This is a genomic window from uncultured Bacteroides sp. (assembly GCF_937912035.1).
Classification (GTDB): Bacteria; Bacteroidota; Bacteroidia; order Bacteroidales; family Bacteroidaceae; genus Phocaeicola.
Genome location: NZ_CALDPF010000055.1, coordinates 1 through 57,671 on the forward strand (window position 1 = coordinate 1; position 57,671 = coordinate 57,671).

The window sequence follows — 57,671 nt, forward strand, 5'->3', positions numbered from 1 at the left end:
CCGCCAATCTGGAATTCTGGGAAACATACACAGCAAAAGACGTTACTCCCTATCTGCAAGCTGCCGACACCAAGTTGCGTGCCATCGTTGCAAGCGAAACTCCGGCAGAAGAGGCAGACAGCGCAGCTACCGAAGCTCCTGCCGTAGCCCAAGCTACCAGCACAGCCGACAGTCTTGCCGCTGCTTTAAAGGGTGAAAACAAGACACAAACCGCTGACCTTGCACAAATAAAGAAAGAACACCCGCTGTTCGCAATCTTGCAAGTCAACCCCAGCGGACAAGGTCCTGTTGTAGCCTATGCCAACTACAAGGATACAGCTGAAATCAACAGATACCTTTCCATGCCGGAAGTTCAAGCCGAAATGCCGAAAGACTTGCGTCTGAAATGGGGAGTATCTCCTTATGAATATGATCCGAAAGCTCAGACTTTCGAACTTTATGCCATCCGTTCTACAGAACGTAACGGCAAGGCGCCTCTGGAAGGTGATGTAGTGGTTAGCGCCAAAGACGAATACGACCATTACGGTAAACCTGCCGTAAGTATGTCCATGAACACTGACGGTGCACGCCGTTGGGCTCAGCTCACCAAGCAGAATATCGGCAAGAGCATCGCTATCGTGCTGGACGGTTACGTTTACTCCGCACCGAACGTAAACAATGAAATCACTGGTGGTAACTCACAGATTACCGGTCACTTTACTCCGGAACAAGCAAAAGACTTGGCAAACGTATTGAGATCAGGTAAGATGCCGGCTCCCGCACATATCGTACAAGAAGACATCGTTGGTCCTTCACTGGGACAAGCTTCCATCAATGCCGGTATCATGTCATTCATCGTAGCATTGATTCTGCTGATGGTTTACATGTGCTCCATGTACGGATTCATTCCGGGTATGGTGGCCAACGGCGCTCTGGTGCTGAACTTGTTCTTCACGTTGGGTATCCTTTCTTCTTTCCAGGCAGCATTGACGATGTCCGGTATTGCCGGTATGGTGTTGGCGCTGGGTATGGCTGTGGATGCCAACGTATTGATTTACGAGCGTACCAAAGAAGAACTCCGTGCAGGCAAGGGTGTGAAGAAAGCATTGGCTGACGGTTACTCCAACGCCTTCTCTGCTATCTTCGACTCCAACTTGACGTCTATCATCACCGGTATCATCCTGTTCAACTTCGGTACAGGTCCTATCCGTGGTTTCGCCACTACATTGATTATCGGTATCCTCTGCTCATTCTTTACAGCAGTGTTCCTGACTCGTATTGTTTACGAACACTATATGAATAAAGACAAGTGGTTGAACCTTACATTCACAACAGGTATCTCTAAGAACCTGATGCAGAATGTGCACTATAACTTCATGGGTGCTACAAAGAAATCATTCACTGTTTGGGGTATCGTTATTGTAGTATGTATCATCTCATTCTTCGTTCGTGGTCTTGCACAGAGTATCGACTTCACTGGTGGACGTAACTTTGTAGTTCAGTTCGAACAGGTAGTTCAGCCTGAAACAGTACGCAGCTTGCTCCAGTCTAAGGTTGGTGATGCAAACGTACAGGCTATCGCTCTTGGTACAGACGGTAAGACTATCCGTGTAACTACCAACTACCGTATCGAAGAAGATTCTCCAACTATCGATGCTGAAATCGAAGCATTCCTTTACGAATCTTTGAAAGAAGGTAACTTGCTTGGTGAAGGTACAACACTTGAAATCTTCATCGATCGTGATAACCGTGCCGGAGGTTCTATTATCAGTTCTCAGAAGGTAGGTCCTAGTGTGGCAGACGATATTAAGACTTCTGCTATCTGGTCAGTAGTATTGGCCCTTATAGCAATCGGTCTGTATATCCTTATCCGATTCAACAATATTGCATTCAGTATCGGTGCTACAGTAGCCCTGGTTATTGATACATTGCTGATTATCGGTGCTTATTCATTGTGTTATGGCTGGATGCCGTTCTCACTTGAAATAGACCAGACATTTATCGGAGCTATTCTGACAGCTATCGGTTACTCTATCAACGATAAGGTGGTTATCTTCGACCGTGTGCGTGAGTTCTTCGGTTTGTATCCACAGCGTAACCGTATGCAGTTGTTCAATGATTCCCTGAATACAACACTTGCCCGTACAATCAATACTTCACTCAGTACACTTATCGTATTGTTAAGTATCTTGATTCTTGGTGGTGACAGCATCCGCAGCTTCGCGTTCGCAATGATTCTTGGTGTTGTAATCGGTACTCTTTCTTCATTGTTTGTGGCTTCTCCTGTTGCTTACCTTACTATGGGTAACAAGATGCCTGAAGGTGAAAAGAAAGCTTGATATAAGTAATTAATTTATCTAAATAAGTTTGTTTTTACAAACTAATGATACAAATGAGTATTTGAAAGAGTTTACTATTTCTAATGCTCATTTGTATCTTTTTTTATTGAAACATAGAAGGCAAATCAGCTTGTTAACCTAATTGATGATTTAGCTTTATATTCTGATACAATCATATAGCTGATATTCAGCTTGTTATTTCGGGGAGAATTATATTATATGAAAAAAATATCTTATATGATTTTGTCAATTTTCTTATGTTTGACAATGTCTTTAAATGGTCAGGAGATTATTCCTTCAGATTCACCTAATGAAACTCAAAAACGAATGGTGGAACGTGGGTATGGAATGTTTATGCACTTTGGAGTAAACACCTTTGTAGATATGGAATGGTCGGACGGCAGTGTTCCGGTTTCAAAATATAATCCTGTGTCATTGGATTGTGACCAATGGGTAAAAGTCGCTAGAGATGCCGGTTTCCGTTATATATTGCTTACTACTAAACACCATGACGGATTCTGTCTTTGGGACAGCAAGTATACGGATTATGATGTCGCTTCTTCGCCAGTAAAAACAGATGTTGTAGCAGAGGTAGCCAAAGCTTGTAAGAAATACGGTATTCAATTTGCTATATATTATTCGTTATGGGATAGAAATGCACCTTGCTACAAAGATAAAGACACGGAGAAATATGTAGACTATATGTGTGGACAATTGACTGAACTTCTTACGAATTATGGTCCTGTTTGTGAGTTGTGGCTTGACGGAGGTTGGGACAGACCAGTAAAAGACTGGAATCTTCCAAAAGTGTATAATTTAGTAAAGAAACTCCAGCCATATTGTGCAATGGGAGTTAATCACACTATAGAATTAAAAGAAGGTGGACGTAAGTTTGCTTTACCTGATTCAATGATTGTTGATAACAAATATTATTTTCAGTATTTCCCTAGTGACTTCCGTTTATGGGATCCTAAAATTGCGCATAAGGCTGATAAAAAACAGTATTTGTATAAGGGAGAATCATATTATGTCCCTTTCGAACATACTATTTGTATAAGTAAGTATTGGTCATGGTTTAATAAAAAAGATCCTCAGCCTAGTCGTGATTTAGATGAGTTGGAAGAACTTTTCTATTGGTGTACGGACAATAATAATACTTTGGTTATGAATATTCCTCCAGATTATACTGGAAGAATACGTGAACATGAAGCTAATACCGCAATAGCTCTTGCCAAAAGACTTGGACTTAAAAAAGGTTTTCCACTTCCTAAAAACGGAAAGTTCATATCCATGAATGCACCTGTCGAGGTCTCGTCATTTGAGAACGATAAGAATGGAGTTCATGATGGCAGTAAATTATTGGATGGTGGTATGCAGACTTATTGGATGGCGAAAGATAGTCTGGGACATTTTATTGTAACTCTGAACCCTGATGATTCTTTTAATAAAATATCTATTTTTGAATATTGTGATGTTAAATCTTCGTCTGATGGATTTACTAATATAAGGGTTAATCGTATTCAGAAATATAAGATCTCAATTCTGAAAAATGGTATGTGGCAGGAGATTTATTTGAGTGATGAACCTATGGGAGATTGTAAGGTTTTCAGATTCCCTAAATCCTATAAAGCTGAAAAGATTAGATTTGATGTTTTAGAATCTGTGGGAAACCCCGGAATTTATGAGTTCAATGTGATAGATTTTAATAGACATAAATAGAATAACGTTACTTGTTAAACATTAGAATATAATAAATCTCTAATACTATGAAATTATTGCGATTAAAGTATTTTTTATTAGCATTAGGCTGTTATATTAATATAAATGCCCAGCAAAAACTTTCTGAGTTAAATCTTTCACGTTCTTCCCAGACTTATGGAATGCCTGTTGTAGGATTGTCTGTGACAGGTGAGGAGGCTTCTGTAGCAGGGAAGAAGTGTTTAGATCCAGTTGGAGTTCATTCGGAGAGTGTTATAAAAGTTAATATTAAAGGTTTTGGAAAAAAGGTTACAGGCAGTATAGGTGTAGCAGATTCAAAAATTGACTATAGTTCGGCGGATATTTCATCTTCATCGCAACCTGACGGGACTCGTGTTTTTTATAGGAAGGTAGGTGATAAAAGATATTTTGCAGGAGTTGAAGATGAGGGTGGAATTATTAAAAAGGGTGTTGTTGTTTTCAGAATTCTAGGCGACGGTAAAGAATTGTTTTCTCGTAAGATGAGTTCAGGTGAGCAGTTGGTTTCATTCGATATTAACCTCTCCGGGGTTAAAAGACTTGAGTTTAAAGTTGAAAATGGAGGAGATGGTTATAGTGGTGATTTTGCCGTATGGTCAGATGTGGATATTGAGTACGACAAGTTCCAGGCTCCAGCTATCAGTACAGAGTCTATTATTGAAGGCGAAGGGGTTTCTAAGGAAGCTTGGAACAGAATGTCATCCAAGTTGAGTAAACTTCCTGTTTCTGATTATCCTTCGATGAAACGTAGTGAAACGGACTGGCTGGTATCTCCGGATGGTTATAAGGCTGAAGTAATGGCCGGAATTGATGGTAAATCAATCGTAATAACAAATGGACTTACATCCAGAGTTTTCAGGATAATGCCAAATCTTGCCACAGTAGATATTGTTAATCAGATGTCGGGCGAGAATATGCTTAGAGCAATTAGCAGTGAAGGAGAACTAACCATTAATGGGGAGAGATGGTCTCTAGGTGGATTGGAAGGTCAGCCAGAGCGTGGATATCTTAAACTTGAATGGATAGATGATATGACTGTAGCAAATCGTTCGTTCATTGTCGATGATTTTGAAATATCAGATTCAATACATTCTTTGGATTGGGCTAGAAGCCGCTGGGCTTTGAACAAGAAGCTCCCTACCGGTAAATCTCTTACATTTATAATGCGTGGAACTGGTGAGGTCTCAAATCTTAAAGTAAAACTTCACTTCGACATATATGACCATGTACCTGTAATAAGAAAACATTTGGAAATTTTCAATGACGGTGATGAACTGGTAAATCTTGACTCTTTCAAACTTGAACATTTGTTTTTTGCAGAACCGGAGTCGACAGAAGGAGATATGTCAAGACGATACCTGCCAAATATCCATATAGAGAGTGACTATACCATGGGTGGAGCATTTTGGGAGTATACGGGTGACAGAACGGAACATTGGACTACCGACAAGGAATATACTTCACAATGTAACTATGGTTTAAATACCTTATGTACATTGGATGTATATAATGAAATGGGTCCTGATGTGGAAGTAACAAAAGATTCTCCTTTTTCATCCTATAAGGTATATGAGATGCCTATAGATACGTACGACCGTGAACGTAAAGGTCTTTTTCTGCGTAGATTTTATCGTACTATAGCTCCATGGACAACTGAAAATCCTATCTTTATGCATCTTACCACTATAGACGAAAATATAGTCAAAAGAGCTGTAGACCAGTGTGCCGAAGTTGGCTATGAAATGATTATTCTTTCATTCGGCTCTGGAATGAATGCCGAGACAACAGATGAAAAGCATATTGCTTATATTAAGTCCTTGGTTGACTATGCAAAGAGCAAGGGAATCGAGATGGGTGGCTATTCTCTTCTTGCCAGTAGATGGATAAGTGATGAAGTAGATGTGATAAACCCTGTTACAGGAAAACGTGGAGGTGCTACATTTTCAAATGTAAATAATTGATTGTATTTTTGTTGTTTATTAAGTGTTTATAATCAAAATACAAATTAAACTTCTTTCCACCATGAAAAATATCACTTATACAGTATTACTGCTGACGTTTATACTTGGATGTAGTAAATCCAATATTTCAACAAACAATTTCATATCAATAGACAGGGAAAGGTTTGTTGATTCAAAAGGATGTGAAGTCATTCTTAACGGCATAAACCACGTTACAAAGAATCCTGAAACAAATTTCATGAGCCAAAATGACAGTATAATCTTTACTAAATTTCGTGATTATGGTTTCAACTGTATCAGATATGGATTGTCATGGGCTATGCTGGAACCTCAACCTGGAGTTTATAATCAAAAATATCTGGAGGAGCTTGATAAAAGAATTAAATGGGCTAAAAGCAATAATATAAGGCTGATACTTGATATGCATCAGGATTTATTTTCGGTAAAATATGGAAACGGAGCACCCGAATGGGTGAGTCTTGACAATGGATTACAGCATCTTACCGGAGAAATATGGAGTGATTCGTATATTATAAGTCCTGCTGTACAATCCTGTTTTGATAATTTCTGGAACAACAAATCCGTAGAAGACGGATTAGGAGTGCAGGATCATTATATACAGGTATGGAAAACAATTGCTGAAAGATATTCAGAATGTGATGCCATAATAGGATATGACATAATGAATGAACCATTTCCTGGTAGTGATGGACAAATGGTTTTCAATAGTATGATTGAAGGTTATGTTTCTTATATGAATGAATCTGACAAGAATATAACTAGTGATATAAATGAACTATGGGCAGATGAACGGGAAAGGATAAAACTTCTAAAAGTGTTGAACAATAAAGACCTGTTTTTTAAGATAACGGAATATGCAAAGCCATTGGTTGATAAATTTGAACAGGGAAAACTTAGTGCTTTTTACCAAAAAGCCAGGGATGCAATACGAAGTGTAGACAAAAATCATATTCTTTTCCTGGAACATTGCTATTTTGGAAATATGGGAATAAAAAGCACTTTCAAGGTTCCTGTAGATGAATATGGAAAGACGGACAATTTATGTGCATACGCGCCTCATGCGTACGATTTGGTGGTAGATACAGAGTTCTCAGATGTTTTGGAAAGTAACAGACTGGAATTTATATTTGACCAGATAATAAAATCATCAAAAGAAAGACAGATACCGATATGGCTGGGAGAATGGGGGGCTTTCTATGATATAAACAAAAAATATGAACGTCCGGCAAATTTCCATAAGAAAATAATCGAAACCAATCTCATGGGGCAAGCTTTTTGGAGCTGGTGGGATTATATTGACAAACAAGATTTCTTCTATAGTACCTTATCAAGAACATATCCGGTTTATATTAATGGAAGAATCATAAAGTATGGAAATAATGAAGTTGGGTTTGAATGTGAATGGGACGAGAAATCAAATGATGAAAACTCTTGTATATATTTATCGAACATATCAGGAATCGGTCAGATAGAGATTGAGCCAAAATCGAAATATACCATTGTACCACTTAATAATAATAGTATTGGAGGACATATTTATATTAAATCAGTCGGGGGAAAAAGATTTATAAGTATAAAATACAAATAACATGTACACAAATATAACAAGATGTCTTAATGATAATCATTTGTGATAGTGTGTAACCATAAAAAAAAGAGGTTGTCTCATTTGAGACAACCTCAACTAACAATTATTTTCCAAACTTTTCTTTTAGCTTCACAAGCATATCGCGTGTCATTGCATCCAGGTCATATTCAGGTTTCCAACCCCATTCTTCGCGTGCACAAGTATCGTCAAGTGAGTTAGGCCATGAATCTGCTATAGCCTGTCTGAGTGGGTCGACTTTGTAAACCATCTTGAAATCCGGTTCGTATTCTTTTATTTTGTTATATATGATTTCTGGATCAAAACTCATTGAAGCGATATTGAACGAGTTACGGTGAATGAATTTGCTTGGATCGGCTTCCATAATTTCAACAGCAGCACGAAGAGCGTCAGGCATATACATCATATCCATAAATGTACCTTGTGCTATAGGGCATTCGAAAGTTTCCCCTTTAGCTGCAGAATAGTAAATATCAACTGCATAGTCTGTTGTTCCACCACCCGGAGGAGTTACGTATGAAATCAATCCCGGGAATCTTACAGAACGTGTATCTACACCGAATCGTATGTGATAGTAATCACTCAGGAGTTCTCCTGAAACCTTTGTTACCCCATACATAGTTCTAGGATTGCGTATTGTATCCTGTGGAGTCTTGTCTTTAGGTGTATTATTACCGAAAACGCCAATAGAACTTGGAGTAAATACTGCGCAATTCATGGTTCTGGCAACTTCAAGGACGTTGAAAAGTCCACCCATACCTATTTTCCATGCAAGCTGTGGTTTCGCTTCTGCAACGGCTGAAAGTAGTGCTGCCAGATTGTATATAGTATCTATTTTATATCTTGAGACAGTTTCTGCTATCTGTTGCTCATTTGTAATATCAACTATTGCACATGGACCGGATTCTCTGATTGTTTCGTTAGGTTCTGCACCTGGTATGTATCCTGCTACAATATTACCATTGTACATACCTCTTAATTTCATGGTTAGTTCAGATCCGATTTGACCGGTTGAACCGATGATAAGGATATTTTTCATAAATTCATTTGGTTTGGTTAATCATATTTTCTGCAAAGATATTTATAGTTTAAATAATTATGAAAAAATATGCGTAATAAATACTGAAATTCAAAAAAAAATCGGAACTTTGGCGTGAGTTATATTAGTTATACCTTAATGAATGTCTATTATTAAAAACTTTTTTTATTAACCTCATACAGATATATTATGTACGGAAAATTTCAAAACTTCCTGGCAGAAGAATTATCTAATATAGAAGCTGCCGGATTATACAAGAAGGAAAGAATCATTACTACACCTCAACGTGCTGATATTAAGGTAAATGCCGGTGAAGATGTGTTGAATTTTTGTGCCAATAATTATTTAGGACTGTCTGATAATAAGCGCCTGATAGACGCTGCGAAGGCTGCCATGGATACTCACGGATATGGAATGTCGTCAGTACGTTTTATTTGCGGTACTCAGGATTTGCACAAACAGCTTGAGGCTGCAATCTCTGATTATTTCAAGACTGAGGATACTATTCTTTACGCTGCATGTTTCGATGCCAATGGTGGACTATTCGAACCACTTCTTACAGAAGAAGACGCAATTATATCTGACGCGTTGAATCACGCATCTATCATTGATGGAGTACGTTTGTGTAAAGCTAAACGTTATCGTTATGCAAACGCTGATATGGCTGATTTGGAACGTTGTCTTCAGGAAGCACAGGCACAGAGATTCCGTATCATCGCAACAGATGGTGTGTTCTCTATGGACGGAAATGTCGCTCCAATGGATAAAATCTGTGATTTGGCAGAGAAATATGATGCTTTAGTTATGGTGGACGAGTCACATTCTGCAGGAGTGGTAGGTCCTACAGGTCATGGAGTAGCCGAACAGTTTGGAGTGTATGGCCGTGTAGATATATTCACAGGTACTTTGGGTAAGGCGTTTGGTGGTGCTATGGGTGGTTTCACTACCGGTAGAAAAGAAATTATTGATATGCTTCGCCAGCGTTCACGTCCTTATCTGTTCTCTAACTCTGTTGCACCTGCTATTATTGGAGCAAGTCTTGAAATGTTCAAGATGTTGAAGGAAAGTAATGCACTGCATGACAAATTGATGGAAAATGTAAACTATTTCCGCGACAATATGCTTGCTGCCGGGTTCGATATAAAACCTACACAGAGTGCTATTTGTGCTGTTATGTTATATGATGCCAAATTGTCACAAGACTTTGCCGCACGTATGCAGGAAGAAGGAATATATGTTACCGGATTCTATTATCCTGTTGTACCAAAAGGACAGGCACGTATACGTGTTCAGTTGTCAGCAGGCCACGAACGTGCACATCTTGACAAAGCTATCGCTGCGTTTATTAAAGTGGGTAAAGAATTGGGAGTTATCAAATAAGATTGCATAAAAAAAGAAGCACATGTTAATGCATTTCGCAATGTATTAGATGTGCTTCTTTCTTATGCATTATGTAATGCATTCATTTATTGGACTTTCTTTCGTACCCTCGAGGGGAATCGAACCCCTATCTAAAGTTTAGGAAACTTCTATTCTATCCGTTGAACTACAAGGGCGGTTAGTTCTGAGAATCTTGCAAATGTTTTTCAAATGCTTTGCAAAAATACATCTTTTTACTGATTGTGCAATAATTTATGTGAAAAAAATAAATAGTTGTACTTTTTGTAAAAAATAATCGTATTTTGTTGTTTTTGTGAAAGAAGTTTCACATTTTTGTAGACATTAATATTTTTGAGAATTTAAATTAGCAACATTATGGCAGAAGAAATAACAGTCAAGGAGATTGATGAAGTGGTAGTACGCTTCTCAGGTGACTCTGGCGATGGTATGCAGTTGGCCGGAAATATGTTTTCCAATATATCAGCTACAGAGGGAAATGATATAAGTACTTTCCCTGATTATCCTGCAGATATTCGTGCTCCGCAAGGAACACTTACAGGTGTGTCCGGATTTCAGGTACATATAGGCTCCGATAAAGTTTATACACCTGGTGATAAATGCGATGTGCTTGTTGCAATGAATCCGGCAGCTCTGAAAACCCAGTATAAATTCTGTAAGCCGCAATCCGTAATAATCATTGATACAGATTCGTTTACCAAACGTGATTTGGAGAAGGCACAGTTCCAGCTGGAGAATCCTTTTTCTGAACTTGGTATTAAGAATGAGGTAGTAGAGGCATCTATTACCACTATGTGTAAGGAATGTCTTAAGGATAGTGGATTGGACAATAAATCCATTCTGCGTACAAAAAATATGTTTGCCCTTGGACTGGTTTGTTGGCTTTTCCAGCGTGATGTGAAAATTGGTGAAAAGATATTGCGTGAGAAGTTTGCCAAGAAACCTGAGATAGCTGAGGCTAACGTTCAGGTATTGTATGCCGGTTATCAGTTTGGTGCAAATACTCATGCATCTGTTTCAATGAGTTATAGGGTTCCTTCAAAGAATCAGAAAGCTCATGGCCGTTATATGGATATAAATGGTAATAAGGCTACATCATACGGTCTTATTGCTGCGGCTGAGAAGGCTGGATTGCAGCTTTATCTCGGTTCATATCCTATCACTCCTGCTACAGATATACTCCACGAACTGGCCAAACATAAATCACTTGGAGTCAAGACCGTTCAGTGCGAGGATGAAATTGCCGGATGCGCTTCGGCTGTAGGTGCCGCATTTGCAGGAGCTCTGGCCGTTACTTCTACTTCCGGTCCGGGTGTCTGCCTTAAGAGTGAGGCTATGAACCTGGCTGTGATAGCAGAATTACCTCTGGTTGTCGTAAACGTACAGCGTGGAGGTCCTTCTACAGGTCTGCCAACTAAATCAGAACAGACAGACCTTCTACAGGCATTGTACGGACGTAATGGTGAAAGCCCTATGCCGGTTATTGCGGCATCATCGCCAACAGACTGTTTCGATGCTGCTTATACAGCATGTAAGATTGCTTTGGAACATATGACTCCTGTAGTTCTTCTTACTGATGCATATATCGCAAACGGTTCTGCCGCATGGAAGCTGCCGGACCTGAACGAATATCCGTCAATCAATCCTCCATACGTGACTCCTGATATGGCTTCATACTGGACTCCGTTCCTCCGCAATTATGAGACTGGTGTCCGCTATTGGGCTAAACCTGGTACAGAAGGCTTTATGCATCGTATCGGTGGTCTTGAGAAGAGCAGTGAGACAGGAGCAATCTCAACAGAACCAGAAAACCACCATCTGATGACTCAGTTGCGTGCTGAGAAGGTGGCAAAAATAGCTGATAGTATTCCATTGCTCGAAGTGGAAGGAGCAGAAGATGCTGATTTGTTGATTGTCGGTTTCGGAGGTACATACGGCCATCTTCATTCTGCAATGGATACACTAAATGCTAATGGCAAGAAAGCTGCTTTGGCACATTTCCGTTTTATCAATCCGCTTCCTAAGAATACTGAAGAGGTTCTTCGCAAGTATAAGAAGATTGTCGTTGCAGAACAGAACATGGGACAGTTTGCAGGCTATCTGCGCATGAAGATAGAAGGATTGCATTTACATCAGTTTAATCAGGTTAAAGGTCAGCCGTTTGTAGTACAGGAATTGGTTGATGCTTTCACAAAAATAATGGAGGAATAATCTATGAGCGAATCAAAATATACAGCAGCCGATTATAAAGCAGGACAGCCTCGCTGGTGTCCGGGATGTGGAGACCATGCTTTTTTGAATTCATTCCACAAGGCATTGGCAGAAATAGGTACAGCACCTAAGGATATAGCCGTTATATCAGGTATCGGATGTTCTTCACGTCTGCCTTACTATATGAACACATACGGAATGCATACAATTCACGGACGTGCTGCGGCAATTGCTACAGGAGTGAAAGTAGCCAACCCACAACTCACTGTATGGCAGATTTCCGGTGATGGTGACGGTCTTGCAATCGGTGGTAATCATTTCATACACGCTATCCGCCGTAATGTGGATATAAATATCATCCTTCTGAACAACCGTATCTATGGACTTACAAAGGGACAGTATTCTCCTACTTCAGAGAGAGGTTTTGTCAGCAAGTCATCTCCTTACGGAACAGTGGAAGACCCGTTCCGTCCTGCAGAACTTTGTTTCGGAGCACGCGGACGTTTCTTTGCACGTTGTGCGGCTGTTGACGGAAATCCTTCTGTTGAAGTGCTTAAAGCTGCAGAAAAGCATAAAGGAACTTCTGTAGTCGAGGTCCTTCAGAACTGTGTAATCTTTAATGATGGAACTCATAATTCAATCGCCAAGAAAGAGGATCGCGAGCGCAATGCCATCTATCTTGAGCATGGAAAACCTATGTTGTTCGGTCCTGACAAGGAATTCGGATTGATGCAGGAAGGTTTCGGACTCAAAGTGGTTAAGCTGGGAGAGAACGGAATAACAGAAAAGGACATCCTTGTGCATGACGCGCATTGTATGGACAATACCTTACAGTTGAAATTGGCTCTTATGGAAGGTCCTGACTTCCCTATAGCTCTTGGAGTTATTCGCGATGTTGAGGCTCCTACATACGATCAGGCAGTAGAAGAACAAATACGTGAAGTGTCTGAGAAGAAAAAATACCATAGCTTTGCTGAGCTTCTTGACACTAACGATACCTGGGAAATTTAATCTCGGATAAAACGCGGGCAAATTTCATGTAAAACGTGAGCAAGTTTAGATTTAAATTTGCCCACGTTTTTTTTAAATGTCTACCCACGTTTTTTGCTAGTCCAGATGATGATTTTTGATAAATATAAAAATATTTCTCAACTACTTTTTGTATATTTGGCCGGAGCATAATATACGATTTTTATATGAGATTACACTATATACTTTTTATACTGTTATATATATCATTATCTGCCTATTCTAAGGAATCCATACCGCGGTCTCTGAATCTGCGTGAAATTTCATCCACTCCCGAGGAACTTCTTACGGAACTCGACAGTATGGAGAAAACGGGAATGTACAAGGAGTATGAGATAAACTATCTTCGCAGCTATGCCTATTACTCATTGTGTAAATACAACAGAGCTTCCATATATGCTGATTCTGTACTTCATTCCGAAGAAGTCCGAAAAGACTCGGCAGTTATGTTTCGTACCGTTGTCATAGCCGCTGAATCGTATGCGTTTTCGTCCCGTCTGATGGATGCCGCCAATATGGTGACGTCCGTTCTGGCATATTCAAAAAGAGAAGGAAATACTACTCTTGAAGCCAATATGATGTATGTTCAGGGAATTATATGGAACAGAATGGGATTGTTCGAGAAGTCGTACAAGATAATAGATGAAGCTATATCAAAATTCAAACGTGAGACTGATATCGGCAGCAAGTTGCGTATAACTGTCATTCTCGACAAGCAGGCAGAATTATACATCGATGATTCTCTTTATGAGAAGGCATGGAAGGCATGTGAGGACCGTGAGAGTCTTATAAAAAGTATTGAGAATCATGACGAGGTCGCTTCCAATCTGATAGACAGGATGTACGGTGAATATTACAGTAAGATGGCTTATCTGTCGTTGAAGCTTAACAGACTTACACTTGCCAATAACTTCTATAATAAGTATAAGTCTACAAAAATGTCATCCACATTGCTGGGAGCGCTTGAGATAAATCCTTATCTGCTGCTTAAAGGTCAGTGTAACGATGTGATAGCCAACAATCAGGCATTTTATCTGGCTACGGACAATGCTGATACAGTGTCGGTGATTTACAGGCGTTCTCTCTTGCAGAGTGCCACCGCCTATAAAATGCTCAGGAAGTATGAGCAGGCATACCGCAGCATGGAGAAATATAATGCCATAATCGAATCATACCGCAGGAATATTGACGCTAACCGTCTGCTGGAGTTAAATCAGGCAACAGACTTTATCAAATATGAGGCAAGGATTGAGGCTGCCAGAAGCGAACTGGAGTATCGCCGTAAGATGAATATTGCTTTGTTCGTATTTATTGGTATATTGGCATTCTCCCTGATATTTATACTTATTGAGCGCATCATATTGAAGAAAAAGAACCGTGATATATCAAGATTGATAGTTGAACTGAACAAATCCTTTGAAACCTCTTCCGAAAATTTTATTCCCAATTCCGAGCATGATAATGAACCGTGTCAGGTGGATACCTCATCCGATGAGACCGGAGGAAATGAATCGATGGAACATATTTCTTCCAATTATGATTTGAGCAAGATGTCGAATGAAACTTTGTTCAGACGGTTTGATTCGATAGTAAAGAACGAGCGTCTTTATCTTGACTATACTCTCCAGCGCGACTATTATGCGTCTGTTATGGGAGTGGACCGTAACCGTTTTGCTACAGTTATCAAGGAAGCTACGGGAGGAGGCAATCTTAGTGTCTATCTTAATGACATGCGTCTTAACTATTCCGTGTTGTTGTTTCGCGAGCATCCAGAAATGTCAATAAGCGAGGTGGGCGAAGCCAGTGCCATTCCCAATCAGTCCACTTTCTACCGTTTGTTTAAGGAGAAGTACGGTTTAAGCCCTAAAATGTTCATCGAACAGTTAAAATTAGAAGAGTAATTCCTAAATTGTCATTAGATTCTTGTGTGTCATATTATTTAGGAATTGTGTCAAATTATATAAAACACTGATATATAGTATGTTATAATGCAAATTGCCAATCCGTAAAAAGCCTGTTTATGACATAATAGCAATAATTATATTTGAATATCCTTGCCGATCTTAATAACTTTGTAATGAAAATAACATCGGACTTAATCTAAAAAGAATATTCAAAAATATAACTGTTATGAAAGCATCAGGTAGATATATTTTTGCCGGCAGGAGGTGTATCATTTTATATCTGTTCCTTCTATTCTCTTCCGTGCTTTCTGCCCAGGTGGTTACTGTAAAGACAAACGCCGTATATTGGGGTACACTCACTCCTAATCTGGCTTTGGAATTTCCTCTGGGACGGAAGTTCACTACCGACTGGCATTTTCTCCTTAATCCATGGACATTTTCCGACAATAAGAAAATGAAGATGATGGCTGTCCAGCCTGAGTTGCGTTACTGGTTTTGCGAGCGTTTCAACGGACATTTTCTTGGGTTTCATCTTGTGGGTGGAATATACAATATCGGCAATATCAATACAGGTTTCAAATTTCTCGGCACCGATTTCGGTTCATTGAAAGACTATCGCTATGAAGGCTGGATGGCAGGAGCCGGAATAGGCTATGGTTATCAGTGGCTGTTGTCACGTCATTGGAGTCTGGAGGCAGAATTGGGGCTGGGATACATATATACCCGTGCGGATAAGTTCAAGTGCGCCAATTGCGGCAGCAAAATTGAGGATAACAAGCCGCACCATTACTTTGGTCCCACAAAAGCGGCATTGAATATTATTTACGTGTTTTAAAAGTTCGGGAGGCATACTGTTATGAAAGGAAAAACATTACTTTTCGGTATTTTTGCTGTGGCGGCTGCCTGTATTGCCGCCGATGTGTGCGCTCAGCAGAACTTGCAGAGCGGAGCGGTGGTGACGGAGGCTGTTGTCACACGTCATCGTGACAGTGTCACCGTGAGCATGACATTCAATCTTGACAACATAAAGATAAGGCGTGGAGGAACAGTTATACTTCAGCCAAGGTATCTGCAGACCGGAGGCAGTCAGAGCGCATGGCTTCCACCGGTGGAGGTTAAGGACCGTACGCGCGACATCTATCTGCGCCGAAATCCCGACGAGGCTTTTACCGATGAGGTTTACTGCAGTGTTGTCAAGATGCGCAAACAGCCTATGAGCATCGACTACAGTGTAACTATCCCTTACGACTCGTGGATGGACAGTTCACACCTGCAGGTGGCTGAAGACCTCTGCGGTTGCGGCGAGGTGGATAAAGGCTCTCTTGTGCAGTTTCCCGAAGCCGACCTATCGTTCACTCCCCAACTGGCATACGTAGTGCCGCAGGCAGAGCCTGTAAAGATACGCGAACTGAGCGGCCGCTCGTACCTCGATTTCCGTGTCAATCGTACTGAGATAGACCCTTCCTACAGAAAGAATCCTGTGGAGCTTAACCGTATAATAGCTTCTATCGATACAGTGAAAAATGACAGAGATTTCACCATCACATCTATCGAGATAAAAGGCTATGCTTCTCCTGAGGGAAGCTATTCATCGAACAGACGTCTGGCTGAAGGACGTACCGAGTCGTTGAAAAAATATCTCATAGACAGATACGGATTCGCGTCAACTACAATAAAGGCATCGTCCGAGCCTGAAAACTGGGAAGGTCTGGTGGAATATCTCAAGGCAAGTTCTTTGGCTGACAAGGATGCCATACTTGCCCACATAGAGAACGGACCTGAGGACATCGACCGCAAGGAGAGAGAGATAAGGCAGAAGTTCCCACAGTCATATAAAGTTATACTGAACGATTGTTATCCCGGGCTTCGCCGTACGGACTACCGCATTGACTATGTGATACGCAGTTTCAAGCTTGACGAGGCGAAAGAACTTGTAAAGACCGCCCCGCAGCGTCTCAGCCTTGAAGAGATGTTTGCCGTGGCTCAGACATACCAGCCCGGTTCGGAGGACTTTAACTATGTGTTCGACGTAGCAGTAAGGATGTATCCCGGCGACGAGACCACCAATATAAATGCCGCCAACGCATTGCTGGAGCAGGGTAGGGCAAAAGAAGCGTTGCGATATCTTGACAAGGTTAAATCGTCCGTCCCCGAAGCCGAAAACGCCCGTGGAGTGGCTTATCTGCTACTTAAGGATTACGACAGTGCCGAAGAGCATATAGAAAAGGCACTGGAGGGCAATCTGGATGCGGCAAAACATAATATGGAGTTTTTGAAATAATATTATATGTTAAATGAATTAATCTATAAATGTATGGGAAATCTAAAGTATTTTAGTTTGCTAATGGTGGCAGGCATGTTTGCTGCTTGTAGCGATAACCTGGAGAATCCGGGTAACGAAAATGACGGTCCAAAGACCGGCGAGGGATATGTAAAGGTGGCTATCAATTTGCCTACGGTAAATAGCTCGAGGGCTGGTGAAGAGCCGGGCTTTGATGATGGAGATGCAAGTGAGTATAAAGTAAACACCGGTATCATTGCTTTTTTTGAAGGTGCTAAAGATGGAACTGAAGATAAAGCAAAATTTGTAAAGGCATACGATTTAGGAAATTTAACTCAAACTGATGATACCGATGCTGGTGGAACTCCCGACCATATTTCAACCACAGTAACGACAATCCTTAATGTTCCTAAGCCAGCTGGTGATAACAAGATTTATGCTTTGGCTATTCTGAATAATGGTTCAACTGATAAAATTGTTTCAGTCAATTCACAAGGAAGCCAGCTTACATTCCATGAAGATGCCGGAGATTATGTAATAATCAATGCCGGAGACGAATTTAATACACTGATGGGTGCAGCCTGGTCTGTGGATGCTGCTACAGTGTCGGGTACTGCTGAAGGTTTCTTAATGCTTAATTCTCCATTGTATAAAACTGAACAATCAGTTAAAAAAATTCAGACTCTTGTGCCTGTAATTGTACATGATACTGAGCCGGATGAAGGTACTACAGCTGATAAAATATTTGTAGAGCGCATAGTGGCAAAAGTTGATTTGGAGCTTCCAACTTCTACTAGTGATGGTAAATATACAATTCCAGACGGTGCGTACGCCGGAAGTGAAGTAATCTTTACAGAAGCGGGTAGTGATCTTGGCTGGGTTCTTAATGTTACAAATAAGACTACCAAACCTGTAAGGGACGTTAGTAATTATAACACATGGTCAACAACAAATTCAAGCTATTTCTTTGGAACTTCAGCTGTGGATGGTGTTCAAGGTAGTTGGTCGCGTATATATTGGGCTAAAGACAATAACTACGATAAGAGTTATTTGAACGATTCAAATGAACCGGATTTGGAAAAAGTCAATGCTGACTTCAATGTATATTCAATGGATGATGAAACTGCAGCAGATGGTTCTAAAATTAAGTGGGGTCCTTATAGTACTACTGGTACGAGTGCAAAAGTAAATGCCCAATACTGTCTTGAAAATACAGATGTAGCAGTATTGACAACTGGTAATGTTCTAAATCTTAATGAGTATAACATAACCTCTGTCCTTATAAAGACAAAGTTCAACATTAAAAAAACAGGTGAAACTGATAAAGACTACTCATTCTTTACAATTGGTGACCTAGCAAATACATATACAAAAGACCAGTTCTTGGATTATGTAGCTGAGAAATGTAATATTACTACAAGTCCGCATGGCTTAACTATAAATTCTGAAGCCAAAGCCGGATATTACGAGGGTGCAGATCAACTTAAGACTTTGATTAATGGATTCAGTGATGATAATCACAATGAAGCTCTAAACAATCTTGGCAAAGTAGCATACTATTTAGACGGTGACTGCTACTATTATGCAGCTCCTATCCAGCACTTTGAGCTTACTAAACCTACTGGAAATATTACAAATGATAACTATCTTGGTAAATACGGTGTGGTTCGTAATAACTGGTATAACATCAAGATAAATAAAGTAAGCGCGCCTGGTCTTCCAGAAATAACTGACCCTGAAGAACCAGTAGAAAAGGAAGAAGGATATATCAAGTGTGAAATCAACGTCCTCTCATGGGCAAAACGTTCACAAGGCGTAGACTTATAATAAAATTATAAACTAAAAACACCTGCTGCAAGCCCAAACCCCTTGCAGCAGGTTTAACAACACTGAATAAAACAACTTTTATATGAAACAACGGCTTAAACATACATTGAAGATTCTCATGTCCGTCATTGTGCTGGGCATGTCTGTATCATCGTGTACCGACCTTATCTTCGACGACCGAAGCGGGTGCGACAGAGGTGTGTTTGTGAAATTCAAGTACGACTATAACCTCCAGCATTCCGATATGTTTGCCGATCATGTAGGAGAAGTTACCGTATACGTATTCGACGAACAGGGACGATACGTCACCGGCAAGGCAGAAGCCAACGAAGATGGTCTGGTTCCACTAAAAGATGATGACTACTCCATGTTCTTCGACCTGCCTGTAGGAAAGTATCAGTTTGTGGCATACGCACAGCAAAGAAAATATTCCGACCTTATTATTGAAGACGGAGCAAAGTTTATAAGGAGTAGAGGACTTAACGGCAGGAATATCATGATGGAAGATCTTAATGTGGAGCTTTCGCATAAAGTGTCTGATATAGATGGGAAAATCTATATCGACCATCAGAATCTTCCGCTTGATACATTGTGGCATTCCAAATCGGAAGAACCCGTGGAAGTGGTTCAGGGAAAGTATGTCTATCATACTCTCTCGCTGGTAAGGAACACTAAAGTTATTAGTGTGGTGCTCAGGGATATTGAAGAACCCGACGCCATGAACATTGATGACTATGATATGTATATTGACGGAGCGAACGTCATTCTCAACCACGACAACACGCCGGACAACAGCGTGAGGGCAAGATGTACGCCATACGTCTCGTGGAACACACAAGATCCCGTCGCCAACAGCCGTACGGGAGTGGGAAGCATGGGACATGCCGACTTCATGACTTCCAGAATAATTCTCCATGACAGTACCGCAGAAGATGAGGTGCTGGTGGTGAAAAACAAAAAGACAGGCAAAAAAGTTATAGAGGTCAATCTGCCGGACTTGCTTACCAGACTAAGCAACTATGATGAATCACACAGGTACACCAAACAGGAGTTCCTGGACCGCGGCTATGATTACGACCTTACCTTCTTTCTTGCAGGCGATAGCTGGGCTTACGTCAATGTCTCAATCGGAGTATTGGGATGGAGCAAGAGGGTTCAGAATGTTGAATTATGATCTGACATAATACTAAATACTAAGCTATTATTTTATATTTTAATTTATGCTACTTGTGTACCGACATATTATAAGGTACTGCTCGCTACTTATCATTGCCTTTTCCATGATAGGTTGTGCTGCAGATAATTTCTCCGCAGAAGTGGAGGAAGAGGAAGTCGTGCCGGGAGATTTGGTAGTGTCGATTAATGTAAATTTAGATGGTAATGGTTCTTCAAGGTCGAGTGCTGAGGATGATGAGGTGCGAATACCTGACACTGCTGATGAGAACAAGCTATCGCATGGACATCTGTTCCTTCAGAATTTAGATGATAACGGCAATCCTGTGGAGGGACAGACGATGTATTATGTAAAAGTTAGTTTGAAGAATGGAGAAAATACATTTAAACTTAAAAATATAGATTTCGGGAAGAAACGTATATATATAGCGGCCAATCTGAGTGATGGACAGGCAAGTCATTTCGCAACTACAGCAAATACCGAATATGATATTCCTAATCAGAAAGGATATAATCTGACTGAGGAATTTGCACGTAAAACAGACATTGCAATGTTCTGCACTGAGGGGCAGATATTGGATTTCATAGAAAACAAATTGTATGTGTTTGAGAAACCATTTATACTGAAACGTCTTGTGGCAAAAGTACATGTCACGGCAACAACAACTAATATAAATGATATTGAATATTGTACATTGGCAGGTCCTATGGATGGTATAGGATGGATTCGTCTGGAAAATGTGAAATACCTTATCAACGGATTGAATACCAAGAGCTACCTCATGCAGAAATATATTAATACCACTCCGGAAGACCCTAATTTCAGCATAGAAAATAATATTCATGTTAGTGATGACAATATAGACCCTATAAACTATCAGGATTTTTATTTTAACAGTATAAACAGTGTTTCGGAATATGAAAGTAATTTTGCTCAGGCTGAGAAATATGACGCAAGCAGAATTCCCATGTCGAATGATAATTCTGTTGAAAATGCATATACAGCAGGTTTGTATTGTCCGGAAAATACATTTACATTACCTTCAGACCAATCAAAGTCTGATGCATTCGGTAAATATAAGTCGGACGCATGGCCAATGGTAACACATGTGATAGTTTCGGCGAAATTCACTCCTGGGAAAATTGTGGTTGAAAGAAGTCTGGCAACTTGGGTTCAGAGTTCCAGTAATATATCGATAAGTCAGGAAGTAAGATTAAAAATAAAGGATAAAATTGATCAAGCTCCTGACCTTAATGATAGTTTTAAGTCATTATGTACTATTGAGTGTTCGTCAGAGGATGTGGCGAAAGCCGTTCTCTTGTCTTCATTGAAAATGGCAGGCTATCTTAAAGAGGATGACAATTCTCAGGGCTTGCCGGATGAAACATATTTCTGGAATGATTCAGAAAACCTTCCGATGGTGTTTACTTATGGTGCGGCTAAAATTTTTTCCGGTACCATTAATAATACTGAACAGTTTGAACAGTTTGCTACTGTTCCCGGTGGTGTAGGCTATTACTACATATATTTGGATAATACTAACTCTACATCAGGAAGTGGTACTGCGTCATACGATAGAAAGAATCCTAAGAATAGCATAGTGGAACGCAATGCCTATTATCTGGTGAACATAAAATCTTTCTCCGGTCCGGGAGACGCTACCCTTAAGGGAGATAACATATTGGTGAATACTGTAAAGGCCGAATGGAAAAATGGTGGAAATGCTGTGGTGGATTTGGAATAAGTTTGTATGGGTATGTTATTTTATTTGCAAATTGTTTCTTTTATAAAATGAATGTTTTATGATTATTGACAAGTTGACATATAAATTGAAGATTCTGTTTACGTCTGTTCTTTGTATGGGAATGACGACAGGATGTAATGATGCTTACGAACAGCCGAATACGGACAATGATGAGGCTTCGTTTATAAGCGTTCATACGACTGTCGATTCCAAGGCTGGAGAAGATGATGCGGAAAGGGCACAGCTATTGTTTTGGGATGAAGAAACATTTCATGATACATGGATAAAAAATGAAGAAAATGTAATTGCTTCTCCGTGGTTTGTCTCTATTCTTGATAATGAAATAGACTATTACAGTAAGGAAACAGGGATTGCGTTCAATACGAAAGAGAAATATCCTGTCGGTACCGATGCTACTATCCATGCTACAGGGTATTATCCTGCTGCAGCATTGTTGCCTGTAAATGGAAACTATTCCAAACTTCAGGTGCAACCAGATTATCAGAATGGTAAATTTGATTTCATGACGTGCGATGGTTGTGTTAAACATTCGGCTTCACGTGATAAACCTTTTACAAATTCGGACAAAGAATTGGAATTCCGTCATCTTATGGCATGTATCAGATTTCTTGGAGAAAGGGATGAATCGATGAATAACATTGTGGGGGTGAAAAATGTCGAGATAACTGTTTATAATGACAATCTGGATGATGGTTATAAAATATTTTATTTGCCAACTTCCTTTGAACTATATACTTATGATTCAGAGGATAATGATGCGCAGAAAGATAAATCTACTTATATTATCGGTGGATATTCACCTGCACCGGATGAAATATCTATTCATTACTCCGGTAAAATAAATATGGGCGAAAAAATAGAGCTAGGTGCTTGCTATGTAGTATCACATGATTTGAATTATAAAGATCAGTTGAAAGCTAATTATGTGGATCCTTTTGGAAAGATAGATTATAACACTGATGATACTTCCCGACCTAAATTAAAAATTAAGGTTAAAGCAGATTTCTACTCCATCAGTGGAGGTGAGACAGCTTTCACCACTGAAACATGGGATAATATGGTGATTGAAGGAGAAAAGTGGAATTTATGTGAAACAGGGGATAAGTTCATTCCAGGATATAGATATGATATACTTTTACATTTTAACCGTTCGGGAGTAACTGTAAAGGCTGAAGCAGTTCCATGGGAAGATGGAGGTATTCATGTACATCCGGTGCAACCCACAAATCCGTGAACAGTGTAATTGTACTAATTTATAATGATTGAAGTTATGGTAAAGAGAGTATATATAGCAGCTGTAAATTTGATTCTGATATCCGCGCTTTTCTTTTCATGTGTAAAGGAAGGCATGGAAGGATATGCCGATAATCCGGATGAAATAAAGATTGTGGGAAGCAAGGGGGAGAATATCTCCAGAAGTGTTCCGCCAAATGCAAATTTTAAGAAAGGTATAAGCTATCGTTTGTGGGCCTATGATAATTCACTAGAAAATGGGAAATATCTTTTTATTAACAAAGATGATATTCAAAATGGTATTATTGCTAAAGAATCTGAGGGGCATTATATTGAGATAAATGATTCCAACAGAAGTCGTCTTGTGGATAATTTCACGATATACGGACTTACTGATAATAGAACAACTGACAGAGATGCTTTTACTCCCAAATCAGGTACAACAACTGGATATACTTTTTCAATAGATGATAGTAATGAAATTCAGATTCCAACAGATACAAATTCTGTAAACGAGCAACTGACGGACTATTATAGAGGTGAGTTCGAATATGTTCGTGACAATATGCCTATTGATAGTAAAGGCTTGATTGTGATGAATTTCAAACATATCATGTCGCAGTTAAAGATAAGCATATTGCAACAGCCGGATGAAAATACGGGTGATATATATGATGATTTGAAGGTCACAAAAATAGAGCTGGAAGGTGATTACAGTTCTATGGATTATGATGTGAAAACTGATGCTTTTTCTAATTCGGTAGAATACAGTAACGGAAGTCTGAGAACTTTATGGGTATGGGATGATGCTATAACTGACGCAAATAATAAAATAACTACAGATGTAAAATATTTCGTTACTTCTACTGTCTTTCCTACATTGAGTGCTGGTAGAGAATATAATTTATATCTTACATTGGATGGTGTTGATGCTCAGAAATTCAACCTTGAGAATGGAAAAGTAAAAATAAAACTTACAGATTCAGGATTGGGAGAAACAAACCTTAATTTCAAACAAAATTATTCCTATCATATTCAGGTGTTCTTTATGTCCGGTAATGTTCATGTGATAGCAATCAGACCGGAGGTATATCCGTGGCTTGATGGTGAGACTGATAATGGTGAGGAGCAGGGAGATAAGTATGAGGAGGTAGCTTTAGGAAATACCTTGCTGTTTGACAACCTTTTGTGGGCAGACAGAAACTTGGGAGCTACGGAGTTTAGTCCGGTTGATGAAGCATCTTTTAAGAATTGTACAGGATTCTATTATCAGTTCCAAAGGAATATTCCGTATTTCCCTAAAACTTTAGAAGAAGGTGAATTGGTTTATCCTGTGACATCTAATGCGACGGCTAATACTCAAGTCCCTAAAAATAGGGATGATATTATAGATTGGCCTAATAGGGGAAGTTTCATAGAAAAAATAGAAGATATATATGAGGTTGATAATAAGAAATACGCCGGTTTTGCAGTATACAACTCAGGACAAGGGTTACCAGGTACTTTGAATTGGGCTGGTAATATCTCAGAACAACCAGTTCCTCCTGGATGGCGTATTCCTACGCCTGATGAATTTCTAAGTATTATGCCAAGTTGTCCTGCTGCAGGAAATATTACCTTTCTTAAGAATGTAAAAAAGAATGGTGCGGATTTTGGTCAGAATGAGTATGTAATATTATCAGAAAAAGTTATATCTTTAAAGGTTCCTTATGATAATAATTATGATTATTGTCCTGAAGAATACACAGATGTTAATGATGTGAACTCTGATCCTATAGGTGGGTATAGTTCTGTTTATGTTATTAGTAAATCTGATGAATTACAAGACTGTGTTGGTGCCCCAAAGTCTGGGGGACCATCTTGGGGTACTATTTATGCTATAAAGAAAATAGGGACGGATGAGGCATATAGAATGCGATGGCATATAATACGGCCTATTGCAGATGTTGATAATTATGTATTGGTTATTTCAAAATATTCTGCTTCTAAAACTGATGAGCTTCTTTTTAGGGATGATGATATAAATAATAAATATTACTATCGGAATTATGATTGGGATAATCCTTCTGCTGTAATGTATATACCAATAGTTGGAATGATAGGTTCCAATTGGAGGCCAGGACAGGTTGGAAACTTTGGTACTGAAACTATTTTATTGACAACAGATAAAGTTGACAGTAACAATTTTAAAACACTTAGAATAAAGATTGCAGGAGATAATGGTATAAATCAATATATTTTTGTCTCACAAGATTTTGGTGGTAGTGGCGGTCAGCTACGACTTGTTAGAGATATTACAAACTAAGTTATTAAACCTGACGAGTATGATTAGAACTTTGAATTTATTATATATATTTTTGTTCCTTACGGCTATAATGCTGGTTTCATGCACAGACGGTTTGCATGAAGAGGATGATCAGGAAGAAATCCCGGAAGGATGCGTGCATGTGAATTTCACTCTCTCCGGTTCGTACGGTGGACCGCTTTCAGACCTATCACGCAGTAATCCATTGGATAATTATTCACCAGTTAAGATACCGGATGGTACAACATTGTGGATTGCTGTTTATAAGCAGAGTAATGTACTTGAAAAAGTAAAATCGTTTGTGGTTAAAGGTAACACTTTGTATCCATGTAAAGTTGATGCTGATGGCAATGTTACTGACGAAAATGATGTTCCTTTATATCTTGAATCGGGAACATATACTTTCAGGGCTATTGGTCCGGCACGTCAACTTACTGATGATAAACATCTGTATATTGAGAACGGGCAATACGTGATAGCCAATGATGAAAGGGATAGGTTTAATACTGGTCTTGCTGAAACTACAAAAGGTACTGCGGGCGTAACAAAAGAACTTGATAATGAGGTAAATCCTGTGGTTGAAGTACAACTTAACCCATTGATTAATCAGACAGCCAAACTAAAATTTACAATCAAGGCAGGGGATAATGTATATAAACTTGGTGTTCAGACTACGGGTGTGGAAATAGACGGATTGCAGGATAATTATTCTATTTCAAATGATGTAAAAAGTCCGTGGAACTGGACGTTGGGTACGGATACATTAATAGCATATAGAGGCAATAAGAATACCAAGTTGACGCTTACAGAGCCTGTGGAAATTACAAATGAAAAGGTAGTGTATGAGACATCTATTCTTCCTACTGACGCTTATTCCACACCGCTTATCATATTGTTCTCAATGAGAGTGAATGGTGTCCCAAGCCAATTTCAGATGATGCTGAGCAGAAAGTTTTTTCTGACCGGTTATTCTTATCATTATATGGGAACCATAAATCTTAAAGATGGAATTGCGGCTATGGAATGGATGAATGTGGGTTGGGAAACGAATGTACCTATTATGTAGATGATGTTTATTAGGATATTTAACAAGCAATATGATTATGAATTACATGAAATATATACTGGTTGTAGTTGCAGTTTCCTTGGTAAGCGGCTTAACATGTACATCTTGTAGTGACAATATGCCTGATGATGAAACTGGAAATGTTTCGGACGGTTCTCTTACAATAAGGGTGTCGGTAACTGATTTTGAATGGGGACAGGTACCATACACTTATTCACGTGCATCTGATCCGATGACTCCGGAAATGGAAAACTCATTAAAGACACTGGCTATACTTCAGTTCGATTCCGAAGGTAGTTTACGTAGAGAATTAGGGACTCGCGAGAAGCCGTTCAAGTATATAAATCTTGTGGATGAGACAACTCCTAACGGGGTACTTACGTATAATATAACTCTTGCTCAAGATGAATTTTATCATGGCGAGAATTGTGCTATATGTATCATGGCGAATGTTCCGGAAGAAGAGGTTATGAAGGTGGTATTTACTGATCAGGAGAATAAAGTCAACACAAATTTAAAGACTTTCAGAACTGAGAAGATAACAATTCCGTATGTAACCGATCCATCGGCAAACGACAGTTACGGTCTGCAGATTGGGCATGTAAAGCATATTTATATGTTTGGAGAATATACGGGAGATGTTACATCGTCAACACAACAATTAAATATCGGACTGGGGCGTATGATTAGCCGTTTACAGATTGAAATTAAATCGGATGTGAATGTGAAAGAGGGATATGGACTGTACCTTGGAATAAAGAATCTGGAACAGGAAGTGTATTTCTATCACGGAGAAACTTCGCCAAATAACCTGTTTACTGAAGCAAATCCATTTGATATTTTAGCGAATGGTGTAAGTGATGAGAAAGTTAATCTGAAAGAGGGTGTCAAAATTTTCTTTTATGTAGCACCGAGAATGGCTAATAACCCAGAGAATGCAACTTCTTTAAACTTCTGGTATACTGATACAAAGCCTGATCCTAATAATCCAGACTATACTTTACCTCTTGGTAATCATAAGCCGGGAAGTGAAGTAGGGGATTATTCTCTTAACAGGAATACTTATTATATGTTTTATGTGAATTTGACTGAAAGGTCATCAGAATAAAATAATAAGTGTTGAATGTACATTTTATGATTAAAAGTATTATATTTGTCATAAGGTTTTTAATTAATACATAATACTTATGAACAAACATCTTTTATTCTGTGCATTCGCATTGTCATTTTCCCCATTATTCGCCCAGCAGGCTACGGTGAAAGGTCCGGACTCAAATCTTAAAGTTGATATTTCTGTAAAAGGAGGAAAGCCGCTTTATACTGTCACTTATAAGAATAATATCATTCTGGAAGATTCTCCATTGGGATTTGTCACAAGCATAGGTGATTTCAGCCAAAACGTTTCATACGTGGGACAGAAATTATCGTCAATAAAGAAAACTTATGTACAGGACAGAATCAAGCAGTCGTCTGTAAATTATAATGCAAACGAACTGAGAGTGACATTCAAAAATGCCGATAAGAATTCTTACGACGTAGTGTTCAGAGTGAGCAATAATGACATAGCTTTCCGTTATGAATTGCCGCAGTATGGCGAAACTGCATCTATAGTGATGAAGTCTGAGGCTACAGGATTTGATTTCCCTGAGAATACCACTACATTTATTTGTCCTCAGAGCGATCCTATGGTGGGTTGGAAGAGAACAAAGCCTAGCTATGAGGAGGAATATAAGGCTGATGCTCCTATTTCTACTACATCGCAGTATGGTGAGGGATATACGTTTCCATGTCTTTTCCATGTGGGAGACAACTGGGCTTTGGTGTCGGAGACTGGTGTAAGAAGCAAATACTGTGCGTCGCATCTGAGTGACGCTACCGAAGAAGGGCTTTATACTATTGCATTCCCTAATGAGGGTGAACTGAACGGACTGGGTGCGTCTACTCCGGGAATGGCACTTCCGGGAGAAACTCCGTGGCGTACTATAACTGTGGGAGATAATCTGAAACCGATAGTGGAGACTACTGTGCCTTTCGATGTAGTGGAACCATTGTACGAACCATCGCAGGAATATAAATTCGGACGTTCCACTTGGAGCTGGATACTGTGGCAGGACCCAAGCATTAATTACGAAGACCAGATAAAGTTTATCGATCTTGCGGCACAGATGGGGTATGAATATACTCTTATCGATGGTGGTTGGGAAACCAATATAGGACGTGAACGTATGGAGGAACTTTTCAAATATGCACAAAGTAAAGGTGTAGATGTATTTGTATGGTATAACTCAAACGGATACTGGAATGATGCTCCGCAGTGTGCAAAGCAGTGCATGAGTAATTCGATTGATCGTAAACGTGAGATGAAATGGCTCCAGAAATGTGGTGTGAAAGGTTTGAAGGTAGATTTCTTCGGTAGTGACAAGCAGCAGATGATGGAGCTTTATGAGGATATACTGAGTGATGCAAATGACCATGGACTGATGATAATATTCCACGGATGTACTATTCCTCGTGGTTGGGAACGTATGTATCCGAACTATGTGGGAAGTGAGGCTGTTCTTGCATCAGAGAACCTGATATTTAACCAGCATTTCGATGATAATGAGGCGTTTAATGCTACTCTTCATCCATTTATACGTAACACTGTAGGTAGTATGGAATTTGGTGGTACGATCCTGAACAAGAGACTGAACAAAACTAATGATGGAGGAACGATACGACGTACTACTGATGTGTTCCAGATTGCCACTGCTGTGCTTTTCCAGAATCCTATTCAAAACTTTGCGATAACTCCTAATAACCAGTATGATGCTCCTGCATCTATGATAGAGTTTATGAAGGAAGTTCCTACTACGTGGGACGAGACACGATTCATAGACGGTTATCCTGGCAAGTATTGTGTTTTGGCCCGCCGTCATAACGGACATTGGTATATTGCCGGGGTGAGTGCTCTGAAAGAACCTTTAAAACTTGAACTTGATCTTTCTATGTTGTCTAATGGTGATGAATGCATATATTATTATGACAACAAAAAGCGTGAACCGCAGAAGGAAACTTTAAAAATAAAGAATTCATCATCTGTCCCTGTAGTGATACAGCCTGAGGGCGGAGTGGTTATTGTGAAGTAAAACAGACAATTATATTACTGTATTAAAAGAAAATTAACGGTAGTTTATGTCCGTCATAGAATTTATTTATAACTTTGCAACCTAACATATTTTTATGCATTATGGAAAATAAACTCTTAATCTACAATACACTGAGCCGTACGAAAGAGCTTTTCAAACCGGCTCACGCACCTCATGTGGGTATGTATGTGTGCGGACCTACCGTGTATGGCGATGCTCATTTGGGACATGCACGTCCGGCAATCACTTTCGATATTCTTTTCCGTTATCTTACTCATCTGGGATATAAGGTACGTTATGTGCGAAATATCACAGACGTAGGTCATCTTGAACATGATGCCGACGACGGTGAGGACAAGATTGCAAAGAAAGCACGTCTTGAACAGCTTGAGCCGATGGAAGTAGTGCAGTATTATCTGAACCGTTACCATAAGGCTATGGAAGCACTCAATGTTCTTCCTCCAAGCATAGAACCTCATGCTTCGGGACATATTATCGAACAGATACAGCTGGTAGAAGAAATCCTGAAGAACGGATATGCTTACGAGAGTCAGGGATCTGTATACTTTGATGTAGCCAAATATAACAAAGACCATCATTACGGAAAATTGTCAGGAAGAAATCTTGATGATGTAATCAATACTACACGTGAGCTTGACGGCCAGCAGGAAAAGCATAATCCTGCCGATTTTGCCCTTTGGAAGTGTGCACAGCCTGAACATATCATGCGTTGGCCTTCACCATGGAGTGACGGTTTCCCGGGATGGCACTGTGAATGTACTGCCATGGGTAAGAAGTATCTTGGTGAGACATTTGATATCCACGGTGGAGGTATGGACCTTGTATTCCCTCACCATGAATGTGAGATAGCACAGAGTGTGGCTTCGCAGGGACATGATATGGTACGTTATTGGATGCACAATAATATGATTACAATAAACGGCCAGAAGATGGGTAAGTCTTTGGGTAATTTCATTACTCTTGATGAATTTTTCACAGGTAGCAATAAGTTACTGGCACAGGCATACTCGCCAATGACAATCCGCTTCTTTATCCTTCAGGCACATTACCGTAGTACTGTTGACTTCAGCAATGAAGCTCTTCAGGCTGCTGAAAAAGGTCTCGAACGTTTAATGGAAGGTGTAAAGAACCTTGAACGTATTACTCCTTCTAAGACCACAAGTGGTATTGAACCGGCCGGACTTCGTGAGAAATGTTATGATGCAATGAACGATGACCTTAATACTCCTATCGTTATATCACATCTTTTCGATGCTACACGTATGATAAATACTGTAATCGATAAGAAGGCTACTATCAGTGAGGCTGATCTTGAAGAGTTGAAACAGGTATTCAATATGTTTGTATTCGATATTCTTGGTCTTAAAGCAGATGCTGAGAATAATGCTGCACGCGAGGAAGCATACGGAAAGGTAGTTGATATGCTTTTGGAGCAGCGTATGGTGGCTAAGGCTAATAAGGATTGGGCTACAAGCGATAAGATACGTGACAATCTTGCTGCTTTGGGATTCGAGGTTAAAGATACCAAGGATGGATTTACTTGGAAACTGAATAAGTAATTAAAAACAGTATACTTATTAGAACGTCTGCTGAATATAGTTTAAATACTATTTAAATGGTGTTTAAACATTATTGGGCAGACGTTTGTTATATATTCGATGATTTAAGACTGAATAGTGTTTGTTATATCAGAAAATATAAAATATTAAGAAAAAACTTGTTTTTTAATATTAAACTATTATTTTTGCCATTGTAAATCAAAAAAATAGAACAATCATGAAAAAGATTTTTTCAACTCTAGTTATTATGGTGTGCTTGTTATTGGCTGTTCCTGCACAGGCACAGGTAAAATTTGGTATTAAAGGTGGTCTTGACATGTCTAAGGTAACAACTGAAATAGGAGACAACGCTACAGGTTTCTTTGTTGGTCCTATGATGGAAGCTACACTTCCTATTGTTGGTCTTGGTGTGGATGTTGCAGCTCTTTATTCTCAGTCTGGTGTAAAGCTTGAAGGAAATGATGCTGACAAACTGAAATCTATTGAAGTTCCTGTAAATTTAAAATGGACACTAGGTTTAGGTAGTACGTTGGGAGTTTTTGCGGCTGTCGGTCCTCAGTTCGGATTTAATTTGGACAATGGTGTGGATGCTGTACTTAAAAGTAAGAAATGTGCTGTTAGCGTAAATGTTGGAGTTGGATTAAAACTTTTGAGACATCTTCAGTTAGGAGTTAACTATAACATAGGTGCAAGCAAGATGACTTCCAAATATTTTGAGAATTTGGAAGAAGTAATAGAAACTGAACCAAATTTCCGTAAAAATTCATGGCAGGTTTCTTTGGCATATATGTTCTGATATAAATAATAAGATATAAACTTAGTCCCACAGGCTTCAATGTGAAAGAAGTTTGTGGGTTTTTTTTGTTCTAATTTGTAACTGAAAGATGTTATTATAGTTAAGACCTTGAACTTTTTCGTACATTTTTGTTATTGACTTAAATCAATAAAAGCCATTCTTTGAATATTATAATGAACAAATACATGTTTAATATTGTCTTTTAATCTGTGGAACATTAGATAATTAATAATTTGATAGGTATAGTTTATGAAACAAGAATTGAAAAAAGTTGAGGTAAAAGAATTGTATGTCGCACCTGTTTCCGAATGTATTGAAATAATGTCCGAAGGAATTCTTTGCGCAAGTTCGGTAGATTCAAATACGGGAGCTTTCGGATCTGAGGGAGATATATTTTGGGGTGAATGGTAATAATTGATCTGTTATGAATAAAGTAAGCAGATTTTTTCTTTTAACGGCATTACTCTTCGGCCTTTCTTCTTGCGAAAAAACTAGTGTTTCAGATAATGATACGATAGATAATTCTTCGGGAAGCGACAATGGAGAAGGAAATACTGAAGATATTGCCAATTTTAAGATATCAATGAGTGTTACAGAAGCTTCTAAATATAGTAGGGCTTCTATTGATGAAAACTTACCGGCAAACGGAGGGCAACTTCAGGTGAGATGGGATAGTGGGGATAAGGTCCGCATGATGATTGGAAGTACGGCCAATGATGTAACAGCGTGCGATTTCACCCTTGTAGGAGGTCCTTCGGTAGGTTCCGGAAATTTTGAGTATGTAGGCAATAAGGTCGAGACAAGTTATTATTACGGAATATATCCACCTATGGAAATAGGAATAAATGGAGGGGTACGATTGAATGTGCCGATAGATGGTAGAATAAGTCAGTCTGCGGCAGATGATTCACGTCATTTGGGGCAGTTCAGACCAATGTATGCGCCTCCGGTGCAGAATGAGGAAGGTGGTAATGTATTGAGAGGGGTTGTATTCAAGCATCTTACATCACTTATCATCTTTAAGGTGACAAATACTACCGGTGAGGCATTCAATCTTAATTCAATACAAATGTCAACGGCAGATGGAAATCCTATATTTTATTCGTCTGCATATTTCAATCCTCAGAATCAGACTGAGGCGGTAATGGAAGACAATCCATCTGTATCGGTAGCTTTGACCTTTGATGAGAATGGAATGCAGATCGCGTCTCAAGAGATGAAGAAAGCATATCTTCCAGTACTTCCTACAGGTGATTTTTCCACATTGCAATTAAGAGTAAAAGCAGTAACAGACAAGGGTGAGTTTGTTACGGACATTCCTATGGCTGCAAGCCAAACTATAAAAAGATTTCAAGCTGGTAGTTACTGTATTTTTAATCTGAAAAAAACAGATACAGGTATTACTGTAGAAATGGAAATATTGGGGTGGGAAGACGGTGAAACCGTAGATGTACCGGTATAATTAAAAATTTATGAACAACCTGTTGATGTTCTGAAATAGTCAATTTGCAGTTCGGCATTTAGTGGCTGAACTGCAAATGTTAAATGTTATTTTACTATATTCTTTTTAATTTCAATAAGAAGTCCTTGACAGGCATCTTCCAGTATATCCAGAACATTCTCGAATCCTTGTGCTCCACCATAATATGGATCTGGAACGTAATCAACTACTTTCGTAAGGCAATAGTCTGTCATGCGTCCAATTTTCTTTTCCGATTCAATATCAGGAGCCATATCACGAAGATTAGCAATATTGCGATCGTCCATTCCCAAAATGATATCGAAATTGTAGAAATCGTCGGTACATACAGGTCGGGACAGATGAGTAAGTCTGTAACCTCTACGTGCGGCATGCATACGCATACGTTCGTCGGGTAACTCACCTCGATGATAAGAACTTGTTCCGGCAGAATCTACTTCTACCTCATTGTCGAGGCCTTCTTTTCTTAAAAGGGTACGCATAACCTCATCTGCAGTAGCAGAACGGCATATATTGCCAAGACATACGAATAGTATCTTCATTTTCCTATATACTTTTTAAATCGTTCTACATCGGTATTAATGATCAGCTTTTCAGGAAACTCAGTCTCTGTCAGTAGCTGCATAGCATAACCATATTCGGCTATATCGAAAGATATGTGTGCATCACTTCCAAGAATGACCGGTACTTCATATTTTTTACACAACCGTAGAATTTCAATATTGTTATTTCTTGCTTCCGGTTTGTTACGACATGGTTTTAGTGAGCTGTTGTTTATCTCCAGAAGGGTGTGATATTTTTTTGATGCCAGTACGATTGGTTCGAAATCAAGGCTTGCGGTTCCGTCTCCTGGATGACTGATGATATTAATGTATGGATTTGCAATCACATTTACCATACCATGAGTGTTTTGTTCTTTGGTTCCGTGCGTATAACATAATGAGTGTATTCCTGCTATACGTATATCAAGCATACGGAGATAGAACTCGTCCATGTCGATATTACCGTTGAAATCGGTTATATTTATTTCTGCTCCTAGGAACAGTTCTATACCATACATTCGTCTTGGTACGACATGAAGATTACGGAAGTAAATGGGGTCACATGTACCAGGAATACCGGATGAGTGTTCTGTTATTCCCAGTAACTTCAGCCCTTTCGCTGATGCAGCCTGAGCCATCTCCTGCAATGTACTGAAGGCATGTCCACTTGCTATGGTATGTGTATGTACGTCTAATTCTATATTCATATTTTTAGTTGTTTTCGGTTATTTATTGTTATATAAGTACAGGTTTCCAATTAATAAGGATCTACATCGTAATAAACTGTCAATGACTTGAAACGTTCATCTTCCATTATTGCACGTTGAACCTGCTGGAGATAAGTGCGAATTTTCGACATTGATGCCTGCTGTTCAACTTTAATAACTATCTTCTTGATAAACAGTGTCTGAATTCTTCCCACAGGAGGACGGTCAGGACCTAAAATTCTGTCGCCAAGACCATTTCGCAGATAGGATGCCATACAGCTGGCTGCCTGTTCCAATACATCTTCCTTACGGTGCTTGAGATATACGTATATCAGTCTGTGGAACGGAGGGTAGTGGAACATGCTTCGTTCGGCACATTGTTCATCATAGAGCGCATTGTAATCATTGTTCACCACCTGATGTATAAGTGGAATGTCAGGTGATTTTGTTTGTAGCACTACCAGACCGCGCTTGTTTTTTCTTCCTGACCTGCCAGATACTTGGGCCATAAGCTGGAATGCTCTTTCGTACGAACGGAAGTCGGGATAGTTGAGCATGGAATCGGCATTCAGAATCCCAACTACACTAACACGGTCGAAATCTAATCCTTTGGAAACCATTTGAGTTCCAATAAGTATATCTGTCTTTCCTTCTTGAAAGTCGTTTATTATCCTCTCGTAAGCAGTACGTGTACGTGTGGTATCCATATCCATACGTGCAATTGTTGCATCGGGGAATATCTGTTTTATATCGTCCTCTACCTTTTCCGTTCCGAAGCCTCTGTTCACGAGTTCAACTCCTCCGCAAGCCGGACATGACTTGGGTACACTGTATGTATATCCGCAGTAATGACACGTCAGCTGATTCAGACCTTTATGATAGGTAAGACTCACATCGCAGTTCTTACATTTCGGTACCCATCCGCATGTACGACATTCTATCATCGGTGCAAATCCGCGACGGTTCTGAAAAAGTATAATCTGTTCCTTGTTCTCGAGTGCTTCTCTCATTTTCTGCAAAAGAAAAGGAGAAAAATGTCCGGACATGCGTCTTTTGCGTGCCAGTTCCTTTATATCAACCACTTCTATCTCCGGCAGCTGTATCTGCTGGTATCTTTCCTTCATTTCTACCAGAGCATACTTTCCGTGAGTGGCATTATAATACGATTCCAGGCTTGGAGTTGCTGTACCAAGAAGCGTTTTAGCGCCATAGAGAGATGCAAGCATTATTGCCGCACTCCGGGCATGATAGCGCGGTGCAGGGTCCTGCTGCTTATACGATGTTTCGTGTTCCTCATCTACTATCACCAATCCCAGTCTGCGGTAAGGAAGAAAGACAGACGAGCGTACGCCGAGTATCACATCATAGTCATTGTCTGTAAGCTGTTTCTGCCATATCTCCACACGTTCCGCATCAGGAAATTTAGAATGATATACCCCGAGACGTGAACCGAAAATTCTTTTCAACCTCTCAGTAATCTGTGTGGTAAGAGCTATTTCAGGAAGAAGATAAAGAACTTGCTTTCCAGCTTTGATTACTTCTTCTATTAAATGTATATAAACCTCAGTCTTTCCGCTGGCAGTAACTCCATGAAGAAGACAGATGTTTTTTTGATGGAATGATGACATTATTGAACGGAAAGCCTTTTGCTGAATCTCGTTAAGCGGATTCAATGGAACTGTTTCTGTCTTTCCGGCATTAAGACGTCCTATCTCGTAGTTATAGGTTTCGAAAATATGTTTGTCAATAAGACCGTTCAGAATTGATGAAGTAGCACCAGAAGCTTCCAATAGAGTTTTCTTTGAAACTTCTGTCAGAAGTTTTCCTTCCTGCATCCAGCCGGATAACTCTATATATTTCATTAAAAGAGCAAGCTGTTTTGGAGCTCGCGCTAAAATATCAAACTGTTTCTGAAGAACGGACTCATCGCGCATGCTGTCCTGCAAGCGCACACGGACTTCTGTCTTTGGTTTATAGTTACGTTTCAGTTCTTCCTTTACACGGATAGCATCTTTCTCCATCAGCGATTTTATTGCCGGCAGTATATTTCTGATATTTCCGGCGCGCTCTATTTGTGTTATACACTGTTCTGTGTCAACACTTAGAATATCAAGTATGCGCTGTTCTTTAGGTGAAAGAGGTTCATCTGTAACAAAATCAGGATTATATTCCACCACAGTCTCACTTTCAAGCTTCAAACCGGAAGGAAGAGCGGCCTTATAGACATCGCCAAGCGTACACAGATAATATTCTGCCACCCATTTCCAAAAGGCCAACTGGCGCTCCAACATTATAGGTGTCTTGTCAAGTACCTCGGAGATATCTTTTGTCTCGTAATCCTCAGGTGCAGAATAATGTATTTTCACTACGATGGCAGTATAATATTTCTTGACTCCGAAAGGAACTACTACACGACATCCAGTCTCTACCTGTTCCTCAAGCGACTCAGGCAAAGAGTATGTAAACGTATTTGCAATGGGAAGCGGCACTATGACATCGACGAACTTTTTCATACTGCAAAGGTACAAAAAAGGATATGCCGTTGTCTATAATATTCCCAAACTTTTATAGCTTTGTAAAAACTAAATTTATAAATAATGAAAAAATATAAGATAGGTATTATTGGTTGTGGACATATAGCCGAGAAAATGGCTGCCACTATCAACGCAATGCAAGAAGTGGAAAGTTATGCAGTGGCCTCAAGAAGTATTGAAAAAGCTTCGGATTTTGCATCGAAGTGGAATTTCAACAAGGCTTATGGAAGTTATGAAGAACTTGTTGCCGACAGTGAGGTCGATCTTGTTTATATAGCTACACCTCATTCACATCATTATGAACATGCGCGCTTGTGCATAATGAATGACAAGCCTGTACTCTGCGAGAAATCATTTACTGCTAATGCGCGTCAGGCAGAAGAACTTATCCAGTTGGCAGAAGAAAAGAATGTTTTCATAACAGAGGCTATATGGACACGTTATATGCCCCTGTCTGTTAAAATGAGAGAGCTGCTAGATGAAGGAGTAATAGGAAAACCTTATACTCTGTCAGCAAATCTTGGATATGTGATTGCTGGTAAAGAAAGAATAGCCAGGCCGGAACTTGCTGGAGGGGCACTTCTTGACATAGGAGTCTATACTTTGAATTTTGCTGCTATGGCGTTTGGAAGTGATATCAAGGAAGTACATTCTGCCTGTCAATTGACAGATACTGGAGTTGACGGGCAGGAGAACATCACTCTGTTCTATAAAGATGGTAAAATGGCCTCATTACAATCATCTGTTTATGCCAAGACAGATCGAATGGGAGTCATCTCGGGAGATAAAGGATTCATGGTTATAGAAAATATCAATAATCCTGAATGTATAAAAATTTTCGGTTCGGACTATAAGTTAAAAACCGAATACAAGGCACCGGAACAGATTACAGGTTTCGAATATCAAGTAAGAGCTTCCATTGAGGCTATTGAAAAAGGGTGGAAAGAATCGCCTTATATGCCACATAAGGAAACTATAAGAATAATGTATCTTATGGATTCTCTGCGAAAAGAATGGGGAGTGAGATATCCATGGGATTAATGGAATTTTACTTTATTACCTTAATTGTATTGTTATGAGTAAGTATTTACTTTTGTCTTTATTACTGTCGGTTTTATTATTTTCGTGTAATTCTGTACATAGAGTCTATTACGTAGACTCGTCTTGCGGTTCTGATGACTTTTCTGGTTTGTCACCAGATAAAGCCTGGAAAACAGTTAAGAACATTAAGAATATAAAACTAGAACCAGGTGATCAGTTGTTGTTCAAACGTGGTGAGGTTTTCATTGGTGAGTTTGAAATATCGGCTAGTGGGACATATAATGACAGAATCACAGTAGGCGCATATGGAGAAGCTGAAGAGAAGCCACTTATTGTCGGCAATGATGTTTCTATGTATGCAATGAAAGTCTATAATTCAAATTATTTGACAATAAAGGATCTTGAAATTGTAAATAAGGGACATGAACCTTTACCAAAGAGAACTGGTCTTAAAATAGAATGTAAAGATTATGGGGTCTCAAAGGGTATTATTGTAGATAATATAACAGTTCGCGACGTAAACGGTTCATTGGTTAAGGAACAAGGTGGAGGATCAGGTATATTGATAGTAAACTCTGGAGACAGCTTGAAATCACGATTCGATAGTCTGGTTATTGAAAATTGCCATATTTTGCGTTGCGAAAGAAATGCCATGATATGGAGTGGATATTATGACAGAAATAATTGGTTCCCAAACAAACATGTTATAATCAGAAATAATCTTATAGAAGGTGTTCCTGGAGATGGAATAGTTCCAATAGGCTGCGATAGTACTCTTATAGAATATAATGTGATGAGAAACTGCCCGGATGTACTTCCTATGACAGAAGCTGCGGCAGGTTTCTGGCCGTGGAGTTGTGACAATACAGTTATTCAATATAATGTAGTTTCTGACCATAAGGCTCCATGGGATGCTCAGGGATTTGATTCTGATTATAACTGTAATAACACTACTATCCAGTATAATTATAGTCATGATAATTATGGTGGAATGGTACTGGTTTGTAACTCAGGAAATGCAGGAAAGTATAATATAGGGAACAATAATTCCATTATAAAGTATAATATAAGTATTGGCGATGGAATACGTCCAAAAACTACCAGAGCAGGAATGTTTTCACCAAGCATACACATAGCAGGACCGGTAAGAAACACATTGATAGAAAGAAATATTATTCACTCTAATCACAGAGGGAAAAAAGATATAGACAGGTCATTAATTGTTTCTGATTCATGGGACGGATATTCAGATAATACAATTTTCAGAAAGAATATCTTCTACACAGTAGATATTGGTGATTTTGATTTAACTGAATCTACAAATAACAAATTCGATTCGAACTGGTATATCGGTTTGTATGAATCCTATCCAAAAGATGAATGTGCCCTTAAAACAAGTGACGTTTATAAGAAACTTATTATTGAAAATGATTCAGATGGATATACCGGATTACAAAAATTAATGTCAGAAAAAGTTATCTGTGGTAAGCAATTTTTCTTCGTTGATAAAAATAAAATTGAGAGTTTTTTTAATACAATGGACGAAGAATTAGTGCAAAAGTCTGAATAAAATTAATCTTTTATCATATAAAAATGGCATATGAGTTGGTAATAGCAATCCATCCTCACATGCCATCTTTTTTATAACAGAAATTGTCGGATTTCAAGAAATAGTATCAACAATGAATCTTATATTTCTGTTAAAGTTCTGATTTTACTAGTCTGTATATGATATTCTCAATTTGTATTTGAATGGCATAGGAGCAATCTTATAACTTTCCAGAGTTACAGGACCACAACTTCCGTTTCCAAGTCCTCTCATCTGTGCATCAAGATGAAGCACTATGTAAGGACGCTTCTGCAATTCCCAAGTATGATTGGCATTCATCAGATCAGCATCAGTATATCTCAATGCTGAGAATGCTACGGCACCTTCAGTCTCTATACGTATTCCGCATCCGTCTTTTCCGGTCAGTTTAAGTTCACGTAATGATTCACGATTACCCATACTCTGAGGCTTGACATACTGCTCTACCATATCGTCTACTGTAGTAGAATAACGTCCTATCATACATCCGTCTTTGCGGTCAATGTAGTTTTCCCAAGGTCCGTATGCATAATAATCTACATTCTCAAGTCCAGCGTTTACGGCACATACCAGTCCCGCGCGATAAAGTTCCTTAGTCTTAGGAGTGAGCTTGACATCCATATCAACAATACCGTTTGGCAGGAATGTATATACTATTTCAGACTCGCAAAGAGTTCCACCACGTAATGTGGTTACAACAACTCTTCCATCTGCTTCTTCAGTAATCTTGCAGGTACCTGTCGGCTCAAGACCATTTGAGGTGTCTGTAGGTCGGCGATCATTCTCGATGAAACGATGATTGTCGTACAGGAATCCTTGTTTTCCATATATCACGTCAAGACCATTTATGCGTAATTCTGTCATACGTCCTGTAGCAGTTTCAAAAGCAGCAAAGACAAAAGCATTACCAACTGTTATTTCTTTCTCATTCTTTTCAATATTCAGTTTTCCAACTTTGCTGTTTGATTTAAGAGTAGGAAGCACACTTCTTGATGAAAGTTCGAATTGTTTCTGTGCAACTACATGTCCTGTAGCCGACCATTCTGTTTGTTTAGTATTTCGCACATAAAGATTTAGCATAACTTCACATCCATTTTTTTCTGCATTCCTCAAGTTTGTTCCCGAAAGCTTCAATGCGAAATCCTGCGACATGTCAGGAGCAATGGCAGGCAGAAGCATACTATCTTTTCCTACTATGTTTCCGTTCTCTACAGTTTCCCATAAAAGTTCGTAACCGTTCAGTGTAATGAAATCATATGTATTGTTTATATTGACAGATACAGTGTTCTTCTTTACATTCTTTTCGCTCATACCAAACTTCACATACTGATATACAGCCTTAACCTCTTTCAGCTTCGGTGACTCATGTCTGGTGGCAGGAACTATACCGTTAGAACAGAAGTTACCTTGATGAGGGCCAGGGAAGTCATAACCTGTGTGGAGTCTTCCTTCATAAGTTCCGTTCAATATGTCTTTAGGCTCATATATTGCTTGATCTACCCAATCCCAAATAGCACCACCGATAGTGGAATTGCTGCTTTCAATACTTTCCCAGTATTCCTTCAGATTACCTATAGCATTACCCATGGCATGAGCATATTCGCAGATGAACATAGGTTTATCGAAAGAATTGACATACTTGTCCATCCAATCCATACCAGGATACATTTTCGAATAAAGGTCGCTGAATCTGTTACCGCCATATTCTTTTCCGTCACGAGTACTTTCATGATGTACAGGACGTGGGTCAAGACGTTTTGCAGCGTCATAGCATGCCTGGAAGTTATTACCGCCTCCACACTCATTGCCTAGACTCCAGAAAATTACACTTGGATGATTACGATCACGTAATACCATACGGTCAATACGGTCGACGAAAGCAGGAATCCACGAAGGCATATCGCTTATAGACTGGTTTGCATGGTCTTCAAGATCAGCTTCATCCATAGTATAAAGTCCGTAATAATCAAACATGGCATACATCTTTGCAGCATTAGGATAATGCGATGTACGAATAGTATTGATATTGTTTCTCTTCATCAGCAGCACGTCCTCAAGCATAGATTCTGTAGTAACCGCACGTCCGTACAAAGGATGAGTGTCATGTCTGTTCACCCCCTTGAAGAAAACGCGTTTTCCATTGATATAAACAAGGGAGCCACGTATTTCTATATCACGGAATCCGTATTTGGTAGAAAATGCCATTTCGTCTTTACCGCCATTACGCTGTATTACAGATACGGTATAAAGATCAGGTGTTTCGGCTGTCCAAGGTAGCAGGTTCTTCAGATTGAAACTAACATTCAGCTTATCAGTACGTTTCTTATTTGTAAAACTTACAGAAAGAGTCTCTTCGGCTATAGTCTTTCCGAAAGGATCCGATAGTTTTACTACTATATCCTTTTGGCCTGCTATTCCGTCACGATTATCAAGAGTAAGTTCCACATTCATTTTTCCGTCTTTATATCCTGATTCAGGAGTAAGTTCGGAGGTTATATAATGATCTCTTACACTTACTAGTGGAGTGGAATAAATGAATACATCTCTGAATATACCACTCATACGGAACATATCCTGACATTCCAGATATGAACCGTCACTCCAACGGAATACCTGCACGGCAAGTTTGTTATCTTTCTCTCTCACAAGTTTTGTGATATCAAATTCAGCTACATTATTGGCTCCCTGAGTGTATCCAACATACTCACCGTTCAAATAAACGAATGCTGCACTGTAAATACCTCCGAACTGGATAAATGTACGTTTATCCTTCCAATTATCAGGTAAATCGAAATATTTTACGTACGAACCAACTGGGTTTATACCATAGTTTTTGCCTCCATCATTGAATCCTTTGCGAGCATCAATATAAGGAGGAGTATTAGAATGAGGATATTCTACATTACAATATATAGGCCTGTCATATCCGTGCATCTCCCAATTTGACGGTACAGGAATGGTAGTCCAGCTTCTTACGTCATAATCCTCTTTATAAAAATCTACAGGACGTTCAGAGGGCTGTGATACGAAATTGAAGTACCAGTTACCATTAAGGAGTTCTACAGATTTACTTTTTGTGTAAACCCATGGCGTTGCGTAAAACTCTCTGTCTGCCATCATTTCTTTCTCACTTACGTATGGAGTATAAGTGGCATGACCTATTTCCTTATTCTCTGCAAACATGGTTTCGTCTTCCCAATACACTTTCTCACGTACAGCGGTTTGGGATGATGCTGGTGCAGCTACATTCGTCTCTGTAATTATGAAAAGTGCAGCTTCATCATTTTTTGCCTTATTGATATCCATTAGAACTACACTTCCATCTTCCTTACAGACAGCCATCCATTGGGCTTTGTTCGATGGAATCAGGTGTACATATTTGCCTTCCGGCTTAATGAGCCAAAGTTGCATTTCGTCAGATCCATTAGTTTCGACAGCCTGTACGAAACCATTATCACCTGCTTGTATCGCCAAATTATCGAAAGGGTTAACCAACCTGTAACTACCAGATAAGTCGGCTATTGACCAAAGTTGAGACTTATCAGCTTCATTGGCTGCAGAAAGTCTGATTTGGGGAGCGACTCCAGAATAAGTCCATACTTTACCTTTATACTTAACGGAACTCACTGAATACAGTTTCTTACTGTCGAAACGTTTTTGTGCATTAAGTTCCGCGAACGTAAAGGTAAATACTAACGTTGCAAGAATAAATAATAAACGATTTCTCATGGTTATAATAGGGTTTAAAAGAAGTGGCAAAGTCAATTGGATGACAATGTCACTTCTTGGTTATACACATTATAATTTCTCTTTAAGTTTTTCTTCAATAGGGTCTTTGTACTGTGCCTGAAGTTTTCTAAGTTCCTTCATCATGTCTTCAGTTATCTGTTCATAACCTTCTTTACCGTAAAGATTGTTCATTTCTTTTGGATCTTCCTGCAAGTCATAAAGTTCCCAAGAATCAATATCATTATAGAAATGAATAAGCTTATATCTTTCTGTGCGAACACCATAATGACGTTTTACCATATGTTCTGCAGGATATTCATAGAAATGATAGTAAAGCGACTTACGCCAATCAGCTGGTTTCTCACCTTTCAGTAAAGGAAGTACTGATACTCCTTGTATATCTTCAGGTATCTCAGCACCAGCTAAATCTAGGAATGTTGCCGCATGATCAATATTCTGTACCATTTGAGGAATTTCACCTTTAGCTTTAGTCTTGAAATCATCAGGAATACGCATTACAAGTGGTGTACGCATAGATTCTTCGTACATGAAACGTTTATCGAACCAACCATGCTCTCCCATATAGAAACCTTGGTCTGAAGTATAAACTATAAGAGTGTTCTTCATCAATCCTTTTTGTTCCAAATAATCAAGCAATTGGCCTACATTGTCGTCAAATGATTTCAGGACTTTGGCATAATCACGCATATATCTCTGGTATTTCCATTCTGCCAGTTCTTTACCTTTAGGATTTTTCTTGTAAAATTCATCTATGATAGGTTGGTAGAAGTCTTCATAAACTTTACGATCTTCAGGATCAAGTCTGTTAATCATTGCCTCGTATGTTGACTTAAGACGGCTGTTCTTATCGGCTCTGTACATCTTTGTGTCATACATAATATCCATATCCTTAAGAATGCCCATTTCCTGAGTTTTTGCAGCTTCTCTACCTTCATAATCGTCATAGAAATTATCAGGCATCTCAAAAGTTTTGTCTTCATATAGAGACAGATATTTCAATTCAGGCAACCAGTTACGGTGACAGGCTTTGTGATGTACAAACAGACAGAAAGGTTTATTCTTGTCTCTTTGATTCTCTAACCAGTTAATACTCTTTTCAGTAATAATATTGGTCAGATATCCTTTCTCAGTAATAGTATCGTTGTTCATTTCGATGAAGCGAGGATTGTAGTAGTCACCTTGTCCTGGGAGTATTTCCCAATAGTCAAAACCTGTAGGCAGACTCTCAAGGTGCCATTTACCGATGATAGCTGTCTGATAACCTGCTTTTTGAAGCAGTTTTGGCATAGTCTGCTGTGTACCGTCGAAAATACAAGTTGTATTATCATAAAATCCGTTTGCATGACTATGTTTTCCTGTAAACATGCATGCACGGCTTGGCCCACTGAGCGAATTGGCTACAAAACTATTGGTAAACTTCACACCCTCTGCCGCTATGCGATCAAGGTTAGGAGTCTCGACATAACGATTGTCATAACAACTCATCATCTGTGATGTGTGGTCGTCAGTCATTATATATACTATATTATACTGCTGTTCCTTTTCTTTTTTCTCTTCGGAACATGAAGTTGCCGATATAATGGCTGCTGTACCTGCAATATAAACCGACAGTCTATTATATATTATATTCATGATATTAAATTTAAAATTATAAATTTCGTATTGTATTAAATTTTACTTTTGGATATTAACACCGATTTCGTTAATATCAACTTTGGCTGGATTTCCATTTACTGAAACTGCATCCAAACGTATAAACCTAATATTGCTGGCTTCATCGATAGATATAGTTTGAGGAATTGGATTGTTCATTATGTTACTGAATTCACTGTCTTTCTTAATTGTTTTCCAGTTCTTCCCATCCGTACTTACAGCAAACGAATACTTGAATGCCATATCAGGCTTTGCTTCGGCTTTGGCAGGAGCATATGTAAATGCAGAAAGTGAAACCTTTTGTCCAAGATCAATTACCAGTGGAGAATTTGAAATTATCTTCCAGCCATCACGTGATAGGTTGTTCCATTTCTGATTAACAGCATCATCAGTAAGTGGTCTTGCGTAGTATGCGGCTACATTACATATATTAGCCTTGTTCCTTGAAGCAGTAAGAGTAATACGTATTTTTTCAGCCTTTGTAGTCGGGAATCTGAATATTCTTTTATATCCAACAGTCGTTCCCTGTGCTACAGTTTTCCACTGTCCGTCAGTTAATGCTTCTACATCAACAGCTTCTACTCTTTGACCTTTTGATATATCTTCCTGAAGCATTATTACGTTGATTTCAGAATTTGCTTTAAGTGTATATTCCTTTTGCTCTCCTTGAGCTGCTGCCCAAAGTTTATTACCGTCGGTAACTTTATTATCTGCAAAGGTCTCATCAAGATAGGTCTTGAATTCTTTTAGTCTGTTTACATCGGCTTCATTGATTAGTCCCTTTGTATCAGGAGGTATATTTAGAAGTAATACTGAATTATACCCAACAGACTGGAAATAGATGTCGGTAAGGTGTTTGAGAGATTTTACTTTATTGTCTTGATCCTCATGATAGAACCATCCCGGACGGATAGATACATCAACTTCTGACGGATACCAGAACATTTCCTTTGCTTTAGCAAGAATTTCTCTTCCACCTAGATCTTTTGACATATTATTGATGCCTAAAGTTTTATTGTTTTCTGCCGCACGCGCATACACTCCAGGAGTAATCACTGTTGCACTCCATTCAGTTTCACGACCAATACCCTTTTCATTACCAACCCAACGTACATCATCACCCATAATAGCTGTAACAGCTTTTGGCTGAAGAGTACGTATTGTAGAATAAAAAGCATCCCAGTCATATATCTGTTTCTTACCGTTAGGACCTTCTCCGTTGGCTCCATCAAACCATACTTCATGTACTTCACCATAGTTGGTTAATAGTTCAGTAAGCTGCTCAATGAAAAATTTGTTATACGCAGGAGAATCCCCATAACATTCAGCATTTCTATCCCATGGAGAAAGATAAACTCCGAATCTCATGCCGTATTTATCACAGGCATTACGTAGTTCTTTTACTACATCTCCTTTACCTCCTTTCCATGGAGAGGACTCTACAGAGTGTTTAGTAGTTTTTGTAGGCCAAAGACAAAAACCATCATGATGTTTTGCTGTGATGATAACCATTTTGAAGCCGGCATCTTTAAGAGTACGGACCCATTGTTCTGCGTCAAGTTCTGTAGGATTAAATAAGGCAGGATCTTCATTTCCGTCACCCCATTCACGTCCGGTGAAAGTATTTATACCAAAATGCAGAAAAGCCGTCAACTCCATTTTTTGCCACTCTAACTGTTGTGGTGTAGGAACTAGACGAGATGCCATATCAACTTTCTGCTCAATTGTTATACCCTCTGGAAATTCCAGATGTTTTGTGTAATATTCTTCATTTGTTGTACAAGAACAAAGAGAAAAGATAGGACATAATGCTATTGTCCTGAAAAAAAAATTACAGTTCATATTTATATATAGTTTTGGGATTTCCAAAAGAGAAGTATTAGCAAATATCGGATAAAAAAGATGTATAATCAATAAAAAAAATTTAAGGTTATTATTTGCTGTTGTTTAATTCTACTCTGCAAATATATAAAACTAATCCAATAATAATACCATTAATATAAAACAAACTGAATAAAAAAAACATTAGAAAACAAAATTCTACAAAAATACACATGTTTCTAAGTTATATTACTGTAAATTTTCATTGATATAATGCTTTTTATATTGTGTAGGAGTAACTCCGGTATATTGTTTAAAGGATGTACTAAAATATCGTGCCGATGCAAAACCTACTTTATCAGAGATTTCATTAAAATTCAGATCACTTTCTCTTATTAATTTCATTGCTTGCTCAATCCTTATCTTATTTATATAATCATTTGCTCCCATATCTGTTATAGCTTTTAATTTATTATACAAAGATGCACGACTCATTCCTATTTGGTTACATATATAAGGAATATCAAGTTCTGTGTTATCAAGATTTTCTATTATTGTTTGATTAAGTTTATCCATAAAAAGTGTATCTTTTCTAGTCAAATCACTATCTACAGATACTGGTAAATTACCAATCTGTTGGTAATGTCGTTTTGTTTGAATTCTATTATATAGTTTGTTTACTACTTTAGCCAGTAATTCTTCAATTTCAAAAGGTTTTTCCAAATAGCTGTCGGCTCCCATCATATAGCCATACTGACGGCTATCTTCATCATTTCTGGCAGTAAGTAGAATAAAAGGTATATGGCTTACAGAAATATTCTCTTTAACAGCCTTACATAACTCATAGCCATTCATTATGGGCATCATAACATCGCTCACAACAATATCAGGAAATTCTTTACATATCATTTTATAAGCTTGCTCTCCATCGTAAGCTATCAATACACGCTTAAATTGTTCCTTAAAATCTTCTGCTAAATAATTAACTAAAGTTGAATTATCATCAACTATCAGTACCACATAATCCTTCAGATTAATACTTTTTATCTTGTCTTTATCAGGCATCGCGATTTCTATAGACGATTGCGATGACAGTAGCTCATTTAAGTAATTATTATTTTGTGGTATTTCTTCGGAAATATTTTGAACAGTTGGTAATTCAAAATAAAATGTAGCTCCTTTGTCAGGGTTATTATATGCTCCTATTTTCCCTTTATGCAATTCTACTAGAATTTTTGAATAAGATAATCCAATGCCAGTTCCTTCATGTTCTTTATCCCCTTGATAAAAACGGACAAAGAGTTTCTCTGTATCAACATTTTTAAGACCAACACCCTGATCGGAAACAGAAATCCTTACATTCTTTTCATCTTCTGTAAGCTCTGTTCGTATAATTATTTTAGAATCCTGTGGACTATGTTTAATGGCATTCATAAGTAGATTGGACAAAATAACCATACATTTATCTTTATCAAAACCAATTTTGCCTATGTTGTTATCAAGTTGAAGTTCTATGCTTCCTGTTTTATCTTCACCATCTACAAAATTTGAACTGACTTCCTCAATCCATTGATTCAAATCGTAGCTCTGAATATCGAGATGTGTCATTGTCATTTCCATTTTTCTGGCATCCAGAACCATGCTGATAAGATCTTTCATTCTCTGTGCCTGATGGAATGCTATGTTCAACTGTCTAAAATATCGGTCTGAAGGTTGTATAGAATCAATAACTTTCTTCAATGGTGCATAAATCAATGTCAAAGGTGTTCTAAGCTCATGACTTATATTAATAAGAAATCTGACTTTTTCTTCATAGATCTTTTGTTCATGTTCTTTCAACATCCATTTAACACGACGGTCCTTTTTCCGTAATGCAGCAACAATAATTACTAAAACAATGAATAAGAACAGTATTGACATAATCATAATAAACCACCATGATTTATACCACGGGGGAAGTATAATAAGAGTTAATACATTTTTATTCTTAGCCCATCCACCATCTTTTTTTGTGTAGCTTACCATTATAGGATAAGTTCCAGATGCGAGCGAAGGAATATTCAATTCACTATTATAACTTGTAAAGGCATTATCCGAATGACTGTCTAATATATAATGAAACTGACGTGGACGAAGAATATCATCTCCTTCAACCAAAAAACGAATTTTGATGTTGCGTGAGTTCCATGGTAAAGATATTTCTCCATTTTTTATACAGTTCATCATATTTATTCCACCCACTGATAACTCCATAATAACCACATTGGCTTCTTTCATCTCGTCCGGTCTAAGACTAAAGGCTTCAGATTCAATACTTAACAATCCGTTTACTCCTCCTAAATAAATCCGTTCCGAATTAGATAAGAGTTTAGGCTTTTGTAAGTATTCATTTTTAAGTACCCCGTCAGACTCTCCATACAGTATAAACTTTTTGTCTGAAGGATAATATGCAAAAAGTTCCTGTCCTGCACCTATCCAGACGCGTCCTCTCTCATCGCATAAAACAGATTTAGCTTCTTTAAAAAGCGAATTTTTAATTTGAGACAATTCTCCATTGATATATGTATAGAGTCCTTTTGTTCCCACTATCCATAGAACACCATTATAATCTATTGATACTGAATTAATAAAATATGGTATGTCCGAATGGAATATGGAGTGAATATGTTTACCTGCCTTGGGTATTTTATAAATAGTTTGGGTATTATGAAAATAAGAATATAAGCTATCCTTACCAATGTAACACAACATTCCCAGTGAAACTTCAGATGTTAAGTTTATTAATTCCTCAGTCATACCTGTAGAAACATTGTATCTTACTACAGGATTTGTCAATAGGAGAATATTATTTTCTGTTTCATTGTAAAGATTGGTTGAGAGTCTGCTGTATTTTATATAATTACTTAACTTATCTTGGCTTAATTCAAAGGGACGCTTCTCACCTGTTTCTTTATTAAAGAAAAAAAGACCTTTAGAAAAAATTGATACCAATAATTCCGTAGAAGAATATTTACAGATAGATACTATTTTATCACCCCAACTAGTCGGATAATGCTTAATGGAATTATGCTTTTCGTCCAATCTATTTATACCTCCTCCATCTGTTCCTATCCATATATACTCAGAATCAGGCTCTTGATAGAGCGTAAGGACAGTGTTTTCACTTAATCCATTGTTATTACCTAATGCCACACTTGAGTATGTAATCATATAACTCAATCTGGCATTTATTAATCCACCACGAGTTGTGGCGAGCCATATATTATTCCCTTTTCTGCTACCATGAATATTCAGAATTGTATTTACAGGCAATGTATGTATATTACCTGATTCGTGTTTTAGTACTTGGATATTTCCATTCTCAGGATTAATGATATTTACTCCGCCTCCGTCTGTACCAATCCAGATCATATCATTTATCAATGTCATGCATAATATTAAATCACTGCTTAAGTTGGAATTTTGAGACGTATATTGTGCAACCAGACTACCATCTCTGGCAATTTTTTTTACACCGTTATTATAGTCAGTAATCCATAAAAAGCCTTTATTGTCAATACATAGATCAGAATAATTATTACTTTCCAGAAAGATATTCTGCTTTAATTCATCCTTTTCTATATCATATAATACAACTTTATTATTACGATTTGAACATACTATTGTGTTGTTATCCCAAAATACCATCCTTTTTATAGAGAAATCAATTTCATTTCCTAGTTCAGAAAATATCTTTGTAGACTTAGTTTCATAACTGTATTTATATAATTTATTATTTACTCCAAATAGAAGTCCATCTTCTATCTCGCATACAGCACCTGCTACTATAGATTTCCCATCATTTAAATAATATGGTATGAAATCATCTTTTTCTTTTGAATATATCAATATTCCATTTGTGGAGAGAAACCAAAGCTGTTTGTTCTTATCTTCTACAATTTGAAAAATTCTTCTATTAGACACTTCGGATTCTAAGGAAGGTATGAAATACTTCTTTAATTCAAGGCCATCATATCTGATTATTCCGTCTGAAGTATCAAGCCAAACTACACCGTTACTTTCTTCAAAAACATAATTAACGTATGAAGGCATTCCCTGCTTTAATCCTATTTGGATAAAGCTATAACTATTTCTTGCATTAAGTGTGTCACAAAAAAGAATACTTAATATAATAATCGAAAGTATATATTGCAATGTATTTTTCATATTTTTCCCATTATATGACAAAGATAAAAAAATATCGGAAGAACTTCAATTATATAATTATAAATAAGACTCTATTACTATGAGAAATTACAATAATGTATAATAATATTCTAAAAATAGCTATTTAGCCAAAAATGGAAATGAAAATAGCTATTTGTGAACATAAAGAAAAATGGCAAAACTTAGATTTGCAACGTGATTTGAAATTAATAGTAGAAAAAACAAAAATCTAAAGTATAATTTTCATTTTAATGTTTAACTAAAATTTAGTATTAATGAAAGAACAATTAAAGTATTTCTGCCTGTTAATGGTTTCAATGCTTTTGCTCTCTTTTGAAGCATTGGCCCAAGAGCAGATCGTTACGGGTAAAGTATTAGACGCTCAATTAAAAGAAGGTATGCCTGGAGTTAACGTACAAGTGAAAGGTAGTACAGTGGGAACTATTACAGATTTCGATGGTAATTATTCAATTAAGGTGAATGGATCAAAGTCTGTACTTGTATTTACTTTTATTGGTTTCTCCTCTCAGGAAGTTACTGTAGGCAACAAGACTGTGATAAATGTGGAAATGAAAGAAGATGCACAGGCTCTTGAAGAGGTTGTAGTAGTAGGTTACGGTACAGCACGTAAGGGAGACTTGACAGGTGCACTTACCACTATGCGTCCCGATGCTAATGACGCATCCAAGGCTACATCGTTGGACAATCTGTTGTCCGGTAAAGTAGCAGGACTTGTGGTCAGTTCTTCATCATCTGCAGTAGGTGCAGCGTCATCTATCACAATCCGTGGTGCGAGTTCATTGCGTGGTGACAACCAACCTCTCTATGTAATCGATAACGTTCCTCAGGCATCGGCCGGTGAATTTGCATCGTCTGGTATCAGCGGTGACTTCCAGATCAACCAGGATCCGTTGGCCGCACTTAATCCTGCCGATATTGAGGATATCACAATTCTGAAAGACGCTTCATCAACTGCTATTTATGGTTCGCGTGGTGCAAACGGTGTAATCCTTATTACAACGAAGAAGGGTAAACAGGGTAAGGCAAAGGTTAACGTAAGCGCTAATTTTACTATAGCTGAACCTACACGCCTTATGGAAATGACAAACCTGCAGGAACATGCTGCTTATATCAATTCGCGTATTTCTAACGGACAATATCCTTTCTATGTGGTTGGTGATGAAGTAAGATATGTGTTCAATGATGCTTTAGCAAATTATGATCCGAATAATCCTGAAACTTATCATTTGATTCAGTATCGTAACTGGCAGGATGAAATTTATCGTTCTGCTTTCTCTCAGACATATTCTTTGTCTGTAAATGGTGGTAGTGATAAGATGACTTATTATATATCTGCAAATTTCAAGGATATCAACGGTACAGTAAAACAGACCGGGCTTAAACAAGGCGACTTGCGTGCCAACTTGGGTATGGATCTTTCTAAGACTGTTCATCTGAATATGACAATGAGCGGTTCGCTCAGACAGAACAACATGATGGCAGGAGGTAGTACTTTGGGTGGATCAACTACAGCTATCTCTCGTACAGCTTTGGACTATGCACCGTTCGAAATGCCTGAAGGTGACCCTTCGTTCCAGGCAGAGAACAAGACTACTATCTTCAGCTGGCTTAACGACTACGAAGATGTAGCAAACGACAAAACTTTCAACATGAGTATGGACCTTTCATGGAAAATTGTAAAAGGATTGCAGTATAACCTGCGTGTGGGAGGTAACATGAATATCAACGACCGCAGCCGCTGGTATGGTCTGCAGTTGTATCAAGGTATGAACAACAATGGATATCTGGCTTTATCCACTCTGAACAAGAGCAATTATTCTGTAGAAAATGTGTTGAACTACAATACTAAGTTGGGAAATATTGCAACTTTGGATGCTACAGCCGGTGTTACATACGATGCGTATAAGTTCTTGAATCAGAATACTATCGGTTCACAGTTTACAATGTTTGACCTGCGTGAGAACGGTATTCACATGGCAGGTAATGTGCAGCATCAGGAACCAATACAGCGTGACTATCAATTGCTGTCATATTTGGGACGTATCAATCTGTCATTCCTTGACAAGTACCTGATTACAGCATCAATTCGTGCCGACGGATCCAGCAAGTTTGCACAGGGTAACCGTTGGGGTTATTTCCCTTCAGCTTCATTGGCTTGGCGTATGGAACAGGAAGAGTTCCTCAAAGATGTAGACTGGATGAGCCAGTTGAAACTGAGAGTTAGCTATGGTGTAACTGGTAATCAGAGTATTAATCCTTATTCTACATTCTCTATGTATGGTGGTGGAACTAACCATTATGCTGACGGTTCAGGAAACCAAATGGCTACACTTAGTATTACCAATTTGCCAAACAACGGACTGACATGGGAAAAGACTGCTTCATGGAATGCTGGTTTTGATTTTGGATTGTTCCGTTCAAGACTTAGCGGTACTCTTGATTTCTATGTGAAGAGAACAAATGATTTGCTTATTTCAAGAAATCTGCCTGGATCAGCCGGATTTGCATCTACGTATTATAATCAGGGATCGTTGGATAATAAAGGTATTGAACTGACACTTACAGCTCAAATTATTGACACTAAGGATTGGAAATGGAGCTTGACTGGTAACTTTGGAAAGAATAAGAGCAAAATCGTAAACTTGGGACTTATCCCAACTGAATTCGGATGTTTGGGTGAAAGAATCGGTTACTACGGTAATTCGCTTGGTGACCATTTCGGAGTAGGGCATATCTTCCTCCAGGGTGAAGAACCGGGACTGTTCCTGGGATATGCAACCCAGGGTATAGTACAAGCTGAAGATATTACAGATCAAGGTATAAGATTTACAAAACCTGACGGTACTATAGGATATTATAATGATGTATTGGGACAGAAACCTGTAGCTGGTGATGTTAAGTTTGTTGACTTCGATGGTAACGGAAGTATTGATACTTCGGACCGTAATATTATAGGTAATCCTAATCCTGACTTTACATACGGATTCCAGACTTCATTGTCATGGAAGAATCTTAGCTTATCTGCAGCATTCAACGGTGTGTATGGACGTGACATCATAAACGTGAATAATCGTTACATCAATACTCCTGGTTCAAAAGCTGGTACAGTATCTAAGAAAGCATTTGAAGGTATGTGGACTCCTGAAAACAAGTCTAACCTCTATCCATCATCTAACTTCATAGTACAGAATATGGTTATGGATAGATATGTAGAAGACGGTAGTTATCTACGTTGCTCGGACATCACTCTGAACTATGTTCTTCCTAAATCGTGGATGAAAAAGATAGGATTCCAGAATACTTCAATATTTGCGTCTGTTAAAAATGCATTCATCATTACAGACTATAGCGGATACGATCCTGAAGTGAATACTTTTGCTTTTGACGGCTTACGCCCGGGAGTTGATATGAACTCTTATCCTACTCCGCGTCAGTTTATATTCGGACTGAATGTAACATTCTAAATCAATAATAACAATAACTTACAAAGAACATAAGTCATGAAAAATATTAAATATCTGATATTATCACTTTCTGCGGCATGCTGCATGTCGTCATGTCTGGACGAAAATCCGCTATATACGCAGAACAATAAAATAGTGTTCTCAAACAGTAGTAATGCAGAACTTGCATTGCTAGGATGTTATTCTTACATGAGTACCACTTCGGCTTACGGACAACATTGGCAGGAAATTCCTGTAAGTGGTTCAGGATTTGGTTGGTCACAACGAAGCGGTAGTGATGGAATAGTAAGTTTGCAGTCACTCTCAAGTGATGGTCTTATATCAACTACGTGGAATGCAATGTACAAGGTTATTTCCGAGGTTAATGCTTATCTGGAAAATCTGAATAACAGTGGATTATCTGACGATATAAAGAAACAGTATAGTGGTGAAGCGAAGTTCTTGCGTGCTATGGCATACTATAATCTGGTATCTTTGTTCGGAGATGTTCCTTTTAAAACTTCTGCCTCTACTTCTGAAGGTATTACTATAGGACGTACACCTGCTGCAGAAGTACTTGGACATGTAATAGACGATCTTAAAGACGCAGAAGGTATTAGTGCAAAGTCAAGCGTAGGCCGTGCAAACTCATGGGCTGTAAAGGCATTCATGGGTAAAGTATATTACCGTATGGCTGCAACAGGCATCAATCCTCAGGAAAACTGGACTAACGCTAAAACTAAGTTTGATGAGGTCTATAACAATAATATTTATGATTTGGAGAATAATTTTGCGGATTTGTTCGGCGACTGGGTTTCCACTTCTAAAGAGTCTATCTTCCAGATAAACTTCAGTGTTACCTCTACAAACTGTTTCAACCGTGCAAGTAACCGTTTTTCACCTACTGCTTCTACTACAGGTGTGAACTGGAGTACATACCGAGCAACAAAGGCTGCATACGATATGCACCAAAGCATGTATCCGGGTGATCCACGTATCAATGCAACGTTCCTTACAATACACAGAAAGAGAAACGGTAATAACCAGGCAAATCCAAAACCTCAGGTGGGCGATAAGCCATCGGCAAACGACAGTGTTTACTACTATCCTTACTTTACGTATAAAGTACAGACTGGAGTAAATGCCGAGAATAAACCTGTATATGAGAAGATTCAGAAGAATGGAAAGGATGTAGAAGATAAAATCTATGTAGGAATACTGCCATATGACAAGTTTGAAAATCCTGCAAACCCAAGCTTGGAATATATGGAAGGACTACAAATTTCAGAAAATGCATCTCCAAGAGAAAAGGCTGAAATTCAAGCTTTGAAAGGTATTAGAAAAACTTTTGCAGAAAACGGAAATCAGAACGCATGGCCGGCGCATGCAAAACTCTACGACCAGAATCAGCAAGGTACTGCTTCTCATAAAAATCTTATGGTGTATAGATATGCTGAAATGCTTTTATTAATGGCCGATGTGTATAATGAACTTGACCAGACTGAAAAAGCAATAGAACTTGCAAACAAGGTACTTGCTCGTGCGCGCCGTTCAGCACAGACAGTAGTTCCTGCTACTGAACCTGCAGATTGGCCTGAAAATCTGAGCAAAGATCAGGTACGTGAAAAACTATATTTTGAACGTATCATAGAGTTGTTCGGTGAACCTGATATGTATGAAATGATGAGAATACGTGGCACAGAATTCCTGAAGAAAGCACTTGAATATCACAATAATCATGAGATAACAAGAGTTTCTGATGCTTACTATAAATCATCAGCACAAAAATGGACTGATCGTGTTTACAATGAAGGAAACTTGACTGAAGATTTCTTGAAAAAGAATTTGTTACTCCCTATTCCTGATTCGGAAAGAGATAACAACCCAGGTATTACAGACAATAACTTTGGTTATTGATATGTACACATCTAATGTTGCTGATTGTCAGATATAGAAAATGAGTCGGCGGACTTGGTTGCAGGTTCACCGACTCATTTATGTTTAAAATCAATAAGAATTTTTTTATGATAATGAAAAAAAATATATTTCCTGCAACACTGGTAGTAATGGCATTGTGCCTTGTCGTGACTGGATGTAGAACGACTGAAGAGCGGGAAATCATTCCCTCACCGGCAGAAGTGGTTGTAACGGAGAATAAAGGTTATTGTATAACTCCACATACTACAATATACGCTTTAGGCGATGAAAAGAAAGAAGTGGCAAGATATCTTTCGTCGCTTTTTGAATCTTCTTCCGGATTCAAAATACATGTTACCGAAGATGATAACGCAGCCATACGTTTTATAGCAGACAGTACCTTGGCAAAAGAATCGTACAGACTGAAGGTAGACGCCAAAGGTATTGATGTTTCTGCCTCAGACAGGAATGGTTTCTTCTATGCAGTACAGACTTTGAGAATGGCACTTCCTCCACAAATAGAGTCTTCTGAAGGAAATTCCAGACAAGAATGGTATATTCAGTCTATGGACATAAACGACGGACCTAG

35 protein-coding genes and 1 tRNA gene (1 of these 36 running past the window's edge) are annotated in these 57,671 nt (G+C 38.6%); 27 read left to right on the plus strand and 9 right to left on the minus strand.

The window, feature by feature from the left end; all coding sequences use genetic code 11:
* The 4 genes from secDF to Q0486_RS15035 all read left to right on the plus strand — a co-directional run.
* Positions 1–2,318: protein translocase subunit SecDF (gene secDF, locus Q0486_RS15020; RefSeq protein WP_299235158.1), on the plus strand; the 2,318-nt coding region annotated here is incomplete at its 5' end.
* A gap of 237 nt (positions 2,319–2,555) precedes the next feature.
* A complete protein-coding gene (locus Q0486_RS15025) occupies positions 2,556–4,037 on the plus strand; it encodes an alpha-L-fucosidase (RefSeq protein ID WP_299235160.1) in 1,482 nt (493 codons plus the stop codon).
* 47 nt (positions 4,038–4,084) lie between these two features.
* Entirely contained in the window at positions 4,085–6,016 is a 1,932-nt protein-coding gene (locus Q0486_RS15030; RefSeq protein ID WP_299235162.1) for an NPCBM/NEW2 domain-containing protein, read from the plus strand.
* 61 nt (positions 6,017–6,077) lie between these two features.
* On the plus strand, positions 6,078–7,625 hold the full coding sequence (locus tag Q0486_RS15035; RefSeq protein ID WP_299235166.1) for a cellulase family glycosylhydrolase: 1,548 nt from the start codon (positions 6,078–6,080) through the stop codon (positions 7,623–7,625).
* A 103-nt stretch (positions 7,626–7,728) separates the two neighbouring features.
* On the opposite strand, the gene Q0486_RS15040 is transcribed toward Q0486_RS15035, so the two are convergent.
* Positions 7,729–8,682, minus strand: a complete 954-nt coding sequence (locus Q0486_RS15040; RefSeq protein ID WP_299235169.1) for an NAD-dependent epimerase/dehydratase family protein — start codon at positions 8,680–8,682, stop codon at positions 7,729–7,731.
* Between the two features lie 189 nt (positions 8,683–8,871).
* On the opposite strand from Q0486_RS15040, the gene kbl reads away from it, so the two are divergent.
* Positions 8,872–10,062, plus strand: a complete 1,191-nt coding sequence (kbl, locus tag Q0486_RS15045; RefSeq protein ID WP_299235172.1) for a glycine C-acetyltransferase — start codon at positions 8,872–8,874, stop codon at positions 10,060–10,062.
* 104 nt (positions 10,063–10,166) lie between these two features.
* On the opposite strand, the gene Q0486_RS15050 is transcribed toward kbl, so the two are convergent.
* A tRNA-Arg gene (locus Q0486_RS15050) sits at positions 10,167–10,238 on the minus strand.
* A 199-nt stretch (positions 10,239–10,437) separates the two neighbouring features.
* Here Q0486_RS15050 and Q0486_RS15055 point away from each other — a divergent pair.
* The 17 genes from Q0486_RS15055 to Q0486_RS15135 all read left to right on the plus strand — a co-directional run bounded on the left by Q0486_RS15055 (position 10,438) and on the right by Q0486_RS15135 (position 33,841).
* Positions 10,438–12,291 carry a 2-oxoacid:acceptor oxidoreductase subunit alpha gene (locus tag Q0486_RS15055; protein WP_299235175.1) on the plus strand — a complete coding sequence of 618 codons (1,854 nt, stop codon included), beginning with the start codon at positions 10,438–10,440 and terminating at the stop codon, positions 12,289–12,291.
* A gap of 3 nt (positions 12,292–12,294) precedes the next feature.
* Positions 12,295–13,302, plus strand: a complete 1,008-nt coding sequence (locus Q0486_RS15060) for a 2-oxoacid:ferredoxin oxidoreductase subunit beta (protein ID WP_299235178.1) — start codon at positions 12,295–12,297, stop codon at positions 13,300–13,302.
* A 185-nt stretch (positions 13,303–13,487) separates the two neighbouring features.
* Positions 13,488–15,221 (plus strand): helix-turn-helix domain-containing protein, encoded by a 1,734-nt coding sequence (locus Q0486_RS15065; protein WP_299235181.1) that lies wholly within the window; start codon positions 13,488–13,490, stop codon positions 15,219–15,221.
* A gap of 229 nt (positions 15,222–15,450) precedes the next feature.
* Entirely contained in the window at positions 15,451–16,059 is a 609-nt protein-coding gene (locus Q0486_RS15070; RefSeq protein WP_299235184.1) for a DUF3575 domain-containing protein, read from the plus strand.
* Positions 16,060–16,080: 21 nt separating this feature from the next.
* Positions 16,081–17,505, plus strand: a complete 1,425-nt coding sequence (locus Q0486_RS15075; protein ID WP_299235187.1) for an OmpA family protein — start codon at positions 16,081–16,083, stop codon at positions 17,503–17,505.
* A gap of 33 nt (positions 17,506–17,538) precedes the next feature.
* Positions 17,539–19,332, plus strand: coding sequence for an Mfa1 family fimbria major subunit (locus tag Q0486_RS15080; protein WP_299235190.1), 1,794 nt, complete (start codon positions 17,539–17,541; stop codon positions 19,330–19,332).
* Positions 19,333–19,414: 82 nt separating this feature from the next.
* Positions 19,415–20,506 carry a FimB/Mfa2 family fimbrial subunit gene (locus tag Q0486_RS15085; RefSeq protein ID WP_299235193.1) on the plus strand — a complete coding sequence of 364 codons (1,092 nt, stop codon included), beginning with the start codon at positions 19,415–19,417 and terminating at the stop codon, positions 20,504–20,506.
* A 46-nt stretch (positions 20,507–20,552) separates the two neighbouring features.
* Positions 20,553–22,250 (plus strand): hypothetical protein, encoded by a 1,698-nt coding sequence (locus Q0486_RS15090; RefSeq protein ID WP_299235196.1) that lies wholly within the window; start codon positions 20,553–20,555, stop codon positions 22,248–22,250.
* A gap of 58 nt (positions 22,251–22,308) precedes the next feature.
* Positions 22,309–23,505, plus strand: coding sequence for a hypothetical protein (locus tag Q0486_RS15095; RefSeq protein WP_299235199.1), 1,197 nt, complete (start codon positions 22,309–22,311; stop codon positions 23,503–23,505).
* Positions 23,506–23,541: 36 nt separating this feature from the next.
* Positions 23,542–25,809: a fimbrillin family protein gene (locus tag Q0486_RS15100; RefSeq protein ID WP_299235203.1), complete on the plus strand. Its 2,268-nt coding sequence runs from the start codon at positions 23,542–23,544 to the stop codon at positions 25,807–25,809.
* A 19-nt stretch (positions 25,810–25,828) separates the two neighbouring features.
* Positions 25,829–26,875: a BF2992 family fimbrillin-A clan protein gene (locus Q0486_RS15105; protein ID WP_299235207.1), complete on the plus strand. Its 1,047-nt coding sequence runs from the start codon at positions 25,829–25,831 to the stop codon at positions 26,873–26,875.
* A gap of 37 nt (positions 26,876–26,912) precedes the next feature.
* Positions 26,913–27,983: a hypothetical protein gene (locus Q0486_RS15110; protein WP_299235210.1), complete on the plus strand. Its 1,071-nt coding sequence runs from the start codon at positions 26,913–26,915 to the stop codon at positions 27,981–27,983.
* A 79-nt stretch (positions 27,984–28,062) separates the two neighbouring features.
* A complete protein-coding gene (locus tag Q0486_RS15115; protein ID WP_299235213.1) occupies positions 28,063–30,003 on the plus strand; it encodes a glycoside hydrolase family 97 protein in 1,941 nt (646 codons plus the stop codon).
* Between the two features lie 101 nt (positions 30,004–30,104).
* Positions 30,105–31,583, plus strand: a complete 1,479-nt coding sequence (gene cysS / locus Q0486_RS15120) for a cysteine--tRNA ligase (protein ID WP_287677224.1) — start codon at positions 30,105–30,107, stop codon at positions 31,581–31,583.
* A 217-nt stretch (positions 31,584–31,800) separates the two neighbouring features.
* The gene (locus Q0486_RS15125) at positions 31,801–32,379 is read left to right on the plus strand and encodes a porin family protein (RefSeq protein ID WP_299235218.1); all 579 of its coding nucleotides are present in this window, start codon (positions 31,801–31,803) and stop codon (positions 32,377–32,379) included.
* 249 nt (positions 32,380–32,628) lie between these two features.
* Positions 32,629–32,790 (plus strand): hypothetical protein, encoded by a 162-nt coding sequence (locus Q0486_RS15130; protein WP_299235221.1) that lies wholly within the window; start codon positions 32,629–32,631, stop codon positions 32,788–32,790.
* 13 nt (positions 32,791–32,803) lie between these two features.
* Positions 32,804–33,841: a fimbrillin family protein gene (locus tag Q0486_RS15135; protein ID WP_299235224.1), complete on the plus strand. Its 1,038-nt coding sequence runs from the start codon at positions 32,804–32,806 to the stop codon at positions 33,839–33,841.
* A gap of 86 nt (positions 33,842–33,927) precedes the next feature.
* Here Q0486_RS15135 and Q0486_RS15140 read toward each other — a convergent pair whose 3' ends face one another.
* Genes Q0486_RS15140 through priA form a run of 3 tightly spaced genes read right to left on the minus strand, consistent with a single transcriptional unit; the run spans position 33,928 to position 37,621 of the window.
* A complete protein-coding gene (locus Q0486_RS15140) occupies positions 33,928–34,401 on the minus strand; it encodes a low molecular weight protein-tyrosine-phosphatase (protein WP_299235226.1) in 474 nt (157 codons plus the stop codon).
* A complete protein-coding gene (locus tag Q0486_RS15145; RefSeq protein ID WP_299235228.1) occupies positions 34,398–35,108 on the minus strand; it encodes a phosphatase in 711 nt (236 codons plus the stop codon). The genes Q0486_RS15140 and Q0486_RS15145 overlap by 4 nt, the downstream gene beginning before the upstream one ends.
* Positions 35,109–35,158: 50 nt before the next feature.
* On the minus strand, positions 35,159–37,621 hold the full coding sequence (gene priA, locus Q0486_RS15150; protein ID WP_299235230.1) for a primosomal protein N': 2,463 nt from the start codon (positions 37,619–37,621) through the stop codon (positions 35,159–35,161).
* 84 nt (positions 37,622–37,705) lie between these two features.
* Between priA and Q0486_RS15155 the strand changes: the two genes are divergently transcribed.
* Positions 37,706–38,683: a Gfo/Idh/MocA family oxidoreductase gene (locus Q0486_RS15155; RefSeq protein ID WP_299235232.1), complete on the plus strand. Its 978-nt coding sequence runs from the start codon at positions 37,706–37,708 to the stop codon at positions 38,681–38,683.
* 34 nt (positions 38,684–38,717) lie between these two features.
* Complete coding sequence (locus Q0486_RS15160) at positions 38,718–40,253, plus strand: right-handed parallel beta-helix repeat-containing protein (protein ID WP_299235234.1); 1,536 nt, start codon at positions 38,718–38,720, stop codon at positions 40,251–40,253.
* 147 nt (positions 40,254–40,400) lie between these two features.
* Here Q0486_RS15160 and Q0486_RS15165 read toward each other — a convergent pair whose 3' ends face one another.
* The 4 genes from Q0486_RS15165 to Q0486_RS15180 all read right to left on the minus strand — a co-directional run bounded on the left by Q0486_RS15165 (position 40,401) and on the right by Q0486_RS15180 (position 51,701).
* Entirely contained in the window at positions 40,401–44,000 is a 3,600-nt protein-coding gene (locus Q0486_RS15165) for a glycoside hydrolase family 2 TIM barrel-domain containing protein (RefSeq protein ID WP_299235237.1), read from the minus strand.
* 69 nt (positions 44,001–44,069) lie between these two features.
* Positions 44,070–45,653, minus strand: a complete 1,584-nt coding sequence (locus Q0486_RS15170) for a sulfatase (RefSeq protein ID WP_299235240.1) — start codon at positions 45,651–45,653, stop codon at positions 44,070–44,072.
* Between the two features lie 42 nt (positions 45,654–45,695).
* Positions 45,696–47,516 (minus strand): alpha-L-fucosidase, encoded by a 1,821-nt coding sequence (locus Q0486_RS15175; protein ID WP_299235243.1) that lies wholly within the window; start codon positions 47,514–47,516, stop codon positions 45,696–45,698.
* A gap of 228 nt (positions 47,517–47,744) precedes the next feature.
* A complete protein-coding gene (locus Q0486_RS15180) occupies positions 47,745–51,701 on the minus strand; it encodes a response regulator (protein ID WP_299235246.1) in 3,957 nt (1,318 codons plus the stop codon).
* A gap of 275 nt (positions 51,702–51,976) precedes the next feature.
* On the opposite strand from Q0486_RS15180, the gene Q0486_RS15185 reads away from it, so the two are divergent.
* From Q0486_RS15185 to Q0486_RS15195, 3 genes are all read left to right on the plus strand, one after another.
* Positions 51,977–55,186 carry a TonB-dependent receptor gene (locus Q0486_RS15185; RefSeq protein ID WP_299235249.1) on the plus strand — a complete coding sequence of 1,070 codons (3,210 nt, stop codon included), beginning with the start codon at positions 51,977–51,979 and terminating at the stop codon, positions 55,184–55,186.
* Positions 55,187–55,222: 36 nt separating this feature from the next.
* The gene (locus tag Q0486_RS15190; protein WP_299235252.1) at positions 55,223–57,082 is read left to right on the plus strand and encodes a RagB/SusD family nutrient uptake outer membrane protein; all 1,860 of its coding nucleotides are present in this window, start codon (positions 55,223–55,225) and stop codon (positions 57,080–57,082) included.
* Between the two features lie 107 nt (positions 57,083–57,189).
* Positions 57,190–57,671: the beginning of a family 20 glycosylhydrolase gene (locus Q0486_RS15195; RefSeq protein WP_299235255.1), read on the plus strand. The gene runs 1,843 nt beyond the window's last position; the window shows 482 of its 2,325 coding nt (coding positions 1–482); the start codon lies at positions 57,190–57,192; its stop codon lies off the right edge, out of view.

What these genes read in the sequence shown, in the direction of transcription:
- Q0486_RS15165 (WP_299235237.1), bottom strand. Translation starts at nt 44,000, where the DNA reads ATGAGAAATCGTTTATTATTTATTCTTGCAACGTTAGTATTTACCTTT.
- priA (WP_299235230.1), bottom strand. Translation starts at nt 37,621, where the DNA reads ATGAAAAAGTTCGTCGATGTCATAGTGCCGCTTCCCATTGCAAATACG.
- Q0486_RS15025 (WP_299235160.1), top strand. Translation starts at nt 2,556, where the DNA reads ATGATTTTGTCAATTTTCTTATGTTTGACAATGTCTTTAAATGGTCAG.
- Q0486_RS15110 (WP_299235210.1), top strand. Translation starts at nt 26,913, where the DNA reads ATGAATTACATGAAATATATACTGGTTGTAGTTGCAGTTTCCTTGGTA.
- Q0486_RS15075 (WP_299235187.1), top strand. Translation starts at nt 16,081, where the DNA reads ATGAAAGGAAAAACATTACTTTTCGGTATTTTTGCTGTGGCGGCTGCC.
- Q0486_RS15145 (WP_299235228.1), bottom strand. Translation starts at nt 35,108, where the DNA reads ATGAATATAGAATTAGACGTACATACACATACCATAGCAAGTGGACAT.
- Q0486_RS15125 (WP_299235218.1), top strand. Translation starts at nt 31,801, where the DNA reads ATGAAAAAGATTTTTTCAACTCTAGTTATTATGGTGTGCTTGTTATTG.
- Q0486_RS15030 (WP_299235162.1), top strand. Translation starts at nt 4,085, where the DNA reads ATGAAATTATTGCGATTAAAGTATTTTTTATTAGCATTAGGCTGTTAT.
- Q0486_RS15100 (WP_299235203.1), top strand. Translation starts at nt 23,542, where the DNA reads ATGGTAAAGAGAGTATATATAGCAGCTGTAAATTTGATTCTGATATCC.
- Q0486_RS15130 (WP_299235221.1), top strand. Translation starts at nt 32,629, where the DNA reads ATGAAACAAGAATTGAAAAAAGTTGAGGTAAAAGAATTGTATGTCGCA.
- Q0486_RS15065 (WP_299235181.1), top strand. Translation starts at nt 13,488, where the DNA reads ATGAGATTACACTATATACTTTTTATACTGTTATATATATCATTATCT.
- Q0486_RS15070 (WP_299235184.1), top strand. Translation starts at nt 15,451, where the DNA reads ATGAAAGCATCAGGTAGATATATTTTTGCCGGCAGGAGGTGTATCATT.
- Q0486_RS15055 (WP_299235175.1), top strand. Translation starts at nt 10,438, where the DNA reads ATGGCAGAAGAAATAACAGTCAAGGAGATTGATGAAGTGGTAGTACGC.
- Q0486_RS15175 (WP_299235243.1), bottom strand. Translation starts at nt 47,516, where the DNA reads ATGAACTGTAATTTTTTTTTCAGGACAATAGCATTATGTCCTATCTTT.
- Q0486_RS15085 (WP_299235193.1), top strand. Translation starts at nt 19,415, where the DNA reads ATGAAACAACGGCTTAAACATACATTGAAGATTCTCATGTCCGTCATT.
- Q0486_RS15035 (WP_299235166.1), top strand. Translation starts at nt 6,078, where the DNA reads ATGAAAAATATCACTTATACAGTATTACTGCTGACGTTTATACTTGGA.
- Q0486_RS15155 (WP_299235232.1), top strand. Translation starts at nt 37,706, where the DNA reads ATGAAAAAATATAAGATAGGTATTATTGGTTGTGGACATATAGCCGAG.
- Q0486_RS15170 (WP_299235240.1), bottom strand. Translation starts at nt 45,653, where the DNA reads ATGAATATAATATATAATAGACTGTCGGTTTATATTGCAGGTACAGCA.
- Q0486_RS15135 (WP_299235224.1), top strand. Translation starts at nt 32,804, where the DNA reads ATGAATAAAGTAAGCAGATTTTTTCTTTTAACGGCATTACTCTTCGGC.
- Q0486_RS15185 (WP_299235249.1), top strand. Translation starts at nt 51,977, where the DNA reads ATGAAAGAACAATTAAAGTATTTCTGCCTGTTAATGGTTTCAATGCTT.
- Q0486_RS15160 (WP_299235234.1), top strand. Translation starts at nt 38,718, where the DNA reads ATGAGTAAGTATTTACTTTTGTCTTTATTACTGTCGGTTTTATTATTT.
- Q0486_RS15190 (WP_299235252.1), top strand. Translation starts at nt 55,223, where the DNA reads ATGAAAAATATTAAATATCTGATATTATCACTTTCTGCGGCATGCTGC.
- Q0486_RS15080 (WP_299235190.1), top strand. Translation starts at nt 17,539, where the DNA reads ATGGGAAATCTAAAGTATTTTAGTTTGCTAATGGTGGCAGGCATGTTT.
- Q0486_RS15180 (WP_299235246.1), bottom strand. Translation starts at nt 51,701, where the DNA reads ATGAAAAATACATTGCAATATATACTTTCGATTATTATATTAAGTATT.
- Q0486_RS15040 (WP_299235169.1), bottom strand. Translation starts at nt 8,682, where the DNA reads ATGAAAAATATCCTTATCATCGGTTCAACCGGTCAAATCGGATCTGAA.
- Q0486_RS15105 (WP_299235207.1), top strand. Translation starts at nt 25,829, where the DNA reads ATGATTAGAACTTTGAATTTATTATATATATTTTTGTTCCTTACGGCT.
- Q0486_RS15115 (WP_299235213.1), top strand. Translation starts at nt 28,063, where the DNA reads ATGAACAAACATCTTTTATTCTGTGCATTCGCATTGTCATTTTCCCCA.
- kbl (WP_299235172.1), top strand. Translation starts at nt 8,872, where the DNA reads ATGTACGGAAAATTTCAAAACTTCCTGGCAGAAGAATTATCTAATATA.
- Q0486_RS15140 (WP_299235226.1), bottom strand. Translation starts at nt 34,401, where the DNA reads ATGAAGATACTATTCGTATGTCTTGGCAATATATGCCGTTCTGCTACT.
- Q0486_RS15090 (WP_299235196.1), top strand. Translation starts at nt 20,553, where the DNA reads ATGCTACTTGTGTACCGACATATTATAAGGTACTGCTCGCTACTTATC.
- cysS (WP_287677224.1), top strand. Translation starts at nt 30,105, where the DNA reads ATGGAAAATAAACTCTTAATCTACAATACACTGAGCCGTACGAAAGAG.
- Q0486_RS15060 (WP_299235178.1), top strand. Translation starts at nt 12,295, where the DNA reads ATGAGCGAATCAAAATATACAGCAGCCGATTATAAAGCAGGACAGCCT.
- Q0486_RS15095 (WP_299235199.1), top strand. Translation starts at nt 22,309, where the DNA reads ATGATTATTGACAAGTTGACATATAAATTGAAGATTCTGTTTACGTCT.